General features: G+C 43.1%; 60 protein-coding genes (1 of these 60 only partly in view). 28 read left to right on the top strand and 32 right to left on the bottom strand.

What is annotated here, in order from left to right; all coding sequences use genetic code 11:
- A protein-coding gene (locus GWK51_RS15265; protein WP_161934355.1) for a sensor domain-containing diguanylate cyclase crosses the window boundary here: on the bottom strand, nt 1-250 show its 5' portion. It extends 677 nt beyond the left edge of the window; the window shows 250 of its 927 coding nt (coding positions 1-250); it begins with the start codon at nt 248-250; its stop codon lies beyond the left edge, outside the window.
- 286 nt (nt 251-536) lie between these two features.
- Here GWK51_RS15265 and tgt point away from each other — a divergent pair, with 286 nt between their 5' ends.
- The 4 genes from tgt to secF all read left to right on the top strand — a co-directional run bounded on the left by tgt (nt 537) and on the right by secF (nt 5,028).
- Nucleotides 537-1,667, top strand: coding sequence for a tRNA guanosine(34) transglycosylase Tgt (gene tgt / locus GWK51_RS15260; RefSeq protein WP_161934354.1), 1,131 nt, complete (start codon nt 537-539; stop codon nt 1,665-1,667).
- A gap of 99 nt (nt 1,668-1,766) precedes the next feature.
- Entirely contained in the window at nt 1,767-2,096 is a 330-nt protein-coding gene (yajC, locus tag GWK51_RS15255) for a preprotein translocase subunit YajC (protein ID WP_100242021.1), read from the top strand.
- Between the two features lie 53 nt (nt 2,097-2,149).
- The gene (gene secD, locus GWK51_RS15250) at nt 2,150-4,051 is read left to right on the top strand and encodes a protein translocase subunit SecD (RefSeq protein ID WP_161934353.1); all 1,902 of its coding nucleotides are present in this window, start codon (nt 2,150-2,152) and stop codon (nt 4,049-4,051) included.
- Between the two features lie 8 nt (nt 4,052-4,059).
- Nucleotides 4,060-5,028: a protein translocase subunit SecF gene (gene secF, locus GWK51_RS15245; protein ID WP_161934352.1), complete on the top strand. Its 969-nt coding sequence runs from the start codon at nt 4,060-4,062 to the stop codon at nt 5,026-5,028.
- 48 nt (nt 5,029-5,076) lie between these two features.
- Here the strand turns inward: secF and GWK51_RS15240 are convergent, their stop codons facing one another.
- From GWK51_RS15240 to GWK51_RS15160, 17 genes are all read right to left on the bottom strand, one after another.
- Nucleotides 5,077-5,721, bottom strand: a complete 645-nt coding sequence (locus GWK51_RS15240; protein ID WP_161934351.1) for a 4'-phosphopantetheinyl transferase family protein — start codon at nt 5,719-5,721, stop codon at nt 5,077-5,079.
- A 111-nt stretch (nt 5,722-5,832) separates the two neighbouring features.
- Entirely contained in the window at nt 5,833-7,242 is a 1,410-nt protein-coding gene (gene der / locus GWK51_RS15235; protein WP_142767788.1) for a ribosome biogenesis GTPase Der, read from the bottom strand.
- 164 nt (nt 7,243-7,406) lie between these two features.
- Nucleotides 7,407-8,555, bottom strand: coding sequence for an outer membrane protein assembly factor BamB (bamB, locus tag GWK51_RS15230; protein WP_161934350.1), 1,149 nt, complete (start codon nt 8,553-8,555; stop codon nt 7,407-7,409).
- Nucleotides 8,555-9,259, bottom strand: a complete 705-nt coding sequence (locus GWK51_RS15225) for a YfgM family protein (RefSeq protein WP_161934349.1) — start codon at nt 9,257-9,259, stop codon at nt 8,555-8,557. The genes bamB and GWK51_RS15225 overlap by 1 nt, the downstream gene beginning before the upstream one ends.
- A 33-nt stretch (nt 9,260-9,292) precedes the next feature.
- Nucleotides 9,293-10,588 (bottom strand): histidine--tRNA ligase, encoded by a 1,296-nt coding sequence (hisS, locus tag GWK51_RS15220; RefSeq protein WP_161934348.1) that lies wholly within the window; start codon nt 10,586-10,588, stop codon nt 9,293-9,295.
- The gene (gene ispG, locus GWK51_RS15215) at nt 10,585-11,700 is read right to left on the bottom strand and encodes a flavodoxin-dependent (E)-4-hydroxy-3-methylbut-2-enyl-diphosphate synthase (protein ID WP_161934347.1); all 1,116 of its coding nucleotides are present in this window, start codon (nt 11,698-11,700) and stop codon (nt 10,585-10,587) included. Before ispG ends, hisS begins: the two co-directional genes overlap by 4 nt.
- A 20-nt stretch (nt 11,701-11,720) precedes the next feature.
- Entirely contained in the window at nt 11,721-12,515 is a 795-nt protein-coding gene (locus tag GWK51_RS15210) for a helix-turn-helix domain-containing protein (protein ID WP_161934346.1), read from the bottom strand.
- Nucleotides 12,506-13,285 carry a type IV pilus biogenesis/stability protein PilW gene (gene pilW, locus GWK51_RS15205; RefSeq protein WP_216071786.1) on the bottom strand — a complete coding sequence of 260 codons (780 nt, stop codon included), beginning with the start codon at nt 13,283-13,285 and terminating at the stop codon, nt 12,506-12,508. Before pilW ends, GWK51_RS15210 begins: the two co-directional genes overlap by 10 nt.
- 51 nt (nt 13,286-13,336) lie before the next feature.
- Nucleotides 13,337-14,572 (bottom strand): 23S rRNA (adenine(2503)-C(2))-methyltransferase RlmN, encoded by a 1,236-nt coding sequence (gene rlmN, locus GWK51_RS15200; protein ID WP_161934345.1) that lies wholly within the window; start codon nt 14,570-14,572, stop codon nt 13,337-13,339.
- A gap of 123 nt (nt 14,573-14,695) precedes the next feature.
- Entirely contained in the window at nt 14,696-15,127 is a 432-nt protein-coding gene (gene ndk, locus GWK51_RS15195; RefSeq protein ID WP_016166212.1) for a nucleoside-diphosphate kinase, read from the bottom strand.
- A gap of 125 nt (nt 15,128-15,252) precedes the next feature.
- Complete coding sequence (gene iscX, locus GWK51_RS15190) at nt 15,253-15,453, bottom strand: Fe-S cluster assembly protein IscX (protein WP_100242009.1); 201 nt, start codon at nt 15,451-15,453, stop codon at nt 15,253-15,255.
- A gap of 80 nt (nt 15,454-15,533) precedes the next feature.
- Nucleotides 15,534-16,085 carry a phosphatase PAP2 family protein gene (locus tag GWK51_RS15185; protein ID WP_161934344.1) on the bottom strand — a complete coding sequence of 184 codons (552 nt, stop codon included), beginning with the start codon at nt 16,083-16,085 and terminating at the stop codon, nt 15,534-15,536.
- A gap of 28 nt (nt 16,086-16,113) precedes the next feature.
- Nucleotides 16,114-17,397 carry a glycosyltransferase family 4 protein gene (locus GWK51_RS15180; RefSeq protein WP_161934343.1) on the bottom strand — a complete coding sequence of 428 codons (1,284 nt, stop codon included), beginning with the start codon at nt 17,395-17,397 and terminating at the stop codon, nt 16,114-16,116.
- 178 nt (nt 17,398-17,575) lie between these two features.
- A complete protein-coding gene (locus tag GWK51_RS15175) occupies nt 17,576-18,340 on the bottom strand; it encodes a DUF2971 domain-containing protein (RefSeq protein WP_161934342.1) in 765 nt (254 codons plus the stop codon).
- A gap of 228 nt (nt 18,341-18,568) precedes the next feature.
- A complete protein-coding gene (gene ilvC / locus GWK51_RS15170; protein WP_161934341.1) occupies nt 18,569-19,585 on the bottom strand; it encodes a ketol-acid reductoisomerase in 1,017 nt (338 codons plus the stop codon).
- 116 nt (nt 19,586-19,701) lie between these two features.
- On the bottom strand, nt 19,702-20,193 hold the full coding sequence (gene ilvN / locus GWK51_RS15165; RefSeq protein WP_004697653.1) for an acetolactate synthase small subunit: 492 nt from the start codon (nt 20,191-20,193) through the stop codon (nt 19,702-19,704).
- Nucleotides 20,190-21,917 (bottom strand): acetolactate synthase 3 large subunit, encoded by a 1,728-nt coding sequence (locus GWK51_RS15160; protein WP_161934340.1) that lies wholly within the window; start codon nt 21,915-21,917, stop codon nt 20,190-20,192. The genes ilvN and GWK51_RS15160 overlap by 4 nt, the downstream gene beginning before the upstream one ends.
- Before the next feature lie 627 nt (nt 21,918-22,544).
- On the opposite strand from GWK51_RS15160, the gene GWK51_RS15155 reads away from it, so the two are divergent.
- The 4 genes from GWK51_RS15155 to holA all read left to right on the top strand — a co-directional run bounded on the left by GWK51_RS15155 (nt 22,545) and on the right by holA (nt 27,419).
- Entirely contained in the window at nt 22,545-22,946 is a 402-nt protein-coding gene (locus GWK51_RS15155; protein WP_161934339.1) for a DUF4124 domain-containing protein, read from the top strand.
- A 121-nt stretch (nt 22,947-23,067) separates the two neighbouring features.
- A complete protein-coding gene (gene leuS / locus GWK51_RS15150) occupies nt 23,068-25,689 on the top strand; it encodes a leucine--tRNA ligase (RefSeq protein ID WP_161934338.1) in 2,622 nt (873 codons plus the stop codon).
- Between the two features lie 210 nt (nt 25,690-25,899).
- On the top strand, nt 25,900-26,424 hold the full coding sequence (locus GWK51_RS15145; protein ID WP_100242000.1) for an LPS-assembly lipoprotein LptE: 525 nt from the start codon (nt 25,900-25,902) through the stop codon (nt 26,422-26,424).
- A 5-nt stretch (nt 26,425-26,429) separates the two neighbouring features.
- Nucleotides 26,430-27,419, top strand: a complete 990-nt coding sequence (gene holA / locus GWK51_RS15140) for a DNA polymerase III subunit delta (RefSeq protein ID WP_161934337.1) — start codon at nt 26,430-26,432, stop codon at nt 27,417-27,419.
- A gap of 28 nt (nt 27,420-27,447) precedes the next feature.
- Here the strand turns inward: holA and GWK51_RS15135 are convergent, their stop codons facing one another.
- Nucleotides 27,448-27,897 (bottom strand): bacteriohemerythrin, encoded by a 450-nt coding sequence (locus GWK51_RS15135; protein WP_161934336.1) that lies wholly within the window; start codon nt 27,895-27,897, stop codon nt 27,448-27,450.
- A gap of 370 nt (nt 27,898-28,267) precedes the next feature.
- Here GWK51_RS15135 and GWK51_RS15130 point away from each other — a divergent pair, with 370 nt between their 5' ends.
- The 3 genes from GWK51_RS15130 to GWK51_RS15120 are packed head-to-tail and all read left to right on the top strand — an operon-like array spanning nt 28,268 to nt 33,009.
- Nucleotides 28,268-29,599 carry a MacA family efflux pump subunit gene (locus GWK51_RS15130; RefSeq protein WP_161934335.1) on the top strand — a complete coding sequence of 444 codons (1,332 nt, stop codon included), beginning with the start codon at nt 28,268-28,270 and terminating at the stop codon, nt 29,597-29,599.
- Nucleotides 29,600-29,601: 2 nt separating this feature from the next.
- Nucleotides 29,602-31,593, top strand: coding sequence for a MacB family efflux pump subunit (locus GWK51_RS15125; protein ID WP_161934334.1), 1,992 nt, complete (start codon nt 29,602-29,604; stop codon nt 31,591-31,593).
- Nucleotides 31,594-31,614: 21 nt separating this feature from the next.
- A complete protein-coding gene (locus GWK51_RS15120; protein ID WP_161934426.1) occupies nt 31,615-33,009 on the top strand; it encodes an efflux transporter outer membrane subunit in 1,395 nt (464 codons plus the stop codon).
- Between the two features lie 64 nt (nt 33,010-33,073).
- On the opposite strand, the gene GWK51_RS15115 is transcribed toward GWK51_RS15120, so the two are convergent.
- The 3 genes from GWK51_RS15115 to orn form a co-directional block, all read right to left on the bottom strand.
- Entirely contained in the window at nt 33,074-33,877 is an 804-nt protein-coding gene (locus GWK51_RS15115) for an enoyl-ACP reductase FabI (RefSeq protein WP_100241994.1), read from the bottom strand.
- 163 nt (nt 33,878-34,040) lie between these two features.
- Nucleotides 34,041-34,775, bottom strand: coding sequence for a Bax inhibitor-1/YccA family protein (locus tag GWK51_RS15110; RefSeq protein WP_100241993.1), 735 nt, complete (start codon nt 34,773-34,775; stop codon nt 34,041-34,043).
- Nucleotides 34,776-34,951: 176 nt separating this feature from the next.
- On the bottom strand, nt 34,952-35,509 hold the full coding sequence (gene orn / locus GWK51_RS15105; protein WP_161934333.1) for an oligoribonuclease: 558 nt from the start codon (nt 35,507-35,509) through the stop codon (nt 34,952-34,954).
- A 124-nt stretch (nt 35,510-35,633) separates the two neighbouring features.
- Here orn and rsgA point away from each other — a divergent pair, with 124 nt between their 5' ends.
- The 4 genes from rsgA (at nt 35,634) to secB (ending at nt 37,970) form a co-directional block, all read left to right on the top strand.
- On the top strand, nt 35,634-36,698 hold the full coding sequence (gene rsgA / locus GWK51_RS15100; protein ID WP_161934332.1) for a small ribosomal subunit biogenesis GTPase RsgA: 1,065 nt from the start codon (nt 35,634-35,636) through the stop codon (nt 36,696-36,698).
- Nucleotides 36,699-36,791: 93 nt separating this feature from the next.
- Complete coding sequence (locus GWK51_RS15095; protein ID WP_100241990.1) at nt 36,792-37,199, top strand: rhodanese-like domain-containing protein; 408 nt, start codon at nt 36,792-36,794, stop codon at nt 37,197-37,199.
- Between the two features lie 18 nt (nt 37,200-37,217).
- Nucleotides 37,218-37,472: a glutaredoxin 3 gene (grxC, locus tag GWK51_RS15090; RefSeq protein ID WP_100241989.1), complete on the top strand. Its 255-nt coding sequence runs from the start codon at nt 37,218-37,220 to the stop codon at nt 37,470-37,472.
- A 39-nt stretch (nt 37,473-37,511) separates the two neighbouring features.
- A complete protein-coding gene (secB, locus tag GWK51_RS15085; RefSeq protein WP_161934331.1) occupies nt 37,512-37,970 on the top strand; it encodes a protein-export chaperone SecB in 459 nt (152 codons plus the stop codon).
- Nucleotides 37,971-38,021: 51 nt separating this feature from the next.
- Here secB and GWK51_RS15080 read toward each other — a convergent pair whose 3' ends face one another.
- The 4 genes from GWK51_RS15080 to coaBC all read right to left on the bottom strand — a co-directional run bounded on the left by GWK51_RS15080 (nt 38,022) and on the right by coaBC (nt 41,447).
- A complete protein-coding gene (locus tag GWK51_RS15080; RefSeq protein WP_161934330.1) occupies nt 38,022-38,636 on the bottom strand; it encodes an alpha-ketoglutarate-dependent dioxygenase AlkB family protein in 615 nt (204 codons plus the stop codon).
- Nucleotide 38,637: 1 nt separating this feature from the next.
- A complete protein-coding gene (locus GWK51_RS15075) occupies nt 38,638-39,492 on the bottom strand; it encodes a bifunctional transcriptional activator/DNA repair enzyme AdaA (protein ID WP_161934329.1) in 855 nt (284 codons plus the stop codon).
- 166 nt (nt 39,493-39,658) lie between these two features.
- Nucleotides 39,659-40,036, bottom strand: a complete 378-nt coding sequence (locus GWK51_RS15070) for a cytochrome b562 (RefSeq protein WP_142767763.1) — start codon at nt 40,034-40,036, stop codon at nt 39,659-39,661.
- Between the two features lie 148 nt (nt 40,037-40,184).
- Nucleotides 40,185-41,447, bottom strand: coding sequence for a bifunctional phosphopantothenoylcysteine decarboxylase/phosphopantothenate--cysteine ligase CoaBC (gene coaBC, locus GWK51_RS15065; protein WP_100241985.1), 1,263 nt, complete (start codon nt 41,445-41,447; stop codon nt 40,185-40,187).
- 112 nt (nt 41,448-41,559) lie between these two features.
- Here coaBC and radC point away from each other — a divergent pair, with 112 nt between their 5' ends.
- From radC to GWK51_RS15050, 3 genes are all read left to right on the top strand, one after another.
- Nucleotides 41,560-42,252: a RadC family protein gene (gene radC, locus GWK51_RS15060; RefSeq protein WP_161934328.1), complete on the top strand. Its 693-nt coding sequence runs from the start codon at nt 41,560-41,562 to the stop codon at nt 42,250-42,252.
- 75 nt (nt 42,253-42,327) lie between these two features.
- Nucleotides 42,328-43,239: a bestrophin family protein gene (locus tag GWK51_RS15055; protein ID WP_161934425.1), complete on the top strand. Its 912-nt coding sequence runs from the start codon at nt 42,328-42,330 to the stop codon at nt 43,237-43,239.
- 73 nt (nt 43,240-43,312) lie between these two features.
- A complete protein-coding gene (locus GWK51_RS15050) occupies nt 43,313-43,762 on the top strand; it encodes a hypothetical protein (RefSeq protein ID WP_161934327.1) in 450 nt (149 codons plus the stop codon).
- An 86-nt stretch (nt 43,763-43,848) separates the two neighbouring features.
- On the opposite strand, the gene GWK51_RS15045 is transcribed toward GWK51_RS15050, so the two are convergent.
- Nucleotides 43,849-44,700 carry a PHP domain-containing protein gene (locus tag GWK51_RS15045; RefSeq protein ID WP_161934326.1) on the bottom strand — a complete coding sequence of 284 codons (852 nt, stop codon included), beginning with the start codon at nt 44,698-44,700 and terminating at the stop codon, nt 43,849-43,851.
- Nucleotides 44,701-44,745: 45 nt separating this feature from the next.
- Between GWK51_RS15045 and GWK51_RS15040 the strand changes: the two genes are divergently transcribed.
- From GWK51_RS15040 to mnmC, 4 genes are read left to right on the top strand one after another with little or no spacing between them, the layout of a single operon-like run.
- Complete coding sequence (locus GWK51_RS15040) at nt 44,746-45,360, top strand: inner membrane-spanning protein YciB (RefSeq protein WP_100241982.1); 615 nt, start codon at nt 44,746-44,748, stop codon at nt 45,358-45,360.
- A 27-nt stretch (nt 45,361-45,387) separates the two neighbouring features.
- Nucleotides 45,388-45,690, top strand: a complete 303-nt coding sequence (locus tag GWK51_RS15035; RefSeq protein WP_100241981.1) for a YciI family protein — start codon at nt 45,388-45,390, stop codon at nt 45,688-45,690.
- Nucleotides 45,691-45,695: 5 nt separating this feature from the next.
- Nucleotides 45,696-46,205 (top strand): hypothetical protein, encoded by a 510-nt coding sequence (locus GWK51_RS15030; RefSeq protein ID WP_161934325.1) that lies wholly within the window; start codon nt 45,696-45,698, stop codon nt 46,203-46,205.
- 32 nt (nt 46,206-46,237) lie between these two features.
- Nucleotides 46,238-48,154, top strand: a complete 1,917-nt coding sequence (mnmC, locus tag GWK51_RS15025) for an FAD-dependent 5-carboxymethylaminomethyl-2-thiouridine(34) oxidoreductase MnmC (RefSeq protein WP_161934324.1) — start codon at nt 46,238-46,240, stop codon at nt 48,152-48,154.
- A gap of 73 nt (nt 48,155-48,227) precedes the next feature.
- On the opposite strand, the gene GWK51_RS15020 is transcribed toward mnmC, so the two are convergent.
- Entirely contained in the window at nt 48,228-48,542 is a 315-nt protein-coding gene (locus tag GWK51_RS15020; RefSeq protein ID WP_100241978.1) for a rhodanese-like domain-containing protein, read from the bottom strand.
- Between the two features lie 91 nt (nt 48,543-48,633).
- Here GWK51_RS15020 and GWK51_RS15015 point away from each other — a divergent pair, with 91 nt between their 5' ends.
- Both GWK51_RS15015 and GWK51_RS15010 read left to right on the top strand, forming a co-directional pair.
- Nucleotides 48,634-49,122, top strand: coding sequence for a YajQ family cyclic di-GMP-binding protein (locus tag GWK51_RS15015; protein ID WP_161934323.1), 489 nt, complete (start codon nt 48,634-48,636; stop codon nt 49,120-49,122).
- A gap of 31 nt (nt 49,123-49,153) precedes the next feature.
- The gene (locus tag GWK51_RS15010) at nt 49,154-49,651 is read left to right on the top strand and encodes a DUF4442 domain-containing protein (protein ID WP_100241976.1); all 498 of its coding nucleotides are present in this window, start codon (nt 49,154-49,156) and stop codon (nt 49,649-49,651) included.
- Between the two features lie 52 nt (nt 49,652-49,703).
- Here the strand turns inward: GWK51_RS15010 and GWK51_RS15005 are convergent, their stop codons facing one another.
- The 3 genes from GWK51_RS15005 to GWK51_RS14995 form a co-directional block, all read right to left on the bottom strand.
- Complete coding sequence (locus GWK51_RS15005) at nt 49,704-50,072, bottom strand: acyl-CoA thioesterase (protein ID WP_216071790.1); 369 nt, start codon at nt 50,070-50,072, stop codon at nt 49,704-49,706.
- Nucleotides 50,073-50,160: 88 nt separating this feature from the next.
- Nucleotides 50,161-50,586, bottom strand: a complete 426-nt coding sequence (trxC, locus tag GWK51_RS15000; protein WP_161934322.1) for a thioredoxin TrxC — start codon at nt 50,584-50,586, stop codon at nt 50,161-50,163.
- Nucleotides 50,583-51,482 (bottom strand): alpha/beta hydrolase, encoded by a 900-nt coding sequence (locus GWK51_RS14995; protein WP_100241973.1) that lies wholly within the window; start codon nt 51,480-51,482, stop codon nt 50,583-50,585. Before GWK51_RS14995 ends, trxC begins: the two co-directional genes overlap by 4 nt.
- A gap of 124 nt (nt 51,483-51,606) precedes the next feature.
- Between GWK51_RS14995 and GWK51_RS14990 the strand changes: the two genes are divergently transcribed.
- The 4 genes from GWK51_RS14990 to GWK51_RS14975 all read left to right on the top strand — a co-directional run bounded on the left by GWK51_RS14990 (nt 51,607) and on the right by GWK51_RS14975 (nt 55,174).
- Nucleotides 51,607-51,942, top strand: a complete 336-nt coding sequence (locus tag GWK51_RS14990; RefSeq protein WP_161934321.1) for a TIGR01244 family sulfur transferase — start codon at nt 51,607-51,609, stop codon at nt 51,940-51,942.
- The gene (locus GWK51_RS14985; protein WP_161934320.1) at nt 51,935-52,360 is read left to right on the top strand and encodes a beta-lactamase hydrolase domain-containing protein; all 426 of its coding nucleotides are present in this window, start codon (nt 51,935-51,937) and stop codon (nt 52,358-52,360) included. The genes GWK51_RS14990 and GWK51_RS14985 overlap by 8 nt, the downstream gene beginning before the upstream one ends.
- A gap of 191 nt (nt 52,361-52,551) precedes the next feature.
- Nucleotides 52,552-53,721: a hypothetical protein gene (locus GWK51_RS14980; protein ID WP_161934319.1), complete on the top strand. Its 1,170-nt coding sequence runs from the start codon at nt 52,552-52,554 to the stop codon at nt 53,719-53,721.
- A gap of 70 nt (nt 53,722-53,791) precedes the next feature.
- Nucleotides 53,792-55,174 (top strand): dihydrolipoyl dehydrogenase, encoded by a 1,383-nt coding sequence (locus GWK51_RS14975; protein WP_161934318.1) that lies wholly within the window; start codon nt 53,792-53,794, stop codon nt 55,172-55,174.
- Here GWK51_RS14975 and GWK51_RS14970 read toward each other — a convergent pair.
- On the bottom strand, nt 55,164-56,753 hold the full coding sequence (locus GWK51_RS14970; RefSeq protein WP_161934317.1) for a Na/Pi cotransporter family protein: 1,590 nt from the start codon (nt 56,751-56,753) through the stop codon (nt 55,164-55,166). The genes GWK51_RS14975 and GWK51_RS14970 overlap by 11 nt on opposite strands.
- Nucleotides 56,754-56,832: the final 79 nt, after the last annotated feature.

Here is a 56,832-nt window from a genome sequence, read left to right as displayed (position 1 = left end):
CTGCCTCATGGTCTGTGCCTTCATCTGATAAATTGATACACATGCCCACCGTTTTGTCCCGATCATCAGGATGCATACGGTCAATCCAGTCCTGCGCAGATTTCCAACTGTCTTGTGGCCAGCCCAATAGGCTCTCAATTTGCGGTCCAATATAGCTAAACTCTTTGGTATCCCAATTAATTTGCCATGGTATTGCATTGGTCGTTTCAAGCAGTGTTTTATAAAACTCCCACTCTTTTAATTCACTCATACCCCCACCCCTAGGAACATTCATCTCAGCATAAAACAAGCAGTAAACACTAAAACGAAGCTTAATTTAATCACCATTTATGGGTAAAAGAGAAACAAATCATTGCACAACAATAATTTGCGAGATACACATCACACTAACTTATTTATATCATTTGGTGCGGCTAATCTGATTTAACAGATCAATACATCACAAAACTGGCGTTTAGTCGCAGAATCAAGGAAAATAGCGCTCTTTTATCTCGAACAATCAGCGAACTGTTTTTTCGCCTTGATTTGGAATTTGTATGAAGTTTGAAAAACTAGCGCAGTCAGGGCGTGCACGCCGTGGTCGCTTAACGCTTGAACATGGTGTGGTTGAAACACCAGTATTTATGCCAGTCGGCACCTATGGCACAGTTAAAGGCATGCTGCCACGCGATGTCGAAGACATTCAAGCGCAAATTATTTTAGGCAATACCTTCCATCTTTATTTACGTCCAGGTTTAGACGTGATTAAAGCACACGGTGGCTTACATGAGTTCATGAAATGGGATAAGCCTATTTTGACCGACTCTGGCGGCTTCCAAGTCTTCAGTCTTGGTGCAATGCGCAAGATTAAAGAAGAAGGTGTGACCTTCCGCTCTCCAATTGATGGTTCTAAAGTTTTCTTGTCTCCTGAAATTTCAATGGAAATTCAACAGACCTTGAATTCTGACATCGTCATGATTTTTGATGAATGTACCCCTTACCCTGCGACTCATGAAGAAGCACAAAAATCGCTGCAGCTTTCATTGCGCTGGGCAAAACGTTGTAAAACCCATCATCACGATGAGTTGAAAAATAACAATGCCTTGTTCGGGATCATTCAAGGCGGCATGTACGAAGACCTGCGTGACGAATCTTTAAATGGTTTGCTAGAGATTGGCTTCGATGGTTATGCGATTGGCGGATTGTCAGTCGGTGAGCCGAAAGAAGAAATGATCAAGGTACTGGATTATCTCCCAGTCAAAATGCCTGCGGACAAACCTCGCTATTTAATGGGTGTGGGTAAGCCAGAAGATATCGTTGAAGGCATTCGTCGTGGTGTCGATATGTTTGACTGCGTGATGCCGACACGTAATGCACGTAATGGTCACTACTTTGTGACAGATGGTTTAGTGCGTATCCGCAACAGTAAATACCGTTTCGATCAGCAACCGCTTGATCCACACTGTGATTGCTATACCTGCAAAAACTTTACCCGTGCCTATCTGTTCCATTTAGAAAAATGTGGAGAAATGCTCGGTTCAATGTTGGGTACTATCCACAACCTGCGTTACTACCAACGCTTCACCCAAGACATTCGTGATGCGCTCGACAATGGGACTTTCGATGCCTTTGTGGAAGACTTTTACCAACGTCGTGGCTTAGAAGTACCGCCTTGTCCGCAAGATTAATTCTTCTAGCATTTGCGCTGAAGAAAAAGACAAGGTAAATTGCAGAACAAGTCTATTTATTATCAAATTGATACCAGTTTTATTGTTTAGGAAATTGAAATGAGCCTTTTTATTTCTACTGCTCACGCAGCAGGTGAAGCTGCACAACAACCAAGCCTGATGGCTAACTTACTGATGATTGCGGTATTCGTCGCAATTTTCTATTTCCTGATTTGGCGTCCGCAATCTAAGCGTGCTAAAGAACACCGTTCTTTGGTTGAAAGCTTAGGTGTAGGTAGCGAGGTTGTATTCGCTGGTGGTTTGATGGGTAAAATTACTAAAATTGAAGGTGATTTTGCAGTGGTTGAATTAAACCGTGGTGTAGAAGTGAAAATTCAACGCGCCAGTGTGATTTCAGTTCTTCCTGAAGGCACATTAAATAACCTTTAATCAAAAAATAGTCGTGCACCTCGCACGACTTTTTCATTTTAAGAAGAAAACAAATGCGTTACCCAGCATGGAAATATCTACTGATTATCGTCGTTCTCATAATCAGTACATTATATGCCCTGCCAAGTTTGTATCCTGATGAACCTGCTGTTCAAATTTCAGGTGCCAAAGCTGGTACTCAAATTGACCAAAGCATCATACAAAAAGCAGAGCAAATTTTAACAAGCGAAAATATTGCAACGCATGACAATAGCTTTACCAATAACGCTGCATTACTGCGTCTAGATTCATCTGAAGCTCAGTTAAAAGCCAAAGATGCCTTACGTCGTGGTCTTGGAGACAACTACGTAGTAGCCCTCAACCTTGCGCCAACCACCCCTGAGTGGTTGCAGAAAATTGGTGCAAAGCCAATGAAGCTTGGTTTGGACTTACGTGGTGGTGTTCACTTCTTGCTTGAAGTGGATATGGACAAAGCGATTAGCCAGCGTATGGAAACTTCGGCAACCGATCTGCGTCGTCAATTGCGTGATAACAAATTGAAGTTCAATAGTCTTTCATTGAATAACAATACCATCACCTTGCAATTTGCAGACAATGCAGACCGTGATGCAGTCATGGGCTTCTTACGCAGCAATAACACTGAATTTGCTCAACAAGCAGTTGCTACAGATACAGGCGCAAGCTTGCGTTTGACGTATACCGACACCCGTAAGCAAGAAATTCAATCTTATGCCGTCAATCAAAACTTAACCACATTACGTAACCGTATTAATGAGTTGGGTGTTGCCGAAGCATTGGTACAGACGCAAGGTAATAACCGTATTGTGGTGGAATTGCCGGGCGTACAAGATACCGCTGAAGCAAAACGTGTTTTAGGTCGTACTGCGAATCTTGAATTCCGTCTCGTATCTGATCAAAACGACCAATATATCGACCCATATACGGGTAAATCTAATGGTCAACCGCTGCCTCCGGGCACTGAAGTTTTTGCTTACCAATCACTCGACAGTGGTCGTGAGTTATTACTGAACCGTAACCGTATTCTTACAGGTGAACGCGTTCAAAATGCCTCTTCTGGCTTTAGCCAAGATACCGGTGGTGCTGAAGTGAATATTACCCTCGACAGCGCGGGTGGTAAGCTGATGGCAGATGCAACGCGCAATGCGGTTGGCAAACGTATGGCGGTTTTGTTTATTGAAAATAAACAGAAGATTAGCTATGTGACTGATCCAAAAACCGGTGCACAAACTGAAGTGCGTACACCATATGCAGAATCTGTAGTGATCAATGCTGCAACCATTCAAGCAGTACTGGGCTCGCAATTCCGTATTACAGGTCTAGATTCACCACAAGAAGCGGCTGAATTGGCGTTGATGTTACGTGCGGGTGCTTTGGCTGCGCCAATGTACTTCGTAGAAGAACGTGTGGTTGGTCCTAGCCTCGGTCAAGAAAACATTGACAAGGGTGTGTTATCTACCCAAATCGGTTTCTTGCTGGTTGCTATCTGGATGGTGGTGTTCTTCCGTCTGTTTGGTTTAATCGCCAACTTTGCCTTGGTGTTCAACTTGGCCATGATTTTAACCGTCATGTCTTGGATTGGCTCTTCCCTCACCCTGCCGGGTATTGCAGGTATCGTCATCACCATTGGTATGGCGGTCGATGCCAACGTCCTGATCTGTGAGCGAATACGAGAGGAAATGAAATGGGGGGCTTCACCGAAGCAAGCCATTATTGCTGGTTATGACCGAGCCTATAACACCATTTTAGACTCGAACTTAACCACCTTCTTGGTTGCTTTCATTTTGTTTGCGATTGGTACAGGTCCAATCAAAGGCTTTGCGGTGACGTTGATGATTGGTATTGTCTGCTCGATGTTTACTGCCATTACAGTAACACGTGCGATCGTCCAATTGATCTATGGCAAAAAGCGTGACTTGAAGAAGTTGAGCATTTAAGGAGATCAATGATGACTGACATGACTCAACCTAAATCAAAACAATATGGTCGCCCAGATGATGAGCGCGTAATCGACTTTATGAAAATTGCGAAACCTGCCGCAATTTTCTCGATCATCCTGACCATTGCCAGTATTTTCTTTATTGTGACTCGTGGTCTGAACTTAGGTTTGGACTTTACAGGCGGTATCTCTGCCGAATTAAACTATGCGCAACCTGCGAACCAAGCAGCTGTAGTACAAGCGCTCGAACAGGCTGGCTTCCAAGATGCCGTGGTTCAGACGTTAGGCAGTAATAAAGACTTGTTGGTGCGTATGCCACCTCAAGATCTCACTGTAGAAGACCTGAATAATTCCATCACTAAAGCCGCACAGTTGCCGAATAATGAAGTGACCGTGCATAAGGTAGATGTCGTGGGTGGACAGGTTGGTAATGAGCTGTATATTCGTTCTGCTGGGGCTGTTGCACTTGCAATGATCCTGATGCTGATCTATGTCACCATCCGCTTTGAGTTCAAACTCGCGATGGGTGCGGTATTGTCATTATTCCACGATGTGGTGGTGACCATTGGTATTTTTGCCTTGATGCAGTGGCCATTTGACCTGACTGTATTGGCAGCGGTATTAGCGCTGATCGGCTTCTCGCTGAATGATAACATCGTAGTATCTGACCGTATCCGTGAAAACTTCCGCAAAATCCGTGGTGCTGAACCCCGTGAAATTGTGAATATTGCCCTGACTGAAACCTTACGTCGTACCATCCACACCTCTATGACGCTACTTCTTGTGGTTGTAGCGATGATGGTGCTCGGTGGTGATGGCTTGAAATGGTTCTCTGTGGCGATGTTTATTGGTGTCTTTGTGGGAACCTATTCATCGATTTATATCGGTACTGCATTTGCACTTTGGCGTGGTCTCAACCGCCAAGACTTTATTGTTCAAGTCAAACCTGAGTTTGATGAGGAAGAAATTCCTTAAGTCCTAAACAACAGACTCAAGCAAAAGCCCATCTTCAGATGGGCTTTTTTAATGCTGAATGATTTGAATCTGCGGCCACTGAAAGCCGCGACAAGACGCCTCCGCCTGCCAAGCCACGGTCAACATCATCTGCCCTAAAACATAGTTCTGATAAGCAAAGCTGCCAATATCAGGATGCTGGCACATGCCACCATGATGGATCGGATGCAACTGTGTATTGAACTCTTTCAAGGTAAGACGAATGCCTAAGCCCGATGCCTTTAACACGGCTTCTTTGGTGGTCCACACCCGAAACCAATATTCCAAGGAATAATCCAATTCAGCCCAACAACGGAGCTCTTCAGGATGAAAAGCATGCTGTGCCAATGCCTCAAAACGCACAGCTCGATCCAAATCTTCCACATCCACACCCACTTGCGGAATCGTGTCACTATAAGCCAAAGCATAATGCTTTCGGCTGTGGCTATGATTAAAAGCAGCCTGCGGGAATTGTGCTAGATAGGGCTTGCCATATTCGGTCTTGGAGAAATCACTATTCTGAATCTCTCGTTGTAATTGTTGGCTCAGCAATTGATTGCGGAATTGATAGATGGCCTGCTTTTGCAGTTGTATTTTGGCTTTCCGTTCCAAATCATCAGGCAACTGAATAAATTGTTCCAAACGACTGACGTCTATATGAATCGATTTTGCCACATCTACCCTCCTTCATCCTGAGCCTATTCTAAAAGAATTCAGCAGCGAATCGCTAAAAGAAAAGCCCAAAGATCACTTTGGGCTTTTGCTCTTATTGAATCAAGCCGAGGCTTAACGCTTGAATTTCTTCTCTGCTTTTTTGAACTTCTGTACATAACGACGTTTACGTGCAGCCGTACGTTCATCCACTTTCGACTTACGACCTTCAAACGGATTTTCCGAAGTTTTAAAATCAATCTTGACTGGTGTACCTTCAAGTTTATATACCTTACGGAACACGTTTTCTAAGTAACGGCGATAATCTGCAGGGGTTTTATCAACCTTGTTCCCGTGAATCACGATTGTCGGTGGATTTTGTCCGCCCATATGCGCATAACGCATTTTAATACGGCGACCGCCGACCATTGGCGGTTGGTGCGCGTCAGTTGCATCACTTAAAATCTGAGTCAATTTTGCAGGTGAAACCTTCAAATGTGAAGATTCATAAGCACGGTGGATTGATGGGTACATATCGCCCACACCTGTACCATGCAAAGCAGAAATCAAGTGAATTTTCGCCCAAGGAATAAAGTCAAAACGACGTTCCACATCCAACTTACATTGTTTACGATCATACTCAGACATGTTGTCCCATTTGTTGATCGCAATCACCATGGCACGACCTGCTTCCAACGCATATCCAATCAGATGCAAGTCTTGCTCTACAATGCCTTCACGTGCATCGACTACAATGACCACCACATGCGCATCTTTCATCGCCTGCAAGGTTTTCACAATCGAGAATTTCTCGATCATTTCATCAACCTTACCTTTACGACGCACACCCGCAGTATCAATTAAGGTATATTGGCGACCATCACGCTCAAATGGAATGTAAATCGAGTCACGCGTTGTACCAGGTTGGTCAAATGCCACCACACGCTCTTCACCCAATAAACGGTTCACCAGCGTTGATTTACCTACGTTCGGACGACCAATAATCGCTAAACGCAAGCCTGTGTTTTTGTCGTGCTCTTCTGGATTTTCATCTTCAGGTACATCTGCCAACACATCTTCCAGCATTTGCTGTACGCCACGACCATGGCTTGCAGCAACCTGTAATGGTTCACCCATACCGAGCTTATAGAACTCAACCAATGCCGCTTCGGCATGTACGCCATCGACCTTGTTGGCAACAAGGTAAACTTTTTTACCTAAGGTACGCAGTTCACGGGCAATCTGTTCGTCAGAAGCCAATAAGCCTGCACGCGCATCCACCACAAAAATAATGATGTCCGCTTCATGGATTGCAGTTTTAGACTGCTCTGCCATGTAGGAGTCGATACCACCTTCATTTTCACCGATACCGCCCGTATCAACCACAATGAAAGACTTGTTTTGATAAACAGCATCGCCATATTTACGGTCGCGCGTCAGACCAGCGAAGTCAGCCACCAAAGCATCACGGCTTTTGGTAATCTGGTTAAATAGAGTTGATTTTCCGACGTTCGGACGACCAATGAGCGCAATTACGGGTTTCATAGTTTAACCTTTATTCAAGATCAGCCAGTAGGACTGGTCTGAACATCAGAAAAATGGAAGAATTTAAAAAATGCTAAATAAAACACGGGGCATTGAAATTTCTCAAATACCCCGTGTTTAAAAAAATACGGATTTGGCTTAGTTTAACATAAGGCAGACAAAAATTAACGGTTCTGCCAAACGCTAAATGTACCCTTACGTGTCGCCACCGTGAGTTGACCGTCAATCACACGTAATGTACGCACTGCACCACTGGTTTTGGCACGTCCAATCAACTGACCTGAATTCGGATCAATCAGGTGTAAAACACCGTCCAAATCCCCGACCACTAAGTCTTGACCGAAAAGTACTGGGTTACTCAGTTCACGGTTTAAAAGCTGTTCATTTTGCCAAAGCTGCTGACCTGTCGCCAAATCATAAGCCGTGATTTTGCCATCTGCTTGCGCGACAAAAACTTTATTGTCTGCCACTTCAGGACGCTTGGTACTGCTGGCATCTTCACTCCAAATCACTTGTTGTGAAGCCAAATCAGTCGCAGTCACTTGCCCTTGGAAGCTGGTGGTCACTAAAAGCTGACCCGCGACCACTGGATCACCATCTACATCATTTAAGCGTTGGATATCCGAACGACCATCACTCACTGCAACACGGCGCTGCATGCGAGGCACGCCACTTAAAACATCTAAGGCATACACATAAGCATTGGCTGAAGACACCAATACCGTACGGCTATCTAAAGCAACTGGGGTTGATGTGCCACGCAAACTGAATTGTACATTCGGCAAGTCATAACTCCAGACTTGCTGTCCAGACTCCAAATCATGCGCATAGACCGTGCCATCATTGCTCACAGTCACCACACGACCAGACTGCACCAATGAAGGCGCTAAAATTGCACCGGTTAATTGTGCCGTCCACTTTTGTTCACCTGTCGCTTCATCCAGTGCAAACAATTGACCTTTGTGATTTCCAACAATCACCATGCCATCTTTGGCTTCTACACCTGAACTCAGACCTTGTTTCGAGATTTTTTTACTCCAAACCTTGTCTTTGCCACGGTACGCAGTCACTTCACCTTTAGGATCTGCAATAAAGATCACGCCATTATCGATATCAAGTTGTAAACGCAGTGGATCGGCTTCTGAAGTCGATGAAACACTTTGTGAAAAGACCGTTGCCAGACTTTTCGATTGTTCGAGTTTTGGTAATGGACTTGGTTTTGCATCTTCAACTTTAATTTTGTTACTTGAGCAACCTACTAAAGCAAGCGTCAAAATTGTTAGTGCAAACGGTATTTTATATTTTCTATCCATTAAGACTCATCCACTTGTGTTTCTAAAATTGGGCGTTCGATTTCAGGATCATCCACTAAAACGCCAACACTTTCGAGTTTAATTTGTAAAATTTGACGCTCTTGTTTACGCTCAACCAATGCATCCCATGCACTTTGATAAGCTTTCTTCGCATTTTCTACATCATTCTTCGCCACATAGACATCACCGCGGACTTCATCTGCCGTTGCTTTAAATGCTGGATCAGTCACAAGCGCTAATGTTTTGAGTGCATCGTCAAATTTATTCTGCGCCAACTGTGCATAAGCCAAACGCAGCTTAACAACTTGTGTTAAACCTTCGTCTTTGACTTTAGAGTTTTCCACCTTTTTCAAGGCTTTTTCAGCAGCTGCATAATCGCCATTGTCATATGCCAATTTCGCCATGACAAATTGGGTCTGAATCGCCTGCGCTGAATCTGGATTATCTTTAACAATTTTATCCGCAGCTTCAGTCAAATCAGTTATAGCATTTGGATTACCTTGCACACTGCGGGCATCATCCATCAATTGCTGGACTTTTGCCGTTTGCATTTGTGATTCTGCAAGGTTTTTCTTTTGCCAATATTCCCAACCGAAAAAGGCAATCAACGCAATCAAAATCCCACTAATCATGGCTGAACCATATTTTTTAGTGAACGATTTTAAACTCTCAAGTTGTTCTTCTTCACTCAATGATGCGCTCATCAGACTACCCTTTTCCTGAATGTTATTTGACTCTTATTTTGAAGAAAATTTTTCGATGAAGAATGGTACCACATCGGCAATCGCGACTTCAGACTGCTCTGCAGTAGCCAATGCTTTAACAGCAAGCTGCTGTCCTTCCCACTCACGCTCACCCAAGATCAAGGCATAGATTGCACCTGATTGATCCGCCTTTTTCATTTGGCTTTTCATGGAACCTTGAGAGCCCACTTTTAAGCGTAATGGACTTTGCGCAGCTTCTAACTGGTTACGGAATTGTTCCGCCAAGACCAACGCTTTGCCTTGAGAGGCAGGATCTGCCACCAAGAAGATTTCGCAATCACGCACTGGCGATGCTTCTTCCACTTGTTCTAGAAGCAGCAATAAACGCTCCATTCCCATGGCAAAACCAACGGCTGGCACAGACTGATCTGCTTTACCTTTCAACTGTCCCACCAGACCGTCATAACGACCACCAGCACATACCGTGCCTTGTGAACCCAAATGTGTCGTGGTCCATTCAAATACGGTTTTGTTGTAATAATCCAAACCACGAACCAGTTTCTGATTAATCACAAATTCAACGCCAGCATCGCTCAAATATTGTTGTAACTGCGCAAAATGCTGCATGGTGTCTTCTTTCATGAAGTCATGCAGTTTTGGTGCATTTTCTAAAATTTGCTGAGTACGAGCATCTTTAGAATCTAGAATACGTAGTGGATTGGTGGTTAAACGGCGCTGTGAATCTTCATCCAATTCATCTTTGTGCGCAGTTAAAAATTCAACCAATGCCGCACGGTATTCTGCACGCTCATCGGTTTCACCCAAAGTATTCAGTTCTAAACGAACTTTATCTGCGACACCCATGCGTTTCCATAGACGCGCAGTCATGAGAATCAATTCAGCATCAATATCAGGCGTCGCTACACCAAAGGTTTCCACACCAAATTGGTGGAATTGGCGATAACGTCCTTTTTGCGGCTTTTCATAACGGAACATCGGTCCGATATACCATACACGCGGTGTCGCACCACGGAGTAAGTTATGCTCCAACATGGCACGGACACAGCCCGCTGTGCCTTCTGGACGCAGGGTCAACGACTCTGGTGGATTGCCTTTGTCAAAAAAGGTATACATTTCTTTTTCAACAATATCAGTAGCATCACCAATAGCACGTTTAAACAAACCCGTTTGTTCAACCATCGGCAAACGGATTTGTTGATAGCCATAGGCATCCATTAACGATGCTAAATGTTGCTCTAGACGTCTCCAAGCTGGTGTTTGCGTTGGAAGGATGTCATTAAAACCTTTGATTGCGACGATTGAACTCATGATGAACTACGAATGATCTCTTTAGATTTAGCTTCTTCAAGCTCTTGAACACGTTGACGAACCATTGTTTCGATTTCATCAACTAACTGTTTGGTATCAATTAAATGGCTTTTTTCACCATTACGATACACAAGTGAACGTGGACTTGCCCCCACCACGCCAATATCCGCCTCTTTGGCTTCACCTGGACCATTCACTTTACACCCAATAACGGATACATCCATTGGGGTACGAATGTCTTCCAAACGCTCCTCGAGGTCTTGCATGACTTTAATGACATTAAATTCTTGACGCGAACAACTCGGACAAGCAATAAAGTTAATGCCATTAGAACGTAAGCCTAATGATTTTAAAATATCAAAACCGATTTTGACTTCTTCTTCAGGTTCTGCTGCCAAGGAAATACGCATGGTATCACCTATGCCTTCCATCAACAGACCACCCAAAGCAATCGCAGATTTAACCGAACCCGTACGGTAAATTCCCGCTTCAGTTACCCCCAAATGCAGAGGGTTATCAATTTGCTGAGACAGCAAACGATAGGCATCCATAGTCAAAAACACATTCGATGCTTTGACCGAAACTTTGAATTCATGGAAATTCAAACGGTCTAAAATATCAATATGGCGCATTGCCGATTCAAGCAAGGCTTGACCTGTCGGCTCACCATATTTTTTTTGAATATCTTTCTCTAATGAACCCGCGTTTACACCAATCCGCATGGAAATATCATGATGACGTGCAGCCGCCACCACTTCACGAATTTTCGCTTCTGAACCAATATTGCCTGGATTGATCCGTAAACAATCCGCGCCCATGTCTGCCACTTTCAATGCGATTTTATAATCGAAGTGAATATCCGCGACCAAAGGCACTTGTACGCGCTTACGGATTTCACCAAAGGCTTCCGCAGCTTCCATCGACGGTACAGAAACACGCATAATGTCAGCACCAGCATCTGCACAACGCTGAATCTGCGCAACAGTCGCATCAACATCACAGGTTTCAGTATTGGTCATACTCTGAATACTGATTGGAGCATCGCCACCAACATACACAGAACCCACACGAATTTTGCGGGTCGGACGGCGTTTAATCGGGTTTACTATCATGATTATTTACTCTGGCACCATTAACGAGATAAACGGAATTCTGCTTTCCCATTTACCGTATATGGTGACAATGAAATCTGCTCATTGTTCAAGCTTAATGACACTGCGGATGCATCATCCAAACGAATCTGGAATGGTGATTCACCATTTAACGTTAAGGTGCTGGCTTGACGACCTGTCGCCAAAACTTTACCTGTCGAATCCACAATATGAACTGAGGTCGGACGGTTAAAATTCAAGACCAGTTGATCACCAGAAACTGCAGTTGCACCACCAACAGACAGGACTTCAACTTCAGATTTGCTTGCATCTGCAGCATTGCCTTCAGAAGAACTGCTCGACGACGTCCAGTTTTGAATGGTGCCGACGATTGCAGCCAAAATTAATAGCACCACGATTGCAATCACTGAACGCTTTAACCACTTACGGTTACGCTCACTTTTTGAACCTGGCAGTTTGCCCATAATCTTGATTGGAGAGTTGTCCAAAGCATGGTTAGGTACCATGCCCGTATCATTGGCATAGATTTCATCGAAACGCTGGATCAGTGATGTTGCATCAACATTCAAATACTTTGCATAAGTACGATAGTAACCTTTAATAAAGGTTGCTTCTGGCAAAGATTTATATTCATCTTGCTCTAATGCAGTCAAAGTTTTTACAGGAATTTTTAAATCTGCAGCAACTTCACTTAATTCACGCTTTTGGGCAATACGTTTTTGGCGTAAGTATTCTCCAGGACGCTGGACATTTCCTAATGCATTAGGTACTACGCTTGAACCATTCGATTGCGGTGAATTAGGATTTACTTCCATACGGCCTCAGTACTGTACTGTAATTGCAAATAACGTGTGTATTCTTGGCTATCTGGGAACAATGCACGCAGTTGGTTCACCAACACTTGCATGCCCATCTTGTCGCCATTGGCTCGCGCAATACGGATACCAATCCACAATGCACGCGCACTCTGATTTTTCTGCCCAACCAGTCGAACAAACTGTTCATATAACTGTGTTGCAGCAGGAATTTGTTGTCTTAAATAAAATATTTCCGACAACTCTAACATTGAAACATAAGAATTCGGATTTACCTGCAAAGCTTGCTTGAATGATTTTTCAGCATTTGCTGTATCACCCAACTTTAAGTAAATACGCCCTAAATTTTCCAATGCTTTGAATCGTTGATCATAACCTAGGGTCGAACCCGCGATTGTCAATTGTTCAATGGCTTCATTATAACGTTCTACGACGTATAAATACGTACCATAGTTGTTACGAGCTTGCGCATTTTTCGGATCTGCGGAAATGGCACGTTTAAAATGTGTCTCCGCTTTTTCCATGTTGGCTGGACTGCCTTCTTGCTGCAACAACACACCCATCATCATATTGGCGGTAGAATCTCGTGGTTCCATCTCCAATGCCTGATCCAGTGCACGCTTTGCTGCGTCCAAGTCACCCTTACGGATATATTCTGCTGCCAATTGTGTACGAACTTCTACTGCTTTCTCAGGATCTTTTTTAAAGCCTGGTGCCGATGAGGTGGTTGTCGTAATACACCCCACCAACGACATTGAAAGACAAAACATTGTAATACTTGCAAATTTGTAGGTGGGTTTACGCAATTGACAGCCCCTTTATTATCCTTTTGAGCGCAAAATCTCATTCTGCGCTGCTACTTTTTTCTTCCATTGCTCTGCACGGCGTGTACGGTCAGCCACCTGACCGACCAATTGTCCGCATGCAGCATCAATGTCATCGCCACGTGTCTGACGAATCGTACACACAAAACCTGCATCAGACAAAGTTTTTTGGAAAGAAATAATCCGGTTACGGCTTGAGCGCCCGTATGGCGCATGCGGAAATGGATTAAATGGAATTAAATTAATTTTACTTGGTAAATTCTTTAACAATTTTAATAACTGCTGCGCATGTTCAGGGTGATCATTTACCCCATCCAACATCACATATTCGATGGTGACATGACGACGCGCACTTTCATTGCCATCTTTCGCCAAATAACGCTGACACGCTGCAATCAACTGATCCAACGGATATTTCTTATTGATTGGCACCAATTCATTACGTAATTCGTCGTTCGGCGCATGCAATGAAATTGCCAATGCCACATCAATGTCTTGTGCCAATTGGTCAATTTTCGGTACCACACCTGAAGTCGACAAAGTCACACGACGCTTAGACATACCATATGCAAAATCATCCAACATTAACTGCATTGAACTTAAGACTGCATCATAGTTAAGTAATGGCTCGCCCATCCCCATCATCACGACGTTGGTTACGGTACGCTCACGCTCTGCCACTGGCACCTCTTCCATATAAGAGTAGTTTGCCATCCAGAGCTGACCAATAATTTCTGCGGGCGTTAAATCACGCTGAAAACCTTGTTTGCCTGTCGAACAGAATGAGCAGTCCAAAGCACATCCCACTTGCGAAGAAATACATAAGGTTTTACGCGCACCCGTTTTATCTTCAGCAGGAATCAGTACGGTTTCAACCAATGAACCTTCACCATCCCCCACACGGAATACCCACTTACGGGTTCCATCTTTAGAATAGTTACGGTGTACCACTTCTGGCGCTTTAATTTCACAAACGCGCTCTAATTTTTCACGTAACTTGCCTGAAATGTTGGTCATTTCAGCAAAATCTGTCACGAAGTATTGATGGATCCACTTCATCACCTGTCCTGCACGGAATTTCTTTTCGCCCATGGCTTCAAAGAACTGTTCCAGTTCAGCACGTGACATGCCCAGTAAATTCACTTTTTTCACAGCAGATTGCGGTGTTGGAGTGGACAAAGATTGTTGCGATTCATCAGAAGTTGCAGATGAAACGACCACTTCAGTACTCATGTGTAATTACCTAAACCATGTCGAAGATAGAAGGAGATTGCTCAATATTCAAGCAAATAAAATTCAAGAGAATAAAAAAACCAGATAAGCAGTATAACACTTATCTGGTTTGAAGTGTCTCGATTAACGAGTGCGTGGGCAAACTTCAGTTTGAGCGAAGAAGTAGTTTACTTCGCGATCAGCAGATGCAACTGAGTCAGAACCGTGAGCAGCATTTTCGTCGATGCTTACAGCGAAATCAGCACGGATTGTACCAGGAGCAGCTTCTTTAGGGTTTGTAGCACCTAAGATTTCACGGTGAGCAAGAACTGCATTTTCACCTTCAAGAACAGATACAACAACTGGACCAGAAGTCATGAACGCAACTAAGTCAGCAAAGAAACCACGTTCTTTGTGTTCTGCGTAGAAACCTTCAGCTTCAGCTTGAGAAAGGTGTTTCATTTTAGTCGCAACGATTTTAAGACCAGCTTTTTCGAAACGAGCAAAGATGTCACCAATGTGGTTTTTAGCTACTGCATCTGGTTTAACGATAGATAAAGTACGTTCAATAGCCATTATCGGCTCCTTAAGTCAAATTAGACGTGAAAATTTTGCCGCATTATACCGAATAATGAGCAATTATCAGCTTTTGAAATGTAAAAAAACTGGATTTTTTCGATGTGCTGCTGGAAAAGCGTGGATTAGCTGGCTTCGTCAATCCAAGCCATTTGAATCGCTTCGAGTAAACCTTCGGTAGATTTATTCGGATCATCAGCAAAATCAGGCAAAGCACATACCCACGCATGCAGGTCGGTAAAACGAATCCATTGCGGGTCCACATCTGGATGTGCTTCATATAATTCAATCGCGATATCCATGGTATCGGTCCAACGTAACCCCATGACTGTTCCTAATCTATGCTATAACTGCGCTACTTTAACAAATTTTAGCGGGTCTGAAAAATCACTCAGCATCTTTCAAACTACAAGACCAGACTAAACATCGGTGCACAAGCAATAACCACTGCTGCCACACTTGCTCCAATAATGGCACCAACTGCGACATCACTTGGATAATGCAACCCCAATACCATACGCGACAATGCCACCAACACGGTGAACGGCAACATCAGTACCAATAAAATTGGCTGAACCGAACCAATCACCACACTGCCCATCACTGCATGTAAGGTATGTCCTGACGGAAAGCTAAAATGATCTAAAGGGCGTTCACACAAACGAATCACTTGATGAACTTGATAAGGCCGTGGACGCACCGTCTTGGTTTTTAGAATTTTATAAATGACTGTGCCCAGTAAAGAACCGACAATCAGATACAACATTTGCACACTATAAGATAAACCCTGCAAAATCCACAAGCTCATCAACATGATGTACCAGAAAACACCATCACCTAATCGGCTAATCAATTTAAAAAAATGTGCCACTCGCTCTGAATGGGAAAAATGGTTCAGATACAAACAGCCTTTTAAGTCGAGATCGAGCATTTTTATTTTTGCATTCTTAAAATTCATAATTTCTCTCCTCAAGCTTTTGTTTTGCTTACGCTATCATTCGGGTTTCCTTTGCCACTTGATATAAAGCCTGCTCCAATTGCATGACAGGTAGGTGCCAACCCATTTCCATCACTTTGATTCGAGCACGCTGTCCCATGCTGTTGAGTATGTTTGGACAGGGTAACCGCTGCATTTGCGATGAAAAACTATTTACATCACCCAGCGTGCTTAACCATCCTGTATTGCCATGCTCGATGTGAGCATGCGCACATGCATAATTATAAGCCACCACGGGCAAACCACTAGCCATCGCCTCCAAAACAACGTTACCAAAGGTTTCGACTTGGCTAGCGAATACAAACACATCGGCACTTGCATATACACTTGCAAGATTCTTACCAGTTAAGCTGCCGGTAAAAATCACACCATGTGCCAACCCCAATGCTTCCAGTCGCTGGCGGTCAGGTCCATCGCCCGTGATCACCAATTTGTACTGTTTTTCATCTTGTTGTTGCATACATATGAAGTTACGAATCAGCACATCAATTTCTTTTTCTGGTGATAATCGACCCACATAAAGCATGACCGTGGTATTGCCATCCGCTCCCCAAGTGCACCGATATGTTTCAGAACGGAAGAGCGGAGAAAATTGTTGGGTATCCACCCCTCGCCCAACGACAACCAACGGGCATTTGATACCAAATTGCGTGAGTGCTTTCTCGGTATCTTTACTCGGAACACAAGTCAGTTGAGTATTGTTATGAAACCAACGCAAATAGTGCTGTATAGGTTTCACCAGAAATGCCAAATCGAAGAAGCGGCTGAAATCCTGAAAAGGAGAGTGAAATCCACTAGAGACTGGAATATCTCGACTTTTGGCGGCATGTAATGCGGTTAAGCCTAATGGCCCTTCAGTCACCACATGCACCACATTGGGCATAAACTCGTCTAGGGCACTAGCAACTTTCAAAAACTGCGGCCAACCAAATTGTAGCGTCGGATATTTCGGAATACTTTGCGCTGCGACCAAACATTCTTTATTCGGCATAAAGTCCGCACAGGATTGTGTCTGACTTGGACGAATCAGCAGGATTTTATGCCCCTGTTTTTGCAAGCCTTTGCACAGCTGCATTAGAGACAAAGCGACCCCATTCACTTCCGGAGGCCATGTTTCTGTAACGATTGCAATTTTTAACCGTGGGCGAACCAGATCTTTTAAAACACTTATTTCTTCTACGCTGTTTTTGTTTTTTTGTAATTTGAAATAAAACTTAAAACTGTCTGGAAAATCTTGTTGTTTTAGCAGGCCCACAGTGGATATGTTCGACATATGACACCTATTGCTTGATTTTCTCTTAGCATAGATGTCGAGTTTGACAGTTTGATGATAAATTCATGACAGATTCAATATAGACCACCAGCATATATTAAATATTATCTGGTCATCTCTGTTCTTTGCAGCGCCCAATCCTGATTATCCCTTTCAATTCGATAGATTGGTAGGTTCATCAAACTAACCATGCAAATAATTTTTCCAATCGCTCGACTTTTTCAGGGTTAAACTGCTGTGTCTCTCGTTCTTGTAAGCGCTTTAATTCCTTATAGGTAGATAAACCCAAGGTTACATCTACAAATGCTTCTGTCGGAATTTTGGTGGTATATATTGGTCGGGTAGGAAGCTCCACCCGATGCCAAAGTTGACCTTCTAACTCAAACTCCCTTTGAGTTGAATAATAATATCCAATATTCGCTGAAGAAATATTTTTAACAATTCGAACTTCTTCCTCATAGGCCCATTCTTGCATTTTATAAAGGAAACCATGCTTCAGAAGATTTTCATTCACCTGCCAATTTAATAAGCTCGAATTACCTATTGAAAGTAAATTATCCATATTGGCGGCATTAACACCTTTAGGCACTGTTTTCAAATATCTAACTTCGCCTTTCTGGGCTGGAATTACATATTGATCAATATTTTCAAAGCCCGCTTTTTCAGTATCAATACCAATGACCATTCCTTTGTAGCTATCTGCATAATGCGACCACATCAGTGGATTCAAAGCCGTTCTGGTTAGACTCAAAATACAATATTTTCTAGAAAAACGATTGCGAAAGGCATTGATTGCAACGGATAAGGAAACATCTAAATCATAAAGTCCCAACCCAGTCCCTTCAAATGGATCATTAAAATCCTCTAAATGAGAAAACCCCAAAGTACTTGTTTCTAAAATCTTTAATCCAGCTTCAAAACCAACATATTTATATAAAATCATTTTTATTATCCAATAAAAAAACCCTCGCTTTCGCAAGGGTTTATAGCATATCAATCTGCTAGATCAGAAAATTAGTTCTTTTCTTTATCTACGATTTTGTTTGCTTGAATCCAAGGTACGAAAAAAATGAAAGCAGAGCTTTCATCTTTTTGAGGCACGTAACCTTAAACATAAAAAACCCACTCAAATAGAGTGGGTCTTCGCATTCAAATCAATTGATTCGAGAAATTAGTTCTTCTCTTTATCAACGATTTTGTTCGCTTGAATCCAAGGCATCATTGCACGCAATTTAGCACCTGTTACTTCAATACCGTGTGCCGCATTTTGACGACGACGAGCAGTCATTGATGGGTAGTTCAACGCACCTTCGTTAATGAACATTTTCGCATATTCACCAGATTGAATACGTTTAAGTGCATTGCGCATCGCTTCACGAGACTGTTCGTTGATGACTTCAACGCCAGTTACGTATTCGCCATATTCAGCGTTGTTAGACACTGAGTAGTTCATGTCCGCAATACCACCTTCAAACATTAAGTCAACAATTAACTTAAGTTCGTGTAAGCATTCGAAGTATGCCATTTCTGGTGCATAACCCGCTTCAACCAAAGTTTCGAAGCCCATTTTCACCAATTCTACTGCACCACCACAAAGAACTGCTTGCTCACCAAATAAGTCAGTTTCAGTTTCTTCACGGAAAGAAGTTTCGATGATACCTGTACGACCACCACCTACGCCAGAAGCATAAGAAAGCGCTACGTTACGTGCATTACCAGAAGCATCTTGGTGGATTGCGATTAAGTCAGGAACACCTGAACCACGTTGGTATTCTGAACGTACAGTGTGACCAGGTGCTTTAGGCGCAACCATGATTACGTCTAAGTCTTTACGTGGAACAACTTGGTTATAAAGAACAGAGAAACCGTGAGCAAATGCTAAAGTTGCACCTTCTTTGATGTTTGGCTCAATTACGTCACGATAAAGTTGAGATTGGAACTCATCTGGAGTCAAAATCATGACCAAGTCCGCTTGTGCAACAGCAGCTGGAACTTCAGAAACTTTAAGACCTGCATTTTCAGCTTTTTTCCAAGATGTTGAACCTGCACGTAAACCTACAGTTACATCAACACCAGAATCTTTCAAGTTTAGTGCATGAGCATGACCTTGTGAGCCATAGCCAATGATCGCTACTTTCTTGCCTTGGATGATAGATAAGTCACAGTCTTTATCGTAAAAAATTTGCATTGTTGTCTCCGCTAGAATGCTTTCTTTATGGATCACTTATTCACTTTTTGCCGAGTATCCTCTCTATAGGCTTTACTCAAAGTTATTTGTGAATAAGTGAGTCGTTCAAATTTAAATTAGATGGTTAAAACTTTTTCGCCACGAGCAATACCCGATACACCTGAACGCACAACTTCTAAAATTGTGTTTTCCGCCAAAGCATCAATAAAGCCGTCGATTTTTTCAGTCGTACCCGCAATTTGGATGGTGTAGGTTGTTGGTGTCACATCCACGATTTGCGCACGGAAAATATCCGCTGTACGCTTAATTTCAGCGCGCGCTGAACCGAGTGATTTGACTTTAATCAACATCAATTCACGTTCAATGTGCGCACCTTCTGACAAGTCCACCACTTTGACCACTTCAACCAATTTGTTCAGTTGTTTGGTAATTTGCTCAATCTTGTGATCATCACCATAGGTTGTCAAAGTCAAACGTGACAAGGTTGGGTCTTCGGTTGGTGCAACATTCAGAGTTTCAATGTTATAACCGCGTTGTGAGAACAAACCCACCAAACGAGAAAGCGCACCAGCTTCGTTTTCAACGAGTACAGAAATAATATGTCTCATGAAGTACGCTCCCCTTTACCTAACCACATATCTTTCATCGACTGACCCGCAACCAACATTGGATAAACGTGTTCAGTACGATCTACCATGACATTAATGAATACACATTTGTCGTTGATTGCCATCGCTTCAGCAAGCTTAGATTCAAGCTCATCGGCATGGTCAATTTGAATACCGACATGACCATAAGCTTCCATCAATTTAGGGAAGTCAGGCAGTGAATCTACATATGAACTTGAATGGCGTCCTTCATAGTTCATATCTTGCCACTGCTTCACCATACCTAAAGCTTGGTTATTCAAGCAGAGGATTTTGACATTTAGACCATATTGCTTGCAGGTAGAAAGCTCTTGAATACACATCTGAATTGATGCTTCACCCGTAATACACACCACTTGCTGATCTGGGAAGGCAAGCTTCGCAGCCATTGCATATGGTAGACCAACGCCCATAGTACCTAGACCACCCGAGTTGATCCATTGTCGTGGACGCGTGTATTTATAGTAAAGCGCACCAAACATCTGATGCTGACCAACATCCGAAGTAATAATCGCTTGGCTGTTGGTAATTTTGTCTAATGCTTCAACCACCTGTTGCGGCTTCATTGAACCATCAGTTGGTTTGTCATAATTCAAACCATGTACTTTGCGCCATTCATTAATTTGTGACCACCAAGCAGCAATCACTTCAGGGTTTGGCTTAGACACATTCATTTGTTTAAGTTGTGCCAACATTTCCTGAAGAACAGGTTCTACCGCACCAACAATTGGAATATGCGCAATAATGGTTTTTGAAATCGTCGCAGGGTCGATATCAATATGAATCACTTTGGCATTTGGACAGAATTTTGCAGGGTTATTGGTTACACGGTCATCAAAACGCGCGCCAACACACAAGATGACATCTGCATTGTGCATGGTCATATTGGCTTCATACGTACCATGCATCCCCAACATACCAATGAACTGCTCGTCGTTACCCGGGAAAGCACCCAAGCCCATCAGGGTATTGGTGACTGGATAGCCCAATAAGTGCGCCAATTCAGTCAATAATGCAGAAGCATTGCCCTGAACCACACCACCACCTGTATAAATGACAGGACGCTTGGCATTGATCAGCTCATCAATCGCTTTACGAATTTGACCTGAGTGACCACGATGCGGCGGTTGATACGAACGCATTTTCACTTTTTCAGGATATTCGTAGGCAAACTTTTCTGCTGGATTGGTTGCATCTTTAGGAATATCAACAACAACAGGACCTGGACGACCACTTGCTGCGATATAGAATGCTTTTTTGATAATTGCAGGAATTTCACTTGCATGACGCACTTGGAAACTGTGTTTCACGATTGGACGTGAAATACCCACCATGTCAGTTTCTTGGAATGCATCTTCCCCAATTAAATGCGAAGCCACCTGACCAGACAAAATCACCATTGGGATTGAGTCCATATAAGCGGTTGCAATTGGAGTAACGGTGTTGGTTGCGCCTGGGCCTGAAGTGACCAGCACTACACCAGTTTTACCTGTAACGCGTGAGTAAGCATCTGCCATATGACCAGCAGCTTGTTCATGACGTACGAGATAATGATTGATTTTGTCTTGTTGAAAAAGCGCATCGTAAATGTGTAAAACTGCGCCGCCTGGGTATCCAAAAACATGTTCAACGCCTTCGTCCGCTAATGCGCGAACAAGCATTTCACCACCAGATAAAAGTTCCAACGTGATTCACCCTAATCTTTTATCACCGCTTGATGGGAGACATCAGCAGTGTTCATTCATTAATTGTCTGCACTGTTATAGCACACATATTTCATAGTTTTCATGGCAATAGGAAAAAAATCCGACCCGCTTGCTGTTTGAGCAATATGGGATCTAAAACATGTTGGGATAAACATATTTTTATTTGCTTTGTTCACCATCTCGGCTAGAGATGACGCCCATTGCATGACGTAACACTTCTTCGAAGGGTGATCGAGAGAAGGCACATAAAACTAAAGACAGCATTTTTCTTGTTTAACCTGTTGTTGTCAAGTTGAAAAAACAGCTTTTTTTTGATTATTTACAGACCGTGTGTTTTTTAGGCAAAAATAGTCTTTTTGCATACTGCATCAAACATTAAAATAGTTCTGATGAATTTCAACCTCTATTTCTCTATCTATATAATTTTTAGATATTAAATCTATCAGATATTTAGCACTTTCCAGTCAGAATCACTTGTTCAAAATAAAAATCAACCTATACTATTTTGAACACTCCCTATTCCATTTAGAAATCTCTAAATTGACAATTTGATCAATTTATAGACTACCTCCTTTTAATCTTAGAAATAAAAATAGGACAACACACATGTCTCTTCCATTTCATCTGATTAGTCGCATCACACTTGCTTGTGCCTTAATCGGCTCTAGTGCAACACTTTGGGCCAAAGATTATTACAAATGGGTGGATGCCAATGGCTCGACCCATTACACCACCACACCGCCACCGAAAAGTGGACAAAAAAAGGGCAAAGTGCAGACCTATGGTTGGAACAATTCAGCGCCTACGGCTAGCCGTAGCAATAATGTTCCTGTAGAAGTGCAACAGAATAACTCGACAATCCCAACGAATACTGTTAATGCGTCTAAACCCACACAAAATGTGAATGAAGATGCTACCAGAACGCCAGTTTCAGCTGCACCTGCTCCAACTGAAGTTAAAGCCGTTCCTGCACCTAGACCCAATGGAAAAAATTACGCAACTGAATAAAATCAGTTTTTACTAAATAGTTTCATTTTTCTTGTGGTTCAGCCTGCGCAAAATTCACATTTAGGTGCATTTTGCGCTATGCTGTGCAGCAAACTTTTAACCGTTGTTCCTTAATACGTTTATGACTACTCATATTGACCCTGAATATCAAGCTAGTGCGATTGAACCCACCGTCCAACAAGACTGGGAAAATCGTAAAGTCTTTAAAGTTGCCGACACTGTAGAAGGTCCTCGTCGTTACATTCTGTCGATGTTCCCTTACCCAAGTGGCAAGCTGCATATGGGTCATGTGCGTAACTATACAATTGGCGACGTGATTAGCCGTTTCCACCGTTTAAAAGGTGAAACTGTATTACAACCCATGGGTTGGGATGCGTTTGGCTTACCTGCGGAAAACGCGGCAATTGCACACCAAGTTGCTCCAGCAAAATGGACCTTTGAAAATATCGCTTATATGCGTGACCAATTGAAAAAACTTGGTCTGTCTATTGACTGGGATCGTGAATTTGCAACGTGTACGCCTGAGTATTACCACTGGGAACAATGGCTATTTGTACAGCTTTATAAGAAAGGTCTGATTTACCGTAAACTTTCTACCGTGAACTGGGATCCTGTGGATCAAACCGTTTTAGCCAATGAACAAGTAGAAAATGGTCGTGGCTGGCGTTCAGGTGCATTGGTCGAAAAACGCGATATCCCAATGTACTACTTCCGCATTACTGATTATGCGCAAGAATTGTTGGATGATCTTGATTCACTCAAAGACGGCTGGCCACAACAAGTCTTGACCATGCAACGCAACTGGATTGGTCGCTCGACGGGCATGGAAATTACCTTCCCTTCTGCAAATCCAGACATCTATGCAGATGCTTTAACTGTCTATACCACGCGTGCTGACACCTTGATGGGTGTGACTTATGTTGCTGTGGCAGCAGAACATCCAATGGCGCTGAAAGCTGCAGAAAACAACCCTGAACTGGCTGCATTTATTGAAGAATGCCGTATGGGTTCAGTTGCAGAAGCGGACCTTGCGACTGCTGAAAAGAAAGGCATGGCAACTGGCTTGTCTGTGAAGCATCCTGTGACTGGCGAAGCAGTGCCTGTGTGGATTGCCAACTATGTGTTGATGTCGTACGGTTCTGGCGCAGTGATGGCAGTTCCTGCACATGACGAACGCGACTTTGAATTTGCGAATAAATTCAACCTTCCAATCAAACAAGTCATTGATGCCAAAGGCGCTGAAGATGCAGATTACTCTGCGACTGAATGGCAAGAATGGTACGGCTCTAAAGAAGGTAAATTGGTGAACTCTGGTGAGTTTGACGGTTTAGACTTCCAAGCCGCTTTTGATGCCTTCCTTGCGAAATTAGAACCACAAGCTTTAGCAAATTCTAAAGTGCAATTCCGTTTACGTGACTGGGGTGTTTCTCGTCAGCGTTATTGGGGTTGTCCAATTCCAATGATCAACTGTGACACGTGTGGTCAGGTAACTGTTCCAGAAGAGCAATTGCCAGTAGTATTACCTACAGATGTGGTTCCTGATGGTTCAGGCAACCCATTGAACAAGATGCCTGAGTTTTATGAAACTAAGTGCCCTTGCTGTGGTGGCGATGCACGTCGTGAAACTGACACCTTGGATACCTTTGTAGAATCATCTTGGTACTATGCGCGTTATGCGTCTCCAGACTTTACTGGCGGCATGGTAAATCCTGAAGCAGCGCAATCTTGGTTGCCTGTGAACCAGTACATTGGTGGTGTAGAACACGCAATTCTGCATTTATTGTATGCACGTTTCTTCCATAAATTAATGCGTGATGAAGGTGTGGTTCAAGGTAACGAACCATTTACCAACTTGCTCACTCAAGGCATGGTCTTGGCGGATACCTTCTATCGTGAAGCGGAAAACGGCAAGAAAACTTGGTTTAATCCAGCAGACATCGAATTAGAACGTGACGAAAAAGGTCGTATTCTTTCTGCGAAATATTCTGTTGATGGTCAAGAAGTGGTGATCGGCGGACAAGAAAAAATGTCCAAGTCGAAAAACAACGGCATTGACCCGCAAGCGATTATTGATCAATACGGCGCAGATACTGCACGTGTATTCATGATGTTTGCTGCTCCACCAGATCAATCATTAGAATGGTCTGATGCTGGTGTTGAAGGTGCGAACCGTTTCTTGAAACGTGTTTGGCGTTTAGCGACTGGTTTCCTTGAAAAAGGCAATGCAGCAACTGCAATTGATAAAGCCAATTTATCAAAAGATGCGCAAGACTTACGTCGTAAAACGCATGAAACCATTCAAAAAGTGGGTGATGACATCGAACGTCGTCATGCATTTAACACGGCAATTGCGGCATTGATGGAATTGCTGAATGCCAGCAATAAGTTTGAAGCCAAAGATGACAACGATGTGGCTGTTGCGCGTGAAGCAATTACGACTTTGTTGACGCTACTTGCACCATTTGCGCCACATTTAAGTCAAACACTGTTGACCCAATTTGGTATTGAATTGACACAAAGCTTGTTCCCTGTGGTCGATGAATCGGCTTTAACACGTAATACCCAAACCATCGTGGTGCAAATCAACGGTAAATTACGTGGCAAGTTAGAAGTGTCTGTCGACACATCGAAAGAAGAGCTCTTGGCGCTTGCGAAAGCCTTACCAGAAGTTCAACAATTCTTGACGGGTCCAACCAAGAAAGAAATTGTAGTACCAAATAAATTGGTTAACTTGGTGGTTTAAAAGCTTTATCAGTCTCCCTTTTCAAAGGGAGGTTTGGAGGGATTTTATAAAATCTCCCCTAACCCCTCTTTCAAAAGAGGGGGACTCAATGTAATAAACAAAAACCCACGCAAAGCCCGTTTTCATTTAACGGGCTTTGCTACTAAACTCATATACGTTTGAAATTATTTTGTATCACACTGCAAAGTCAGCATTTACAGAGGAAAATACATGCATTTAGGCAAGCGTTTCGCAACTATTATTTTAACTTGCGGTCTAGGTGCAGGTTTAGTGGGCTGTGGCTTCCATCTCAAAGGCACACAACCTTCTGCCACTCCTGTAGCATATGCACAAATGAGTTTGTCTTTGCCCAAAGATACTGAAGAGTTAGAAGAAAAATTATCGATTTATCTCGGTGCAGCAGGCGTACAACTCAGTAATAGCCCGAATGCCTACCGTTTACATGTTTATAGTTACACCCCTGTACGTCAAGAATTACGCGGCAAGTTGATTGAAACTTTACTCCGATTGAACGTCACTTTCCGTATTGAAGATGCCCAAGGTAATCCTGTGACTGAAATGCGTACCGTGACTGCTTCACGTAGCTATCAATACAACTTGGCAACGGTAAACACCGATGACCAAGAAGAGAAATTCTTAAAAGAAGTCCTGATTGATGATGTGGCACAGCAAATTGTGCGTCAGATTTCATCGAATCGTTTACCTAAAGTCACGAACAGCACCACTCAACCGTAATTGTTATGAAACTCGACTATTTGCAGGCCCTGAAACGCATTCCAGAAGCACGTGGTGCATGGGTACTGCATGGTCAAGAACCCTTACTCGAACAGAATCTGCTGGATGCCTTTCGCAAAAGCTGGCAAGAACAAAACATTGAACGCCAGCGCTTTGACATGTCGAATGTCAATGACTGGAAAACCGTGTTCAATGCCCTCAACAGCTTGTCGTTATTTTCTACGCAGCTTGCGATTGAAGTGCATGGCAACATAAAGCCCGATGCCAATGGCATTAAATTACTGACCCAATATCTTCAACACAATGAATATAACTTGTTGTTGATTGTGATGCCGAAGCAGGACAGCAGCAGCTTAAAGTCAAGCCTCTTTAAAGTGATTGATGCCAATGGCGTCAATGTCTCCCTGACTGCGAATTACCCGCAAGATCGACAACGGATTCTAGCCGTTGAAGCGGAAAAGCTGGGCATTCAACTGGCGAATAATGCATGGCAATGGTTGGAGCAGCATCACGAACACAACTTGCTTGCGGCAAAAAATAGCTTGATGCGGGTGCGAGATACCTTCCCTGATTTAGCTCAGATTGGCATCGAGCAACTGCTTGCCTGTTTACAAGATCAGTCGCGTTACAGCACCTTTGATTTAAGCGATGCCTTGCTCGAAGGGAACTTCGCCCAAGCGGTCAAGATTTACCAATATTTACTGGCATCAGGTGAACCGATGAGCTTGTTGCTGTGGAGTATCAGCAAGGAAATGCGCCTGTTGATGCAACTGTTTGAGCAGCCACAAAATGCCTTGCAGCTGGGTATTTGGAAAACCAAAGTCAGTCTATATCAACAGGCTTTACGCCGCCTTCACCCCAAGCAGTTTCTCAGCTGGCCTGTGCTTTTGCTCCGAATCGATGCATCGATTAAAGGCTTAAGTGAAGAAAACCCTGAACACTTGATTCTGCAAGCCATTGGCATGCTCTGCGGTAAAAATTTGTTTTTAAATTAACAGCCCAGACTCAGTCCAGCCTACACATCTAGCGAAAGAAGCGTGCAAACCAGCTTTTGCCTTTTTTCTGCTCCTGAGCGCGTAAATAGTGCAACATATTTTCTCGTACAGCATCGACATAATCCTGATCATCATGCTGAATATGGTTCACTAACCACTTCGACAATAAACGATGTAAATCATGTTCAACCGCCTCCCCTTGGGCAAAGCGCTGGCGACAATCATTTAAACGTTTCACAAATAATTCATGAATGCCTCGGTGCGAGGGTAAATATTGATAATTCACTTGTTCCAGCAAGTTTTCTTCAAAACTAAAATGCGATTGGGTGTAGTCAATCAAGTCATCTAACACCTCTTTAATTTGATTGCGCTGCCCACTCATTCGGATCTGATCTAGCGTATTGATATATTCCAGAATTTGTCGATGTTGATTATCAATCACCTCAATCCCAATATTAAATTTTTCACTCCACTCCATGATTTCCCTCACATTATTTTCATTAAGTTTTTTTTATTACAGCAACCCATGTGGGTTTTATTTTAAACAAAAAACCCATATTTTTTTTATGGAATTAAATACTAGCTGCTTTTAAAATTTAAATCTAGAGAAAAATAAAGGGGAAATTACCCAGTTTCGAGCATCTATTGATGCCTATAAAGAACGAACAAAAACTCTCTTTTTTAAAAATCGTGATGTGACTCATCTGATGTTTTCAACCGCCTTTGCAGAATCTTGCATCAGAATCATCGAAACAAATAATAATCATTTCTATTTATGTAAAAAATTCACGATTTATCCGTATTTCACTTCTATACTAGCCATGATTATTTTTTACTCCCTGACTCCTATGCAAAAAATAAAATCCTTTAAAATTATTATCGCCCTGCTGTGTATTGCGCTGCTTGCTTTTTTAGCTTGGCATTATTTAAAACCGAAACAAGAGCAGCCCCAATACATCACAGAAAGCGTAACGCGTGGTGATCTGGAAAATACCGTTTTGGCGACAGGGACTTTGGATGCGACTAAGCTGATTAGTGTCGGTGCACAGGTGTCAGGTCAGGTACAAAAAATGTATGTGCAACTGGGTGATGAAGTCAAACAAGGGCAACTGATTGCGCAAATTGATTCCACCACGCAGGAAAACAGCCTCAAAACTGCAGAAGCCAATATTAAGAACTTAGAGGCACAGCGCTTACAACAAGAAGCCAGCTTAAATGAAGCACAATTGGCGTATAAACGTCAGCAACAAATGTTTGCCCAAGATGCCACCTCTAAAGCCGAACTTGAGTCTGCCGAAGCCACATTTAAAACAGCTCAAGCACAAGTAAAAGCCATTGATGCACAGATTGAATCTGCAAAAGTCACCAAATCGACTGCACAAACCAATATCGGCTATACCCGCATTGTGGCACCGACCGATGGTACCGTGGTCGCAATTGTGACTGAAGAAGGTCAAACGGTGAATGCCAATCAAAGTACTCCAACGATTGTTAAAATTGCCAAATTACAAAACATGACCATCAAAGCACAGGTCAGTGAAGCCGACATCATGAAAGTGGAAAAAGGACAGCAGGTCTATTTCACCACGTTGGGGGATGACAGCAAGCGTTATGCCAGCCTGCGCCAGATTGAACCAGCGCCTGACTCAATTACCAACGATGATTCAAGCACCACGTCGAGTACAGCGATTTACTACAATGCCTTATTCGATGTTCCAAACCATGACGGTAAACTCCGTATTGATATGACCGCGCAAGTGTATATCGTGCTGGATTCTGTAGAAAATGCGCTATTACTGCCATCTTCAGCAATTTCAACACGTCCAGCAAATAGCAAAAAAACCAACGCCACTCAGGCAAAAGCGGCGTCTTCAGGGGAAAGCAAACCTGATGCAGACCAACCGCAAGGACCTAAACCTGAACGCTTGAATTTGAATGCCAGTCAACAACAATTGCTAAAAGATGGCAAAGCAACCTTGAGCATAGTTCGTGTTCTACAAGCAGACGGTACCGCACAACCTAAACAAGTCTTGATCGGCATTAATAACCGCGTCAATGCACAAGTTTTGGCAGGTTTGAAAGAAGGCGATCAAGTGGTGATTGCAGACAGTTCGGATACTGCTGCAGCGACAGCCAATAGCGGAAATAAACGTCGTAATGGTCCACCAATGGGAATGTAAGCATGACAAAAAAAGCCTTGCTTGAAGTCAGCAATTTGGTGCGAGAGTTCCCTGCTGGCGAAAGCACTGTTCAAATTCTCAAAGGCATTGATCTGACCATTTATGAAGGTGAACTGGTGGCCATTGTCGGGCAATCAGGTTCGGGTAAATCCACCTTAATGAATATTTTGGGATGTCTGGATCGTCCGACTTCAGGCAGCTATCTGGTCAAAGGCAGAGAAACAGGACAGTTAGAACCTGATCAACTGGCGGAATTACGCCGCGAATATTTTGGCTTTATTTTCCAGCGCTATCATTTGCTGGGGGATTTAACCGCTGAAGGCAATGTGGAAGTCCCTGCCATTTATGCAGGCACCACGCCTTATGCACGCAAGCAACGCGCCACTGCCCTATTGACTGAATTAGGTCTGGGCAATAAAACCCAGAACCGTCCGAGCCAGCTCTCGGGGGGGCAGCAACAGCGGGTATCAATTGCACGTGCGCTGATGAATGGTGGTGATGTGATTCTTGCCGATGAACCCACAGGGGCACTGGACTCGCATAGCGGGGTTGAAGTGATGCGGATTCTGCGGGAACTCAATGCCGCAGGACATACCATCATTTTGGTGACGCATGATATGCAAGTGGCGAAGAATGCCAGCCGCATTATCGAAATCAGTGATGGTCAGATTATTGCCGATCGAGTCAATCAGCCAGAACATGACACTGAACTGCACAATGACCCTGATGCTGAAACGGCGATTTCAGCACAGCAAGAAAAAAATAAGAGTGTGTCCGCATGGCGTTCTCTACTGGATCGCCTCGGAGAGGCCTTCCGTATGGCACTGCTGTCGATGAATGCCCATCGTATGCGAACCTTTTTGACCATGCTCGGGATTATCATTGGTATCGCGTCAGTGGTAACGGTGGTTGCATTAGGCAATGGCTCACAAAAGCAGATTCTCAGTAATATTAGCAGCTTGGGCACCAATACCATTACCGTGTTCCAAGGACGTGGCTTTGGTGACAACTCCAAAACGGCCAATTTTAAAACCTTGGTCCCGAGTGATGCCGAGGCGCTTGCCACACAACCCTATGTCAGTGCCGTCAGCCCAATGGTGAGTTCATCGAAAACCATTCGTTACCAAGAAAATGAAGCCAGTGCCACGATTAACGGTGTCGGGAATGATTATTTTACGGTCAAAGGTCTGACCTTTAAAAATGGGCAAACTTTTGATCAACGCAGTGTTCGTGACCGCACTCAAGATGTGGTGATTGATACCAACACCCAAAAGCAATTCTTTAGTGATGGTTCTAATCCGATTGGACAAGTGATCTTGCTCGGCAGTGTGCCTGGACGCATCATCGGGATTGTGGAACCACAGAACAGTGCCATGGGTTCGGATGATACGTTGAATGTGTATATGCCTTATACCACGGTCATGAGCCGCATGTTGGGGCAAAGCAATGTGCGGAATATCATTGTGCAGATTAATGACCAATACTCGACCAGTGCAGCTGAGAATGCGATTGTCAATTTGCTGACCCTACGTCACGGTCAGCAAGATGTGTTCACCATGAACAGTGACAGTATTCGCCAAACCATCGAAAAAACCACCAGTACCATGACCCTTTTGGTTTCTGCTATTGCGGTAATTTCATTGGTGGTTGGCGGTATTGGGGTGATGAATATTATGCTGGTTTCAGTCACTGAGCGTACCCAAGAGATTGGGGTACGCATGGCGGTTGGTGCGCGTCAAAGCGACATTCTGCAACAATTCCTGATTGAAGCCATTTTAGTCTGCCTGATTGGTGGGGTTTTAGGTGTTCTGCTCTCACTCGGTTTAGGTCAAATCATTCAGAAATTTGCGGGTGGCAATTTTGGTATCGCTTACTCCACCACTTCAATTATTGCCGCATTTGTCTGCTCAACCTTAATTGGTGTCGTGTTTGGATTTTTACCAGCAAAGAATGCAGCCAAACTCGACCCTGTTGCAGCACTTGCCAGAGAATAAGGACAAATTATGCATTTTTCATTGACACGTCTGTGTACGGCAATGCTACTTGGTAGTACTTTGGTGGGTTGTGCCGCGGTGGTTAAAACCCCTTATCAAGCACCTACGGTACAAACGCCTGCCCAGTTTCAATATGATCGTGCAACGGCACAACAACGCCAACACGCCATCTATGCAGATCAATGGTGGACATTGTTCGGAGATGCTCAACTGAATCAACTGATTGATGCTGTATTGGCAAAGAATAGTGATTTGGCTGTGGCTGGCATGACCCTGAAACAAGCACGTTTACAGGCCGAATTAACCGCAAATCAGCAGAAACCACGTGTGAGCTCTACGGTTTCTGCTGGACATGAATTTGACCTGAACTCAGGCGAGGACAATTCTAGCGGCTTGTCTTTGGGTGCTGGACTCAGTTATGAAGTCGATTTATTTGGTAAATTGGCACGTCAAACCGAAGCCAAGAAATGGGAAGCACTGGCAACTGAACAAGATCTGCAAGCCACTGCACAAAGCTTGATTGGCACCACGGCGAAGCTGTACTGGCAATTGGCGTATTACAATGAAAGCCGTAGCACTGCACAGCAAAGCCTTGCCACTTCACAAAAACTGTATGATCTGATCAAAGCACAATATCAGGCAGGCTCGGTTTCAGGTTTGGAATTGACCCAAGCGGAGCAGTCGGTACAGAGTCAGAAAGCCAGTCTGAGTCAGATTCAACAAAGTTTGGTCGAAACCCGTACCGCGATTGCCGTCCTGCTACATATGCCTGTGCAACAACTGGATGTTCAAGAGCCACAGCGCTTGCCACAACTGGCTTTACCGAGCATTGCCGCAGGTTTACCTGCGGACATTTTGTCACGTCGTCCAGATTTGCAAGCAGCGGAATTACGCCTGCGTGAAAGTTTGGCCAGCAAAGATGCAACCACAGCAAGCTATTATCCTTCGATCAGTTTGACGGGCAATTTAGGCAGCAGCAGCACCTCGTTAACGCAACTGCTACGTAACCCTGCCCTGACCTTGGGTGCCAGTTTAAGCCTGCCCTTTTTGCAATATAACGATATGAAAAAGGATATTGCAATTAGCCAGTTAGACTATGAAAAAGCCATTGTGCAATATCGTCAAAGTCTGTATCAGGCCTTTGCCGACGTGGAAAATGCCTTGTCTTCACGCAGTGAACTGGATCAGCAGGTCAAATTACAACAGCGTAATTTAGAACTTGCAGAAAAAGCCGAACGCCTGACCAATGTTCAGTATCGTTATGGTGCCGTGGCCTTAAAGAACTTGCTGGATCAACAGGAAACCACCCGTAGCGCCCGTTTGACCTTGGTCAACACCAAGCAAAGTCAATACAACGCCTATGTCACGCTGATGCAAGCTTTGGGCGGCAGCCCTATTCAGCAATTGCCTGAATAAATCTGAAATTCAAGTCATAAAAAAACGGCACTTGAAGTGCCGTTTTTGTTTATCACAACAGTGATTAGTCATCGCCCATCAAGTCAGGGCTCATACCTACGGTATTGAAGCCTGCATCAACGTACATGATTTCACCGGTAATACCATTTGCCCATGGTGAGCAAAGGAACAACGCAGCATTACCCACATCTTCAATGGTTACATTACGTTTTAACGGTGCAATTTTTTCATTCGCATCTAACATTTTACGGAATGATTTAATGCCTGAAGCCGCTAAAGTACGGATTGGACCCGCTGAAATTGCATTCACACGAATACCGTCTGCACCCAAGCTAGATGCCAAGTAACGTACACCCGCTTCTAAAGATGCTTTCGCCATACCCATCACGTTGTAGTTCGGCATAACACGCTCAGAACCTTGGTAAGTCAACGTCAATAAACAGCCTTGACGCGCCAACAACAATGGTTTTGCAGCACGTGCCATCGCAACAAAGCTGTAAGCACTGATGTCATGCGCAATACGGAAGCCTTCGCGATCCGTTACATCGGTAAAGTCGCCATCTAAAGTATGTGCAGGTGCAAAACCGATCGAGTGAACCACCCCATCTAGACCATCCCAGTGTTTCGCCAATTCTACGAAAGCTTGGTCAATTTCTGCATCCACAGCAACATCACAAGGAAACACCAATGTTGAGTCAAATTGCGCAGCAAATTCATCAACACGTTTTTTGAGCTTCTCATTCGGATAGGTAAAGGCCAATTCTGCACCTTCACGATGCAATGCTTGAGCAATACCAAATGCAATCGACAACTTACTTGCAATACCCGCAATCAGAAAGCGTTTTCCCGCTAGTAGTCCTTGTGACATGTGACTCTCACTTAAAATAATTTAGATGAATAATGCCAAGTCTGGCATCAGAACAAAATTGCAAAATGCGCCTTTTTTTCAGCAAATCACAGATTCATAACAATTCACCCTGCAAAAGCAGGGTGAAGTTGGATTTGGCTGGATGAATCGCATCAAAGCATCATCAATCATCGCCTTGAATCAGGCTTAATAAACGCATGAATGAGTAATACATCCACACCAAAGTTGCCAATAAGGCAATGGCAGAGAGCCATTCCATGGACTTCGGTGCATGTTGCGCAGCACTGCTTTCAATCAGGTCAAAATCAAGAATCAGGTTTAACGAAGCAATCACTGCAACAAAAGCCGCAAAACCAATCCCTAACCAGTTGCTTTCAAAAATATATGGGACGCTGGAACCAAAAGCCAAACGCATCACCAATTGCACCACAAATACAATTGCAATCGCAATAGTGGCCGAGAGTACCACTGATTTAAATTTTTCAGTGGCACGCACAATTTGCAAGCGATATAAGGTAAACATGACCAAGGTCGTGACAAAAGTTGCCAATAATGCCTGTAACGGTACACCTGGAAATTTCAATTGGAAAATAACCGACACCCCACCCAGAAATGCTCCTTCAAACAGTGCATAAGGAATGGCAAGCGTTTTCGCGGTATTCGGCTTAAAGGTGGTAATCAGTGCCAAAATAAAGCCACCAATCGCCCCAACAATTGCAGCACTATAGGCAATTGAAATATTTAGGCTGATAAAACTATAGAAGAAAATGCCTAACCCGACCACTGCAGCGATGACTGTCAGTAACACCGACTTTTGAATCGCACCTTGAATGGTCATTGGCTGGCTATAGTCTGCATAGACCTCTACACGATTGAGTATGGGATTATTACTTTGCATGCTTAAACCCTTTGTTATAATTTAAAATGAATAAAAATATAAAATTGTACTTTGCTTTAAACCAACAACTCAAAGCTGTACACCCTCGCATTGGAATGTCGAAAATATAACCGATAAATATGACAAACAAAAAATAAAAATGGGGCTTTACACCCCCATTTCTCGCCCATTTGATTTTAGTCTTTATTCATAATAAAGAAGTATTCACGGTAGTATTTCAGTTCCGCAATCGAATCACGAATGTCATCCATCGCCAAATGTGAGGCATTTTTCTTCAGACCACTCATGATTTCTGGGCGCCAGCGTTTTGCCAACTCTTTTACTGAAGATACATCCAAGTTACGGTAATGGAAATATTGCTCGAGTTCAGGCATTAAACGATGCAAGAAACGGCGGTCCTGACAAATCGAGTTGCCACACATCGGGGAACTCTTTGGATTGACCCACTTTTTCAGGAATTCAATGGTTTGCTGTTCCGTATCTTTGGCTGTCAATTTACTGCGGCGCACACGTTCAATCAGACCCGACTGACCATGTTGACGCGTGTTCCATTCATCCATCGCATTCAGGATTAAATCAGACTGATGCACAGCCAGCACAGGACCTTCCGCCAAAATATTTAAATGGTCATCTGTCACAATCGTTGCAACTTCAATAATTTGGTCGTTGTCGGTATCTAGACCTGTCATTTCAAGGTCAATCCAGATGAGGCGAGTATCAGGCGTGCTGCTCATAAATGTGCAATCTTATTGGCTATAAAAACATTTATAGTAGCAAATTAATGTCCTCAATGCTGTAACTCATCCCCCGCTTCATGCTATTTTTGCCATCTTCAATTCATGGTTTTTTAGGATATGAATGGCTTTAATTCGTAAACGTCGCTTAACTGAACAACAGCAGCGTCGTATTCAGAAACAGCAGAAAACACGTCAAGAAGAAATTGACACCTCAAATGATCTAGAAGGGTTGGTGGTTCAACACTACGGACGTCAACTTGAGGTGCAAGCCTTGTCGGTGCCAGACACGCATCCTGAAAAACCGAATGTGCAAGATGGTGAGCCTGAACCATTTTGGAAACCGATTGAATTGGGCAGTATTTGGCGCTGCCATACCCGTACCAATCTAGAATTACTGGTCACGGGCGATCGAGTGAAATGGCAAGCCGATCCGAATACAGGTCTCGGCATTATTACCGCCATTCATCCGCGTCGCTCCTTGCTGACCCGTCCTGACCGTTACCACAAAGTCAAACCTGTGGCAGCCAATATCAGCCTGATTGTAATTGTATTTGCACCCTTACCCGAACCTGCTCCGACCTTGATTGACCGCTATTTGGTGGCGTGTGCCGAGGCTGACATTCCTGCGTTATTGGTACTAAACAAGACCGATTTACTCAAAGAAAATGACCCGATTCTGGATATGCTGAAAGAATATCAAGATTTGGGTTATGAAGTGATGCAGTGCCAGTCTCTGGGTGATGGCGATGTGAGTGCAATCGCCCAACGTCTCGAAGGTGAAACCGTGGCTTTTGTGGGTCAGTCTGGGGTGGGTAAAAGCTCGCTGATCAATACCATTGTTCCTGATGCAGCACAGAAGACCAACATCATTTCTGAAAACTCGGCATTGGGACAACATACCACGACGTCCACCCGTCTGATTCCCTTTGGTCAGGGTGCATCACTGATTGACTCACCAGGGATTCGTGAATTTGGTTTGTGGCATCTGACCACTGAAAAAGTGCAACAGGGTTTTCCAGAAATTCAAAATCACTTGGGCTACTGCCAGTTCCGTAACTGTACCCATAAGCATGAAAAACAGTGCGCACTGCGTTTGGCTGCCCGTGATGGTGAAATTTTGCCTCGTCGTTTAGACAGTTTTTTACGTTTAATGGATGAAATTGCTGAAGCACAGCAAAAAAATTAGACTTTCTGTCTGTCCTCCCCTTGAAGCGGTGATTTTGATCACCATATTTATGAGCTATACTCTAGGCAATTTTGAATTGTAATTAGGTGATTTGTGGAACGTTGGTTGGAATTTATGGGGAATCACCCCTTTTTATTTGGAACACTTGGGGCATTAGTGGTGTTGTTCTTCGTTCTTGAAGGACAGCGCAATGGTCGCAAAATCTCTCCACAATCTTTGGGTATTTTAGTGAAAGCAAAAAATGCCATGTTGATTGATTTACGTGATGCAAAAGACTTCCGTGAAGGTCATATCAGTGGCAGCCGTAACATTCCCTACAGCCAAATTGCAAGCCATGTCGAAGAGTTAAAAGCTGCGGATCGTCCATTGGTGTTTATTTGCAACCTTGGTCAAGTCGCAGGTTCAGCTTTGCAACAAGTCAGTCATGCAGATAGCTACCGTTTAGACGGCGGGATCAGCAACTGGAAAGCGCAAGGCTTACCTTTGGTAAAAGCCAAATAATTGCTTAAGGAGACTCTAATGACTGAAGTAACGATCTATTCTACAACTGTATGTCCTTACTGCGTTCGCGCAAAACAGCTTCTTGAGCGTAAAGGCGTTGAATACAAAGAAATTAATTTATCCAACGAAGCGCCCGAAGTTCGTGTAGAACTCATGCAACGTACCAACCACCGTACTGTTCCACAAATTTTTATTGGTGAACAATTTATTGGTGGGTTTGACCAGCTTTATGCTTTAGAGCGTGAGGGTAAACTCGACGGATTATTGGCTTAACCATAAAGCATAGTTCAAATTTATATTAAGGATTTAAGAATGAGCGAAGAACAACAAGTTCAACCACAATTGGCACTCGAACGTATTTATACCAAAGACATTTCTTTTGAAGTTCCTGGCGCGCAAGTGTTCACTAAAGAATGGCAGCCAGAACTCAACATCAACCTTTCTTCTTCTGCGGAAAAAGTTGATCCAACACATTTCGAAGTGTCTTTAAAAGTTGTTGTTCAAGCAAACAATGCTGGCGATACGGCATTTATCGTTGATGTAACGCAAGCCGGTATCTTCTTGGTTGATGGTGTTGAAGAAGAACGTCTTCCTTACATCTTAGGCGCATACTGCCCGAACATTTTGTTCCCATTCTTACGTGAAGCGGTGAACGATATGGTCACTAAAGGCAGCTTCCCACAGTTATTGTTAACGCCAATCAACTTTGATGCTGAGTTCGAAGCGAATATGCAACGTGCTCAAGCTGCAATGGCTGAAGGTCAAGCTTAAATCCTCTTTTATGATGGATTTAAAAAGGCTGAATCATCGATTCAGCCTTTTTTATTGCACTTCATTCATCCTTCTAAAAGTCAAATTTACCCTAACACCCTGTACTTTTTTACTCGGTGGCAAACGATGTAGCCAATAGGTTTGTGTCTGATCTTTCATCACTAATAAACTGCCATGTGCTAGCTGCAACTCCACTTTTTCATGGGTTTGCTTATGCTTAAAAGCAAACTTGCGTTCTGCCCCCAAACTCAAAGAAGCAATGGCTGCATGTTGTTTTAATTCACGTTCAGCATCACTATGCCATGCCATTCCCTCTTCCCCCGAATGATATAGATTCAGTAAACAAGCATTAAAGGTTTCCCCCGTTTTGACTTCGACTAAAGCTTTTAAAGCCAACAGTTCGGGCGTCCACGGCAAAGCCTGTTTGGTGGTTTTCGAGTAGGTATAGGAAAAGGCTTGATCGGCATACCATGCCACTTTGCGCTTGGTCACAATGGTCTTGCCAAAGATCACCGCCAAATCATTTTGCCAAGCAATGCTTTCCAACAGCAGTTGCAAATAATGATCTGCCTCAGCAACCTCCATAATTTGACCGTAATAATGCACACAACCGTCATAAGGCAGTAAATTCTGTGTTGAATCATATTCAACTGGAAATAAAGACATCTTAAGCCTCTTGGTCCTTTGCTTCGCTTTGCGCACTTTCCCAGCCAATCATGGCGGTCTTTCGGGTTGTACCCCAATGATAATTGCCCAGTACGCCTGATGCCTGAATTACCCGATGGCAGGGAATCAAAAATGCCACGGGATTATGGGCGACAGCTGTTCCCACCGCGCGTGCCGCTTTGGGTTGATCAATCTGTGCCGCGACATCCGCATAACTCGTCAGTTGCCCAGCAGGAATTTTAAGCAAACTTTCCCAGACCTTTAATTGAAAAGCTGAACCCTTTAAATGCAATTTCACGTGCTCAATCGAATGGGGCTGTGCAGTCAACAATGCCAAGGCTCGGTGCTGCATGGCATCGTCTTGTTGTAGATATTCTGCATTGGGAAATTTGGAGCGCAACTCTTGTAAAGCAGGTTCATCTTGCTCAATAAAAGACAAAGCACATACGCCTTTTTCTGTAGAAGCCACCAACACCCGACCAAATAAGGTTTCCGCAAATTGATAATGAATTTTTAGTCCTGCACCCCCTTGCTTATACTCTGCGGGCGTCATGCCTTCAATCTGAATAAACAAGTCATGTAACCGACTGCTGCTCGACAACCCTGTTTGCAAAGTCGTCTCTAATAAAGAGGCCGATTGCTTCGATCTTAAAATCGATTTGGCATGTTCCAAACTGATATATTGCAGAAATTTCTTCGGACTGGTACCTGCCCACTCACTAAACAGGCGCTGAAAATGAGCAGGACTTAAATGAATTTGCGCAGCGACTTCATCCAAAGTCGGCTGATACTGAAAATGCTGCTGGATATACTCAATGGCTTGAGCAATCCGTTGATAATGTTGCTGCGAAGACATGCCCATAGATCCTTCAAGATTTCTGTTATTAATGTAGCAACTCTACACAAAGCTGGAAATCTGAATCATGCTCAATTACAACCAAGATCTTATCCATCAGCCATAAAAAAACTGTACCTTTTCAGGGTACAGTTTTGGATACTACAACGTGCTTCACAACCATCAATTAGTGTGCGTAGTATTTGTGTCCTTGGTCGCGTAATTCGCCAATTTTCTTCCCTTGTTTTTTCGCTTCGTCTAACTTACCTGCTTGTGCCAGCGTTTTGGTTTTATCAATTTCGACAATAATCTGGTCGAATAAAGCCGTCGAACTTGGCACTTTCTCAGCCGTATGTGCCTTCAATTTATATTGCTTGGCATGCACCGCTGCACCACGCATATTGTTCAAGGCACTGGTTGCTGCTTGTGGAGTTGAAGCTTGATTAAAGGCTTTATAATTTTTCCCAAGGGTTTTCATATCATCTTCTAAACCTGCCGCCATAACGCTATGGCTAAGGACCAAAGATGACAACATTACAACGGTGGCTAAAGTTTTTTTAATCATGAGATGTCCTATCAAAAACTGTGGCTATGATTTATTTATCAGGGAAAATATACGGAATGTTTATGCAAACACTCAGCTTTATTCTTCAAATGTAGCATACATAAAAAATGCAACGAATTCGTTGCATTTTCATAAAAATTTCACAGCGTTATTTGGCTTCAGGATGCTGCAAAGCATCGTGCATGGCTTCTACCAATTGTTGTGCAATTTCTTGTTTTGAGGCTTTTTCTAAATCACGTTTGTCCATGTGATATTGATTGGCAAAAAACACGGTCATGGCATTTTCATCGGAAGCAAAACCAATATCAGCACGGGATACATCATTGCAGGCAATCATATCCAGCTTTTTAGCCACCAACTTGCCTGCTGCATATTCTTCCACGTTACGCGTTTCTGCGGCAAAACCCACCATAAATGGACGTTTTTGCTGTTGGGCAATGGTCGCAACAATATCGGGGTTTTTCACCAAAGCGACATTCAGCTCATCACCTGATTTTTTAATTTTATGTTCTGCGACTTCTGCCACGCGATAATCCGCTACAGCCGCGGTCGCAATGAAAATATCACAGCCTTCTTCCAGCATTTGCATACTGGTATTCAACATTTGAATCGCTGATGACACATTAATACGGCGTACACCATTCGGCGTATCCAAACTGACAGGACCTGCAATTAAAGTCACTTTTGCCCCTGCCGCATAACAAGCCGCTGCTAGAGCAAAGCCCATTTTGCCTGTGCTGTGATTGGAAATATAACGCACAGGGTCAATCGCTTCTCGGGTTGGACCTGCGGTAATCACCACATGCTTGCTCGCCAACAGACCGAATTTCTCGGCAATGGCACGCTGTGCTTTATGGAAATATTCAGTGACCTGATAGGCCAAATCTTCAGGCTCAGGCATACGCCCTAAACCGACATCACCACAAGCTTGAGAACCAGCTTCAGGCATAATCACATGCACGCCATCTTCAATTAAAGTATTGAGATTACGTTGCGTGGCTTTGGCGGCCCACATTTGCTGATTCATTGCAGGTGCAACCCAAACCGGTGCTTTGGTCGCCAAATATAAGGTACTAAGCAAATCATCCGCCAAACCTGCGGCAAACTTGGCTAAGGTATCGCAGCTGGCTGGAGCAACCAATAACAAGTCTGCCCAACGTGCCAGTTCGATATGCCCCATACCTGCTTCAGCTTCAGGATCGAGTAATTCGGTATGCACTGGATTGCCTGACAAGGCTTGAAAAGTCAGCGGAGTAATAAATGCCTGCGCCCCGTGGGTCATGACCACCCGCACATTAAATCCCTGATCTTTGAGTCGACGAACCAAGATGGCACTTTTATAGGCTGCAATTCCGCCAGTAACAGCCAAAATGATGTTTTTATTTGGAATTACACTTAAGTCAAAGCTCACAAACAGTATACCTTTCTGTTGCAGTGGCGCTCACAATAGCATTAAATAACCGCATCCCCAAGACATTGACTGGGGCGTAACTTGATAATAAACACTAAAAAGTTAAACAAAAATGAATCTATCGATCAAACATTGGCCTGAACAAGAGCGTCCACGCGAACGCTTATTGCAACAAGGGGCAAATAGCCTGTCCGATGCCGAACTCTTGGCAATTTTCCTGCGTTCTGGCTCTAAACAACATTCAGCCGTTGAATTAGCCAGACTGCTAATTGGTCATTTTGGCGGACTCGCTCCGATTCTCAATGCGCAGCTAGAACAACTCAGTCAGTTTCATGGTATTGGCGCGACCAAATACTCCCAACTAATGGCGGTGAAAGAACTGGGACGGCGCTATGTCGCGCAACAACTGCAACAGCACAGCCTCGAAATTCAAAATTCCAGCCAACTGTTAGATTATCTGCGTTTTGAATTATTGGGTGAAACACAGGAAGTGTTTGCGGTGTTATGTCTCGACAGCCAGTTGCGTAAACTCAACTTTAAAAAGCTGTTCTTTGGCTCACTGAATAGCTGTACTGTATCCCTGAATCAATTGCTCCGCCATGCTTTGCAACAACAGGCCAGTTCCATTGTAATTGCGCATAATCATCCCTTGGGACATGCCCTGCCTTCGGCTGCCGATATTGCCCTGACCCAGCAAATTGCACAGGCCTGTCAACTGCTTGAAATACAATTATTGGATCATTGCGTGATTGCTGCGACAGGCAGTTTTTCTTTTGCTGAACAGGGCTTAATCAAGTCCACTTAAAGCCTTTCAGCAAATATTGACAAATGCTCAGTGACAGATGAAGATCAAGCAAAAATAAATGATGAATATCCCCACATGATTGTGCGAGAACAACCCGACGTCTTTAAAATATTATTTTCATGGCGCGGTACCATCCTCCCGAAAGTCCTGCCTCCTTTAGGCGTGGTCATGCTGATTTCCACTATTGTCGGTGGTCTGTCCCATATGGGGTATTTTCATTTCCCAGAACTGCCTTTGGTCGGCTTTACCCTGATTGGCGTGGTGCTGTCTATTTTCCTCGGTTTTAAAAATACCGCCTGTTATGACCGCTGGTGGGAAGCACGCAAACTGTGGGGCATGCTCATTGCAAATGCCCGACATTTTGACCGTAACTGTCGTATTCTCAGTCAGGCTAGGCGTGAAAGGATTATTCAGCATGTAATTGTGTTTGCCAATGTGTTGCGTGATCGGCTACGCCATCAAACTGAGAATCCAACCGAATTGACTGAAACCACAGGCTTAAGCCAACAAGCACTCACTCAACTTTATCAACAAGTGAACGCCCCGCAATACACCCTGAGTCTGATTCAGTGGGAGCTAATGCAAGCCCTAAAAGAAGGTGAAATTTCCGACATTATTTATGCGCAAATGAATGAACATGTGGCGGAAATGAGTTTGGTGCAAACAGGCTGTGACCGTATTGCGACGACGCCTTTACCCTTTGCTTATTCGGTACTCCTGAATCGTACCGTATATTTCTTTTGTTTCATGTTGCCCTTTAGTCTGGGTGCAACCTTAGGCTTGGCGACGCCTTTATTGGTGGGCATTTTAGCCTATACCTTTTTAGGTTTAGATGCCTTAAGTTCAGAAATTGAAGAACCCTTTGGTACACAAAGCAATGACTTACCTTTAGATGCGATGGTGCGTACCATTGAAATCGAATTATTAGGCACTTTGGGTAAACCAACCCCTCCACCGATTCAAGCGCAGGATAACAATCTGCTTTAAAATATATTGCCTATTTGTTGATATCCTGTTTAAAGGCAATAAGCTTCCATTCGTCCTATTAAAAATGAAAAATATGAAGAACCAAAATGAAAATCATTCTACACCTAGTGCTGCTCCAAATACATTGATTGACAATGCATTTGCTCAAGTAATACCAGATCTTCTACGGATTGAAGAAGAACTATTGGAAGCAAAAGCGTCTCTAGAGCAGTATAACTCCAAATACTCTCTTGCACTCCCTTTCGTGATGTTTACACCGATTGTCGTTTCGCTATGTGGGATCGCTTTATTTTATGTCTTTTGGCTTTTATTTATCCCATTCTTGTTCGGGCAAAACTATACTGGTCTGGCTGTTGCACTCTTTGCTTTAGTTTTCTTTTCCTTCGCAATTGTAATGGGCATATATTGTTTTAAGATTTATTTGAAGACTTGCAAAGTCGAAAAACTTGAAAGTAAAAAGCTCAACACAAGAATTGCTGAATTAAACAAAAAGAAACAACGTGTAATTAACGGCTTACTTTAAAGCTACTAACCATCCCAATTGATATCTAATATTATGGAAAGGTTCATATGGAGCGCTCCAAAAGAAATGAATATGAGACGGCTCGCTTAAACAAAGCTTTCCCAAATCCCGACTTGCCCCGCTTTGACGACTGGAATATGTCCCAATTTAATCCACGGCATATTTTCACCATGAAAGTCGCTGCCCACCGAAACCTTTAAGCCATATTCTGCAATCATACGATCCACCATCTGCCGTGTTGCAGGCGGATCAATCTGTGGCGGTAATTCCACGGCATCTCCACCTGATTGTGCAAATAACTCAATTAGGTAACGTACATTGGTGGCAGATAAATCATAGCGGGTCGGATGCGCCAAAACAGCAAAGCCACGGCTGGCATGTATGGCCTGAATGGTTTCTTCTAGTCCCAAACCATCAAACTTGACATAGGCCTTTTTGCCTTCCTTGATATATTTATCAAAGGCTTGCTGCACACGGCTTACGATGCCTTTTTCTACCAAAGTTTTGGCGATATGGGTCCGTGTAATTCTGTCCGCCTCACCATCAACTTTCGCCAACACATCGGTATAAATATCCTGACCAATCAGCGGTGTGAGTAAACTACAAATCTGCGCTGCACGTTCGGCACGGATCTGCTTTTGTTGTTCCAACACCGCCAATAAGGGTTCAGGCTGCTGCATATTCAATGCCACAATATGCACGCTATAACTTTTTTTGGTGGCGGGACGTGACCATTGGCTGGAAATCTCGACCCCTAAAATTAACTGCATGTCATAGCCATGTGCAATCTGTGCAGCCATAGCCAAACCGTCCATAGTATCGTGGTCGGTCAAGGCCAACGTATGGATGCCTTTTTCATGCGCGGCATGCACCAGTTGTTCTGGTGACAAAGTTCCATCAGAAATATTACTATGTGTATGTAAATCTACGCCAAGCATCACTTATACTAAGCCACTTTATTAAACAGATTCAGATACTCTAACATGAAAGCACTTTTAGACTTTGTGCCACTCATTATTTTCTTTTATTTATATAAGACGGTAGATCCGAAAGACACTCAGCACCCTCTTCTGCAATTGATTGGTTCCGCTGGTGGCGTAGACAATAATAATATCTTGGTGGCAACAACAGGTTTAATCCTTTCCATGTTGGTGGTGTATGGCGCCCTGTTCATCATGCAGAAATTCCGTTTGGATAAACAGCAGTGGATTGTACTGTTTATGACGGTTATTTTTGGTGGCATTACCCTGATGCTCAGTGATGATTTCTATATTCGCCTCAAAGCGGCCATTTTGAATATGGTTTTTGCAGGTGCTTTCCTGTTATCGCCTTATTTTAGTAAGGATCGTACCCCTCTAATTAAACGATTATTTGCTCCCATTTTTAATTTGGGTGAGCAAGGCTGGAAAAGACTGAATTATGCTTGGGCAGCCATGTTTGCAGTGATGTCTGGCTTGCATGTATTTTTCGCTTTCTTATTTATGAACGGAAAATATTGGGGTGAATTTACCGCTTTTGGTGACATGCTGGTGATGTTTTCCTTTATCATTATCCAGTTTATTGTATTGCGTAAATACTTTAAGTCCTCTGAAGATTAATATTCGTTTAGCGCGCTGAGAATCATCATGCCATTATTTGTTGTGACCTGTACCGATCAAGACGGTACTGTAGAAAAACGCCTTGCGGTACGCCCTCAACATCTTGCACGTTTAGAACAATTAGATGCTGAAGGTCGCTTAATCGTCGCAGGTGCTATGCCAAAAGATCCAAGTAATCCACAGGCAGGTTTTTACGGGAGTACAATTATTGTAGATTTCGATAGCCGTGAAGCACTCGATGCTTGGCTGCAAGATGAACCATTCTTGAAAGAAGGTGTCTATGCAAAAATCGAGGTTAAACCGTTTAACAAAGCGTTTCCTAAAGGATAAAATTCATGCGCGCTGTTGTTCCTAGTTTACTGGGTCTTTCTCTTTTATGTTCTACGGCTTGGGCAGTAGAACCTGCAACAACTCCAGCTCCTGCTGTAGCGCCTGCTGCACCTGTTGCACCAGCACCAACAGCGCCACACACACTTCCTGCAGATAAACCGCGTGTCATTCCCGCAGTTGCGACAGTGAATCCAAACGGTCAGCCGCAAGAGGCACAACCCCTCACTGCGGAACAACTTGCCAAGAATAAAGCCTTACAAGATTTAAAAATTAAAGCCTTGGTCAAAGACCAATCCATGCGCTTGCAACAGTTGGAAAAAGCCAACTTAGAAGCATTGGCACAAAATCAGGAATTACAGTTAAAGAACGACAATTTGGGTGTACAGGTTCAAGTCCTGCAAAGTGAACGCAGCGCGCAAATGTTTATTTACGGCGCTGTGACGCTTGCAGTAGGTGTGCTACTAGGCTTCCTGATTGCCAGTTATGCACAAACCAAACGTCGTCGCCAATGGTAATTTTCCGCGCTTTCATTTAAAGGTTAAAACTTTTGTCTCACGTAATACAGACCGCCGAACTCGATTGGCATCAGGTTGATGGCATCGAGGTGCCTGTTTCTAAACAATTTGGCGATGTCTATTTTTCCAAAGACAATGGTTTACTCGAAACCCGCCATGTGTTCCTGCATGGCAATGATCTCGCCACACGTTTAGCCCATTTAACGGACTACCAATATTTTTCAGTCGGTGAAACAGGTTTTGGTACAGGCTTAAACATTTTGGCGTTGTGGCAAATGTGGCAACACTGTCGTCCCGACAACCATAGTCACCTGCATGCCATGAGTGTGGAAAAGTTTCCGCTTTCCAAAGCCGATCTGATTCGTGCGCTGAATGCGTGGCCTGAACTCAAGCCTTTAGCCGATCAATTAATTCAACAATATCCTTTACCTCTTGCAGGCTGCCATCGCCTGAGCTTTCCTGAAGAACGCTTTAGCCTAGATCTTTGGCTCGGTGATGCACATGATGTTTTCCCAAACATGGAAAAAATCCATCCTGTAGATGCTTGGTTCCTCGATGGTTTTGCACCATCTTGTAATCCAGACATGTGGCAAGAGCAGGTGTTGAATCATATTGTACGCCTCTCAGACTACGGCACCACGTTTGCCTCATTCAGTGTAGCTGGCGTATTAAAACGCGGGCTAAAGCAACATGGTATTCAGATCACTCGTCCACGTGGTTTTGGGCATAAACGGGAAATGCTTAAAGCTTGTTGGTTAAAACCAACGCTTGATGCTAAAAGCGACACTGAACCGCATCAAATGACGACTGAGGCCTCCAAGCCAATCAGCACCAAGCAACGTCAAATTGCCATTATTGGCGCAGGAATCGCAGGTTTAAGCTGTGCCTGGGCATTTGCACAGCGTGGGCATGCAGTGACGCTCTATGACCAAACTGCGCCACTCGCAGGCGGGTCAGGAAATCCTTTGGCTTTGCTTAACCCTAAACTATGTCCGATTGAACAAAGCCATGAACATTTAATGACTTTGGCGTGGCAGCATGCGCTTCGCCATTATGCCCCCTTTCAAGCCTTTCGCCCGATTCAAGTCAATCAAATGGCGCTCAAAAATGCAGAGGATTTACTGGGTTTAGCCAATGAATATCCTCAGCAAGTGCTGAATACCAGCTCGGCTCAGGACTGTGGCATGGCCACCGAATTCCCGAGCTTAAAACTGTTACAAGCAGGAGTGGTCTCCCCGCATGCTTTACGAGATCAAATGCTGCAGCACCCTTTGATTCAGTTTCAGCAAGCGACGATCAAGAATTTTGTATCGGATGATACGCTACAAGTCTTTGATTCACAGGATCAGCATTTAGGTGATTTTGATCATGTGATTGTCTGCTGTGCACGTCAAAGCCAAGCTTTTTTTGAGCACTATCCCGTATTAAAACCTATTCGTGGTCAAGTCAGTTGGTTGGAAAATTCAGAACATGCTTTAGCGAGCGATCAAGCTTATAGTTATGGCGGTTATTGTATGCAGCTGAATCCTGAACAATTGATTTTGGGTGCATCCTTTTATCCGAATCGGGAGGATAGTGAGGTTCTTGCCGAAGACCATGTGCATAACTTCAATCTTATCCACAGTGTCTTCCCAAGTTATGCACAATCCCTGCCTACAACCTCGACTTGGCAAGGTCGTGCCTCCGTGCGTGCACAAACCCAAGACTACTTCCCTGTCTTAGGTCGCTTGGATGATGCTACTGAAATTTATAGTTTGGCTGGCTTAGGTTCTAAGGGCTTTTTGTTTGCACCCCTGTGTAGTGAAATTTTGGCTGCCAAGATTCTTTCAGAAGCCTGCCCTGTTCCGAGTTCACTTTTGAAAAAACTGGATATTCAGCGTTTTGTCAAAAAAACCAAACCGAAGAAACCGTATTTTAATGCTCAGCCGAATGCGCAGACCGAAAATTAACTTTCTTTTTATTGCGGTATTTATTGTTCTCTTCTTCATTTACGAAAAAAGCGCCAAAAGGCGCTTTTTTTGATCAGGTCCCTTGTTCTAAAGGTAAACCTGCATCACGTGCAGCTCGTGTACCGCCCATCAGGACCACATACTCACGTGAATTATCTAAACCATCAAGAAGTTCAGCAGCACGGGGAGCCTTACTTCCACCACCACACAAAATGTAAATGGTCTGATCCGCAGACACCTGAGTTAAGCAGTCTGCTGACAAGCCCGTGATTGGCTGATTGACCGCACCCTTTACATGGGCTTCAGCATAAGCACTTGCGTCACGGACATCCCAGATGATGGCATCGTCTGGGAACTCAAATGTTGTAATTTCTTGTTTACGGATCATTGCGCACTCCTTTGATGTAAACAACACTTGGCAAATGAAGAAAACATCCCTAGCATCTCAGATATTCTTTCCATTTGTAAAGGTCTATTCTATGCCATCGTTCGATATTGTTTCAGAATTAGAGATTTTTGAAGTAAATCATGCAGTTCAGAACACTCAAAAAGAAATTGCAACGCGTTTTGACTTCCGCGGGCAAGATGTTTCAATTGAACTCAATGAAAAATCAAAAGAAATTAAAATTAGCACAGAAAGTGATTTCCAATGTGAGCAAGTCTATAACATGCTGGAAAACCATTTCTATAAGCGTAAAGTCGATGTACAAGCTTTAGACCCGCAAAAAGCGACGGCTTCGGGTAAAAACGTGGTTCAGGTGATTAAACTGAAAGATGGTCTTGACTCAGATACTGCGAAAAAAATTAATAAAGCCATTAAAGAAAGCGGTATTAAAGTGCAATCATCTATCCAAGGTGACAAAATTCGTGTGACCGATAAAAAACGCGATACTTTACAGCAAGTAATGGCTTTTTTGAAAGAACAACAATTTGGACTTCCATTGCAATTTAATAACTTTAAAGACTAATGTGAAGTCATTCAGCATCTAGAGGCATGATATGACACAAGGCAATCGTTTATCCAAACTGGTTAAAGCCACTTCAAAGTTTCCACAAGGAATTCGGAGTACACTTTGGAGCAAAGCTTTTGGTCGTATTGTGCCGATGGTCGGCACAGCCAATATTCGTTACCTCGCAGTTGATCAACATCATGTGGTGGTGCGTATTGAAAATCAACGCAACATGCAAAACCATATTAAAGGCGTGCATGCAGCGGCAATGGCGTTATTGGCTGAAACTGCAACTGGATTTTTAACGGGTTTACATGTTCCAGATAATCGTATTTTGCTGATTAAAACCTTACATGTCGATTATTTAAAAGTTGCACAAGGTGGACTCACCGCGACAGCCAGTTTAAGTCCAGAACAGCAAAAGTTAATTGCCGAGCAGGAAAAAGGTGAATTGCTGATTCCTGTGACCGTGATTGATGATGCAGGCAATGAACCGATTCAATGCCAAATGCTGTGGGCGTGGTTACCGAAGCGTAAGTCGGCTTAAAATAGATAGAGGCATAAAAAAACCAGCGGATTGCTGGTTTTTTTATTGAAGCTTAAGCAGATTGAGTGCTCATAAACTTCTGCTTCACTTCTTCAGGAATTTGACGTTTATTGCCTTTTACATCGACGGCAACAAAGGTGAACACCCCTTCAGTAACGCGTTTCGCTTCACGCGAACTGTCATGGCTATCCCAAACTTCAATTTGCATCTGAATTGAAGTATTGCCCACTTTTAAAATTTTGGTATAACAACTAATCACATCCCCAACTTTTACTGGCACCAGAAAAGTCATTTGATTAATCGAAATTGTTGCACAACGCCCTTTACTAAAGCGTTCTGCATGGATTGCTCCAGCCAAGTCCATTTGTGACACAATCCAGCCACCAAATACATCGCCACTCCAGTTGGTATCCGCTGGCATCGCGATGGTTTGAAGAGATAAAGTCCCTTCTGGTTTCACATGAATATCTGACACGATTTCTCCAAGCCTATTGTGCTTTGACTAGGCATTAGACATTTGAATGTTGATCCAGCCACTGTTGCAGTTCACTCGATCTAAGCGCACCGCTTATTCTAGCAATTTCAGTGGTTTTATTCATCAACACAAGGGTTGGAATACTCCGCACATGAAAAGCGCTGCTTAAACGAGGAGACTCTTCAGTATTAATTTTGGCAAAAATCACACGAGGGTTCTGTTTTGCCACGGCTGCGAAATGAGGAGCCATCATTTTACACGGTCCGCACCATTCTGCCCATAAATCAATCAAAATGGGTAAATCACTGTGCGTGATGAACTGGCTAAAATTCTGCTCATTTAAATCAATCGGGGCTAAAGGAATTAAAGCTTGATGGCATTGGCCGCAACTGGGTTGTGCCTCAATTTTTTCTTCAGGCACGCGATTCTTCGCCAAACAAGATGGGCATACAATAATCATGAGCTGACTCCAATATGTTGATGTAAGAATTCTAATTGGGTCGAAATGGCTTTTTCAAACCATGGATGATGATAAATATCGAAATGTTTCATCTCCCATTCATAATATTGCACATAAGGTGCAATATTCGTCGCTGCCTCTCGACTCGACGCAATCGGCATTAAACTATCTTCTTTAGCCGCAATAAACAGCACAGGAATATTAATTTTTCGCACCTCCTGAATGGGGCGATAACGAATCAGATTAAAGAAAACCCGTGCTGGAATTTCACCACTCCAAAAATAGTCAGGGTGTACGATCGATGAATATCCCGTATAACTGTCTGCGGTCGGCATAAAACTTAATTCGGTTAAACTCACTACAGGCAATGTTTTCGCAGCCATCCCCACTTTGCCACCCATATAATCTTGGCTAGAAATTTTTAAGGCTTTCGGCAGTTGTGGAATCGGATAGAGTTTTGCCAATTCACTGCCATCCACCATCGGGACTTGCACCATCACCGCCTGAATATTTTTCAATTCACTGGCTAGAGTTAAGACATAGCCACCACTCAGTGCTGTTCCCCACAAAACAATCCGACGTGAATCAATCGATTTTCGCTCGAGAAGATGTGCAATCATGGTTCGCCAATCTTCTAATTGTGATTTGATAGACACCAGTTCACGTGGTCGACCTGTGCTCCCACCCCAATACCGATAATCAAACAACACCACGGCATAACCCGCTTGGGCAAATTGTTTTGCATATTGCACCAATTTAAACTGACGCAAACCTGCCAAGCCATGTGCCATCAAAATGACCGCGGGTTTTTGCTCTGTTTTCGGTCGATAAAAATCTGCTGCAAGAACATCTTGACCACTTTTGACATATAAAGGCTCGACCGTGTAAGCGTACATACGCGCTCCAGTACGTTATTTTATGGTTGTAATCGTTTATAAAAATTTCAACTGATTCAACAGTGCAATCAGCTTAATGCTATCATAAAGCATATATTGTTTAATTGGATGATGGAGTGACACAATGAGCGAAAATGTAGGCTTCGCAGGTCAAATTGGCCCTGAGCATGTTGAACAAGTTGTCGAAAAAGGATTTAAATCCATTATCAACAATCGCCCTGATATGGAAGGTGGACCTGAGCAACCAACCAGCGCCCAAATTGAAGAAGCCGCTCGCACAGCAGGACTCGATTATGTTTATCAACCTGTCGTTGCTGGTCAAATTACTGAGCTCGATGTACGCACTTTTGCCAATCATTTCAATGAGCTTCCAAAACCTGTTTTAATGTTCTGCCGTACAGGCAATCGTTCTAACAATCTATATCAACTGGCAAAACAAATGGATTTGCTGGATGATTAAGCGGTTCTTTGCTACATGCATTTTGTGTAGCACCTTACTGAATAGCACAGCGCTTTTCGCTCAGAAAGCCCAAACACCACAAGCACTGAGCGAAAACCTTACCGTCTCTGGTCAGTTGGATGATAAAACCTTTCGACTCTTGTTAAAACAAGGGTTTAAGTCGGTGATTGTCAATCGACCCGATCAGGAAATGGGAAACAATATTTCCGTCAGCCAGTTACGGAATATTGCAGAGCAATCCCATGTGAGCGTCATTTACCAACCCATCGATAACGGTAAAATTACACAAACAGATATCATCGAGTTTTCAAAGTACTATAACGAACTTCCTAAACCCATTTTAATGATTTGTAAAAGCGGTCATCGCTCCAGCGAATTATTTAATGAAGCACTTAAGCAAGGTTTGTTACATGAATAAAATGATCGTCGTCGTAATGTGTACGTTACTCTTATCTGCTTGTAGTTCGATGAACGTTCGTCCGACTGTTGGGGTGAGTGTGGGTAGTAGTATATAAGCCAGCCCCTCTTTTTTATTTTTCTTTATTAATATGCTATCTTCTCGATTCAATTCTTTATAAATAATGAAATTTAATTAGAGGGGCATTTTTGATGAATTATTTAAAAGGGGTTCTAGTTCTTTCTTTAACTAGCCTTCTTTGTGCATGTGGTGGTGGTGGAAGTGAAGGTTATTATAACTCTTCCAGTAATAATAGTAGTAATACTGAAACATCTCCAACAGATAATACGACTATCGCAGAGACACTTACCCTACTAAAGCAGGAAGGGAAATACCTATTTGGTGATTATGATCCTAATGATGCAACAACTACAAAAGGATATATTGATCATGCAATGGATACCTTTTCCCAAGGACCATTACAATTAGCAATAGATGCTAAAAAAGCCTTTGATTCAGATAAAAGTAACTTTGTATACCGCGAAAAGTGCATGGATTCGGGGCAATATGCAAATACTGGTTGTTATATTTTATATGGTGACAATGAAATTAAAGCCGTCTTAAATAAAATTGCTGCAAATAAATATCAAAACTGGGATTTTGATGTTAATGATGATGAAATTGCTGGAATGAAGCTATCAGCTGAGCAAATTGATCATTACACTGGAAAAACAATGATTATCATTTTCGATAATCAAAATGCTGATAAGAAATATAATGATATTTGGGTTACTGGCGTTTTTGGTTATCCATATAAACAATCTTGGGGTTTAAGCCAAGAAGACCAAGTTAGAATTGTTTCCATGAATGAAGCTGATACTAACTACCAAGTAACTATTACTTATGCCGACCAAACCAGTGAAACTAAAGGTGCTTTGAGTATTTATAAAGACCCGACCTCAACTGATGGTGATTTATATGTTTTACAAAATAACTCTGGTTTTGATGTTTTAATCAATGACAATCCTAATACACCTGAAGTAGAGCCTGTTTCTTTTACAATTAATTCTGTTCCTGGAGATAGTGACAGTTTGGCAACCTTTAGAAAAAGTGCCTCAGGACTACAAATCTTAAATATCCCAAGTGTAACCGCACTTTCTGGTACTCGTATTGAAAATGAAGCGCCTTCTACAAATGCTCAAAGTTTTACAGGTAGTATATATTTAGAAGGAAATAATATTTTTACTTTCAAAAATGCTTTAAATGGTGAAATACTCAAATTCAAGCATGTATTTAACGAAATTACGTTCGAAGGTCAGTCAATTAATCGTAATGGTGTAATTGAAACAACATTAACACAACCCCAAGGAGTGAAATTTTAACTCCTAAATAAAAGTGTAAACAAATCATTTTATAAGGGTTTGTTTACACTGCTTCTATAAAGGCTAGAAAATGTACGACATAATTATTATTGGTGCAGGCACAGCTGGTCAAGCTGCGTATAAAGAAGCAATTAAACATACTTCAAATATACTGATTATTAACCATGGTCCTTGGGATACTACCTGTGCACGTGTAGGTTGTATGCCTAGCAAAGTACTCATTTCAGCCGCAAACCAATTACATGATGCTCAATCACTAGATAAATTTGGGATTTCAGCCCAATTAGAAATCGACACAAAATTAGTCATGTCTCATGTTCGTCAATTAAGAGACCGTTTTACACAATCAACCTTAAAAGATGTAGCCCACTGGGAAGCAAGCCATAAAATATCGGGGCAAGCTCACTTTATTAATGGCTCCACAATTGAAGTCAATCAGGAACGTTACCAAGCCCGAGGCTTTATTCTTGCCGTGGGGTCAACACCAAGTTTTGATCTTGCGTGGAAAAAGGAATTAGGATCTAAACTCATCACTTCCGATGACATCTTTGAACTTGAACAATTACCTCAATCAATTGCTGTGATTGGAAGTGGTGTGATTGCACTGGAACTTGCTCAAGCCTTGCAGCGACTCGGAGTAAAAACTACGATTTTTGCTCGCAGCCGTAAAGTCGGCACACTGACCAGCCCAGCCTTACAAACGCTGGCACAGGAAATTTTAAGTCGGGAACTTGAATTTAAGTTCGAAGTCTTACCCACACAACTACAAAATACAGATGCTGGGGTAAAAATTAAATTTCGAGAAGATGATCAAGACCAAAGCCTTATAGTCGACTATTTACTGGTGGCAACAGGTCGTCGAACCTTATTAGATAGCTTAAAATTAGAAAATATAGATCGCCAATTCAGTGAACTAAAAAATTTGCCTGTTCATCCTGACACGAAACAACTGGGTAAATATCCAATCTTTATTGTTGGTGATGCGCACACGACTACACCTATTCAGCATGAAGCAGCCCATGAAGGACGCCGAGCCGTTTTAAACTGCTTAAACATACAACAGATACAAAGCATTCGCAATTTAACTCCTATCGGGATTGTATTTTGTGAACCAGAAATGGCGATCGTAGGACAAAACTACAAACAACTTAAAAATCAGGACGTGCCTTTTGTGACAGGCTATGTATCCTATGAACGTCAAGGTCGTGCACAGGTTTTAGCTAAAAATTATGGGGCTCTCGAAGTCTATATCCATACCGAGACGCGTAAGATATTAGGTGCAGAATTACTCATGGCCTCAGCGGAGCATATTGCCCACTTACTCTGCTGGATGATTGCTGAGGACTGTACGCTTGATCAACTTCTTGAAAAACCGTTTTATCATCCAACCTTAGAAGAAGGGTTGAGAACAGCTCTAAAACATGCTCGTCGCCAATTAAATGCTATTCAGTAGCCTCTTCTTGTTTTAACAACATAGCAACACGCTGCGTATGTGTAATCAAATGCACAATCCAGCGTTGAGCTGCCAACAATTCTAAAGTTTGGGAAGCAGTCAACTGATGGTTCACAGAAGCATGTATAATTTTTTGTCGTAAAAAGTCTTGTTGCTCAGCACTGAACTGCTCAAGTTGCACCAACTCTTCAACAAAATCACTTGGAAATTTAGCAAAAGGTTCGGCTTGTAAATAAACAATCTGCCGCTCTAGGTGTTCTGCAAGTACATTCGGTAATTCTTGTAAAATTTGCTGCTTTTTCAGTAAGTCGACTTGTGCCACTTCATTTAAATCATTTCTTAACACGCGAACATATACCAGCAATCTTAACAAAAGAATCAAGCGCTGTTGATCCGCTGAAGATTGTGGAACTTCCATTTGTTCTAAATAGGCTTCTACTTTTTTTAAGGTCGCATCAAGCTCATTGGTATTAATCATCGGTGAGATAATTTCACCACGAATAAATTTAATCAATAATCGATAAATATCAACAATAGATTGCAATAACACACGCTCTGTAGCTGCAATCGCTAACGCTGGTACACTATATAAAGAATCATCTAAGTAGCGTGTTAATGAGACTTCATGTTCTGGAATTAATTTAACCAATATCTGCTCAAATTTGCCAATAAAGGGCATAAAAATTAAAGCCCCCAACACACTAAAGCACGTGTGAAAAGCAGCCACAATTAATACTGGATCAATAGAATGTATATAATTCACATGCTGAAAAGCCCATAAAAAAGCTGGCAATAGCAGTACGAAAGCAAAAATTGCGGTAATTGCATTAAAAATAACGTGTACGGCTGCCGTACGTTTAGCGCTGGCTGTCGCACCAATTGCGGCTAATATGGCTGTTAATACCGTTCCGACATTTTGCCCAATCACAAGTGTTAAGGTCTGTTCTAAATTAATCGCCTGACTGGCTAAGGCTGCTAAAGTCGCGGTAATCGCAGCACTTGAAGATTGCAAGAGGATTGTCATCACCAGACCTATCAGGACCAGCAGTAGACTTCCCCAAAGACTGTCTGCAGACCAACGACTTAAATCTACAGTATCTGCAACAGCCGACATCGCTTGCTGTAATACATCTATACCAAAGAAAAGCAACCCAAATCCAGCGATGGCCATGCCAAATAAGGCCAGCCGATCTTGTGCAAGTAATTTTAGAATTGCCCCTACTGCAATCAAGGGTAAGGCTAGCTTTGCGATTGAGAATTTTAAACCGAGTAATGCCACCATCCAACCTGTGCTGGTCGTTCCAATATTGGCTCCAATAATGACGCCTATCGCATTACTAAAAGTTAGAACACCTGCACTGACAAAGCCAATGGTTGCCAATGTCGTCGCAGTCGATGACTGTACCACCATGGTAAGGGTCATCCCTGAGAACATTGCTTTCAAAGGAGAATCTGTAAAGCGAACCAGCCATTGTCTTAATGCCTCACCTGCGAGTGCTTTTAAACTATCCGTCATGAGATTCATGCCTAACAGAAATAAGCCGATCCCGCCAAGTAATTGTAATAAGGTATTCAGCACGCTAATCCTCAACTTATAATTTTTGTACTTATCAGATTTAGCATAAAACGAGTGAGAAGCGCAGGGATTTTTTGATATG

Origin of the sequence: Acinetobacter kanungonis (genome assembly GCF_009939195.1) — a bacterium.
GTDB classification, from domain to species: Bacteria; Pseudomonadota; Gammaproteobacteria; order Pseudomonadales; family Moraxellaceae; genus Acinetobacter; species Acinetobacter kanungonis.
Note: the sequence above shows the minus strand (reverse complement) of the source record. Positions and strands in the feature narration are given on the sequence as shown.

What these genes read in the sequence shown, in the direction of transcription:
- GWK51_RS15175 (WP_161934342.1), bottom strand. Translation starts at nt 18,340, where the DNA reads ATGATTTTATATAAATATGTTGGTTTTGAAGCTGGATTAAAGATTTTA.
- orn (WP_161934333.1), bottom strand. Translation starts at nt 35,509, where the DNA reads ATGAGCAGCACGCCTGATACTCGCCTCATCTGGATTGACCTTGAAATG.
- GWK51_RS14980 (WP_161934319.1), top strand. Translation starts at nt 52,552, where the DNA reads ATGAATTATTTAAAAGGGGTTCTAGTTCTTTCTTTAACTAGCCTTCTT.
- rsgA (WP_161934332.1), top strand. Translation starts at nt 35,634, where the DNA reads ATGGCTTTAATTCGTAAACGTCGCTTAACTGAACAACAGCAGCGTCGT.
- leuS (WP_161934338.1), top strand. Translation starts at nt 23,068, where the DNA reads ATGACTACTCATATTGACCCTGAATATCAAGCTAGTGCGATTGAACCC.
- GWK51_RS15225 (WP_161934349.1), bottom strand. Translation starts at nt 9,259, where the DNA reads ATGAGCGCATCATTGAGTGAAGAAGAACAACTTGAGAGTTTAAAATCG.
- secB (WP_161934331.1), top strand. Translation starts at nt 37,512, where the DNA reads ATGAGCGAAGAACAACAAGTTCAACCACAATTGGCACTCGAACGTATT.
- GWK51_RS15155 (WP_161934339.1), top strand. Translation starts at nt 22,545, where the DNA reads ATGTCTCTTCCATTTCATCTGATTAGTCGCATCACACTTGCTTGTGCC.
- GWK51_RS15115 (WP_100241994.1), bottom strand. Translation starts at nt 33,877, where the DNA reads ATGTCACAAGGACTACTAGCGGGAAAACGCTTTCTGATTGCGGGTATT.
- GWK51_RS14985 (WP_161934320.1), top strand. Translation starts at nt 51,935, where the DNA reads ATGATTAAGCGGTTCTTTGCTACATGCATTTTGTGTAGCACCTTACTG.
- GWK51_RS15130 (WP_161934335.1), top strand. Translation starts at nt 28,268, where the DNA reads ATGCAAAAAATAAAATCCTTTAAAATTATTATCGCCCTGCTGTGTATT.
- iscX (WP_100242009.1), bottom strand. Translation starts at nt 15,453, where the DNA reads ATGGGGTTACGTTGGACCGATACCATGGATATCGCGATTGAATTATAT.
- GWK51_RS15080 (WP_161934330.1), bottom strand. Translation starts at nt 38,636, where the DNA reads ATGTCTTTATTTCCAGTTGAATATGATTCAACACAGAATTTACTGCCT.
- bamB (WP_161934350.1), bottom strand. Translation starts at nt 8,555, where the DNA reads ATGGATAGAAAATATAAAATACCGTTTGCACTAACAATTTTGACGCTT.
- GWK51_RS15180 (WP_161934343.1), bottom strand. Translation starts at nt 17,397, where the DNA reads ATGTCGAACATATCCACTGTGGGCCTGCTAAAACAACAAGATTTTCCA.
- GWK51_RS15050 (WP_161934327.1), top strand. Translation starts at nt 43,313, where the DNA reads ATGAAGAACCAAAATGAAAATCATTCTACACCTAGTGCTGCTCCAAAT.
- secF (WP_161934352.1), top strand. Translation starts at nt 4,060, where the DNA reads ATGATGACTGACATGACTCAACCTAAATCAAAACAATATGGTCGCCCA.
- GWK51_RS15110 (WP_100241993.1), bottom strand. Translation starts at nt 34,775, where the DNA reads ATGCAAAGTAATAATCCCATACTCAATCGTGTAGAGGTCTATGCAGAC.
- ispG (WP_161934347.1), bottom strand. Translation starts at nt 11,700, where the DNA reads ATGATAGTAAACCCGATTAAACGCCGTCCGACCCGCAAAATTCGTGTG.
- GWK51_RS14990 (WP_161934321.1), top strand. Translation starts at nt 51,607, where the DNA reads ATGAGCGAAAATGTAGGCTTCGCAGGTCAAATTGGCCCTGAGCATGTT.
- ilvN (WP_004697653.1), bottom strand. Translation starts at nt 20,193, where the DNA reads ATGAGACATATTATTTCTGTACTCGTTGAAAACGAAGCTGGTGCGCTT.
- GWK51_RS15020 (WP_100241978.1), bottom strand. Translation starts at nt 48,542, where the DNA reads ATGATCCGTAAACAAGAAATTACAACATTTGAGTTCCCAGACGATGCC.
- GWK51_RS15040 (WP_100241982.1), top strand. Translation starts at nt 44,746, where the DNA reads ATGAAAGCACTTTTAGACTTTGTGCCACTCATTATTTTCTTTTATTTA.
- GWK51_RS15185 (WP_161934344.1), bottom strand. Translation starts at nt 16,085, where the DNA reads ATGAATTTTAAGAATGCAAAAATAAAAATGCTCGATCTCGACTTAAAA.
- ndk (WP_016166212.1), bottom strand. Translation starts at nt 15,127, where the DNA reads ATGGCTATTGAACGTACTTTATCTATCGTTAAACCAGATGCAGTAGCT.
- yajC (WP_100242021.1), top strand. Translation starts at nt 1,767, where the DNA reads ATGAGCCTTTTTATTTCTACTGCTCACGCAGCAGGTGAAGCTGCACAA.
- GWK51_RS15070 (WP_142767763.1), bottom strand. Translation starts at nt 40,036, where the DNA reads ATGATTAAAAAAACTTTAGCCACCGTTGTAATGTTGTCATCTTTGGTC.
- GWK51_RS15030 (WP_161934325.1), top strand. Translation starts at nt 45,696, where the DNA reads ATGCGCGCTGTTGTTCCTAGTTTACTGGGTCTTTCTCTTTTATGTTCT.
- der (WP_142767788.1), bottom strand. Translation starts at nt 7,242, where the DNA reads ATGAAACCCGTAATTGCGCTCATTGGTCGTCCGAACGTCGGAAAATCA.
- holA (WP_161934337.1), top strand. Translation starts at nt 26,430, where the DNA reads ATGAAACTCGACTATTTGCAGGCCCTGAAACGCATTCCAGAAGCACGT.
- GWK51_RS15005 (WP_216071790.1), bottom strand. Translation starts at nt 50,072, where the DNA reads ATGCCAGCGGATACCAACTGGAGTGGCGATGTATTTGGTGGCTGGATT.
- pilW (WP_216071786.1), bottom strand. Translation starts at nt 13,285, where the DNA reads ATGTTTTGTCTTTCAATGTCGTTGGTGGGGTGTATTACGACAACCACC.
- GWK51_RS15075 (WP_161934329.1), bottom strand. Translation starts at nt 39,492, where the DNA reads ATGTCTTCGCAGCAACATTATCAACGGATTGCTCAAGCCATTGAGTAT.
- GWK51_RS15135 (WP_161934336.1), bottom strand. Translation starts at nt 27,897, where the DNA reads ATGGAGTGGAGTGAAAAATTTAATATTGGGATTGAGGTGATTGATAAT.
- grxC (WP_100241989.1), top strand. Translation starts at nt 37,218, where the DNA reads ATGACTGAAGTAACGATCTATTCTACAACTGTATGTCCTTACTGCGTT.
- GWK51_RS15045 (WP_161934326.1), bottom strand. Translation starts at nt 44,700, where the DNA reads ATGCTTGGCGTAGATTTACATACACATAGTAATATTTCTGATGGAACT.
- tgt (WP_161934354.1), top strand. Translation starts at nt 537, where the DNA reads ATGAAGTTTGAAAAACTAGCGCAGTCAGGGCGTGCACGCCGTGGTCGC.
- GWK51_RS14975 (WP_161934318.1), top strand. Translation starts at nt 53,792, where the DNA reads ATGTACGACATAATTATTATTGGTGCAGGCACAGCTGGTCAAGCTGCG.
- secD (WP_161934353.1), top strand. Translation starts at nt 2,150, where the DNA reads ATGCGTTACCCAGCATGGAAATATCTACTGATTATCGTCGTTCTCATA.
- GWK51_RS15015 (WP_161934323.1), top strand. Translation starts at nt 48,634, where the DNA reads ATGCCATCGTTCGATATTGTTTCAGAATTAGAGATTTTTGAAGTAAAT.
- radC (WP_161934328.1), top strand. Translation starts at nt 41,560, where the DNA reads ATGAATCTATCGATCAAACATTGGCCTGAACAAGAGCGTCCACGCGAA.
- trxC (WP_161934322.1), bottom strand. Translation starts at nt 50,586, where the DNA reads ATGATTATTGTATGCCCATCTTGTTTGGCGAAGAATCGCGTGCCTGAA.
- GWK51_RS15125 (WP_161934334.1), top strand. Translation starts at nt 29,602, where the DNA reads ATGACAAAAAAAGCCTTGCTTGAAGTCAGCAATTTGGTGCGAGAGTTC.
- hisS (WP_161934348.1), bottom strand. Translation starts at nt 10,588, where the DNA reads ATGAGTTCAATCGTCGCAATCAAAGGTTTTAATGACATCCTTCCAACG.
- GWK51_RS15145 (WP_100242000.1), top strand. Translation starts at nt 25,900, where the DNA reads ATGCATTTAGGCAAGCGTTTCGCAACTATTATTTTAACTTGCGGTCTA.
- GWK51_RS15210 (WP_161934346.1), bottom strand. Translation starts at nt 12,515, where the DNA reads ATGGAAGTAAATCCTAATTCACCGCAATCGAATGGTTCAAGCGTAGTA.
- GWK51_RS14995 (WP_100241973.1), bottom strand. Translation starts at nt 51,482, where the DNA reads ATGTACGCTTACACGGTCGAGCCTTTATATGTCAAAAGTGGTCAAGAT.
- GWK51_RS15055 (WP_161934425.1), top strand. Translation starts at nt 42,328, where the DNA reads ATGATTGTGCGAGAACAACCCGACGTCTTTAAAATATTATTTTCATGG.
- ilvC (WP_161934341.1), bottom strand. Translation starts at nt 19,585, where the DNA reads ATGCAAATTTTTTACGATAAAGACTGTGACTTATCTATCATCCAAGGC.
- rlmN (WP_161934345.1), bottom strand. Translation starts at nt 14,572, where the DNA reads ATGAGTACTGAAGTGGTCGTTTCATCTGCAACTTCTGATGAATCGCAA.
- GWK51_RS15035 (WP_100241981.1), top strand. Translation starts at nt 45,388, where the DNA reads ATGCCATTATTTGTTGTGACCTGTACCGATCAAGACGGTACTGTAGAA.
- GWK51_RS15010 (WP_100241976.1), top strand. Translation starts at nt 49,154, where the DNA reads ATGACACAAGGCAATCGTTTATCCAAACTGGTTAAAGCCACTTCAAAG.